53 protein-coding genes, 2 tRNA genes and 1 other RNA gene (1 of these 56 running past the window's edge) are annotated in these 57,254 nt (G+C 55.5%); 15 read left to right on the top strand and 41 right to left on the bottom strand.

Going from position 1 to position 57,254, the window contains the following annotated elements; translation table 11 throughout:
• Positions 1-26: 26 nt before the first annotated feature.
• A tRNA-Leu gene (locus tag ACN0VL_RS01280) sits at positions 27-112 on the top strand.
• Between the two features lie 140 nt (positions 113-252).
• Here the strand turns inward: ACN0VL_RS01280 and ACN0VL_RS01285 are convergent.
• From ACN0VL_RS01285 to ACN0VL_RS01295, 3 genes are all read right to left on the bottom strand, one after another.
• Positions 253-456 carry a hypothetical protein gene (locus ACN0VL_RS01285; protein WP_417614319.1) on the bottom strand — a complete coding sequence of 68 codons (204 nt, stop codon included), beginning with the start codon at positions 454-456 and terminating at the stop codon, positions 253-255.
• An 83-nt stretch (positions 457-539) separates the two neighbouring features.
• A complete protein-coding gene (gene rlmD, locus ACN0VL_RS01290) occupies positions 540-1,886 on the bottom strand; it encodes a 23S rRNA (uracil(1939)-C(5))-methyltransferase RlmD (RefSeq protein ID WP_417614320.1) in 1,347 nt (448 codons plus the stop codon).
• A 321-nt stretch (positions 1,887-2,207) separates the two neighbouring features.
• Positions 2,208-2,292 (bottom strand) — tRNA-Leu (locus tag ACN0VL_RS01295).
• Between the two features lie 250 nt (positions 2,293-2,542).
• On the opposite strand from ACN0VL_RS01295, the gene ACN0VL_RS01300 reads away from it, so the two are divergent.
• Complete coding sequence (locus ACN0VL_RS01300; protein ID WP_417614321.1) at positions 2,543-2,998, top strand: RDD family protein; 456 nt, start codon at positions 2,543-2,545, stop codon at positions 2,996-2,998.
• A 219-nt stretch (positions 2,999-3,217) separates the two neighbouring features.
• Here ACN0VL_RS01300 and lptG read toward each other — a convergent pair whose 3' ends face one another.
• Positions 3,218-4,288, bottom strand: coding sequence for an LPS export ABC transporter permease LptG (lptG, locus tag ACN0VL_RS01305; protein WP_417614322.1), 1,071 nt, complete (start codon positions 4,286-4,288; stop codon positions 3,218-3,220).
• Positions 4,288-5,400 (bottom strand): LPS export ABC transporter permease LptF, encoded by a 1,113-nt coding sequence (lptF, locus tag ACN0VL_RS01310; RefSeq protein WP_417614323.1) that lies wholly within the window; start codon positions 5,398-5,400, stop codon positions 4,288-4,290. The genes lptG and lptF overlap by 1 nt, the downstream gene beginning before the upstream one ends.
• Before the next feature lie 161 nt (positions 5,401-5,561).
• Between lptF and pepA the strand changes: the two genes are divergently transcribed.
• The 4 genes from pepA (at position 5,562) to ACN0VL_RS01330 (ending at position 11,067) form a co-directional block, all read left to right on the top strand.
• A complete protein-coding gene (gene pepA, locus ACN0VL_RS01315; protein ID WP_417614324.1) occupies positions 5,562-7,073 on the top strand; it encodes a leucyl aminopeptidase in 1,512 nt (503 codons plus the stop codon).
• A gap of 2 nt (positions 7,074-7,075) precedes the next feature.
• Positions 7,076-7,522, top strand: coding sequence for a DNA polymerase III subunit chi (locus ACN0VL_RS01320; RefSeq protein ID WP_417614325.1), 447 nt, complete (start codon positions 7,076-7,078; stop codon positions 7,520-7,522).
• A 4-nt stretch (positions 7,523-7,526) separates the two neighbouring features.
• Positions 7,527-10,379, top strand: coding sequence for a valine--tRNA ligase (locus tag ACN0VL_RS01325; protein ID WP_417614326.1), 2,853 nt, complete (start codon positions 7,527-7,529; stop codon positions 10,377-10,379).
• A gap of 112 nt (positions 10,380-10,491) precedes the next feature.
• Complete coding sequence (locus tag ACN0VL_RS01330) at positions 10,492-11,067, top strand: CAP domain-containing protein (protein ID WP_417614327.1); 576 nt, start codon at positions 10,492-10,494, stop codon at positions 11,065-11,067.
• Between the two features lie 241 nt (positions 11,068-11,308).
• Here ACN0VL_RS01330 and ACN0VL_RS01335 read toward each other — a convergent pair whose 3' ends face one another.
• Together ACN0VL_RS01335 and ACN0VL_RS01340 are read right to left on the bottom strand one after the other, a co-directional pair.
• Entirely contained in the window at positions 11,309-11,533 is a 225-nt protein-coding gene (locus ACN0VL_RS01335; RefSeq protein WP_417614328.1) for a glycine zipper 2TM domain-containing protein, read from the bottom strand.
• A gap of 116 nt (positions 11,534-11,649) precedes the next feature.
• The gene (locus tag ACN0VL_RS01340) at positions 11,650-12,057 is read right to left on the bottom strand and encodes a hypothetical protein (RefSeq protein ID WP_417614329.1); all 408 of its coding nucleotides are present in this window, start codon (positions 12,055-12,057) and stop codon (positions 11,650-11,652) included.
• Positions 12,058-12,210: 153 nt separating this feature from the next.
• Between ACN0VL_RS01340 and ACN0VL_RS01345 the strand changes: the two genes are divergently transcribed.
• On the top strand, positions 12,211-12,762 hold the full coding sequence (locus ACN0VL_RS01345; protein ID WP_417614330.1) for a GNAT family N-acetyltransferase: 552 nt from the start codon (positions 12,211-12,213) through the stop codon (positions 12,760-12,762).
• Here the strand turns inward: ACN0VL_RS01345 and rraB are convergent.
• The 21 genes from rraB to ACN0VL_RS01450 all read right to left on the bottom strand — a co-directional run bounded on the left by rraB (position 12,747) and on the right by ACN0VL_RS01450 (position 35,886).
• Positions 12,747-13,091, bottom strand: a complete 345-nt coding sequence (gene rraB / locus ACN0VL_RS01350) for a ribonuclease E inhibitor RraB (RefSeq protein WP_417614331.1) — start codon at positions 13,089-13,091, stop codon at positions 12,747-12,749. The two genes, ACN0VL_RS01345 and rraB, sit on opposite strands and share 16 nt — an antisense overlap.
• 38 nt (positions 13,092-13,129) lie before the next feature.
• The gene (locus ACN0VL_RS01355) at positions 13,130-13,849 is read right to left on the bottom strand and encodes a 1-acylglycerol-3-phosphate O-acyltransferase (protein WP_417614332.1); all 720 of its coding nucleotides are present in this window, start codon (positions 13,847-13,849) and stop codon (positions 13,130-13,132) included.
• Positions 13,850-14,029: 180 nt separating this feature from the next.
• Entirely contained in the window at positions 14,030-16,765 is a 2,736-nt protein-coding gene (gene secA, locus ACN0VL_RS01360) for a preprotein translocase subunit SecA (RefSeq protein WP_417614333.1), read from the bottom strand.
• A 50-nt stretch (positions 16,766-16,815) separates the two neighbouring features.
• Positions 16,816-17,667, bottom strand: coding sequence for a M23 family metallopeptidase (locus ACN0VL_RS01365; RefSeq protein WP_417614334.1), 852 nt, complete (start codon positions 17,665-17,667; stop codon positions 16,816-16,818).
• Positions 17,668-17,736: 69 nt separating this feature from the next.
• The gene (gene lpxC / locus ACN0VL_RS01370) at positions 17,737-18,660 is read right to left on the bottom strand and encodes a UDP-3-O-acyl-N-acetylglucosamine deacetylase (RefSeq protein ID WP_417614335.1); all 924 of its coding nucleotides are present in this window, start codon (positions 18,658-18,660) and stop codon (positions 17,737-17,739) included.
• 118 nt (positions 18,661-18,778) lie between these two features.
• Positions 18,779-19,921 carry a cell division protein FtsZ gene (gene ftsZ, locus ACN0VL_RS01375; RefSeq protein WP_417614534.1) on the bottom strand — a complete coding sequence of 381 codons (1,143 nt, stop codon included), beginning with the start codon at positions 19,919-19,921 and terminating at the stop codon, positions 18,779-18,781.
• Positions 19,922-19,970: 49 nt separating this feature from the next.
• Entirely contained in the window at positions 19,971-21,227 is a 1,257-nt protein-coding gene (ftsA, locus tag ACN0VL_RS01380; RefSeq protein WP_417614336.1) for a cell division protein FtsA, read from the bottom strand.
• A complete protein-coding gene (locus tag ACN0VL_RS01385; protein WP_417614337.1) occupies positions 21,187-21,954 on the bottom strand; it encodes a cell division protein FtsQ/DivIB in 768 nt (255 codons plus the stop codon). Before ACN0VL_RS01385 ends, ftsA begins: the two co-directional genes overlap by 41 nt.
• 1 nt (position 21,955) lies before the next feature.
• Positions 21,956-22,873 (bottom strand): D-alanine--D-alanine ligase, encoded by a 918-nt coding sequence (locus ACN0VL_RS01390; protein WP_417614338.1) that lies wholly within the window; start codon positions 22,871-22,873, stop codon positions 21,956-21,958.
• On the bottom strand, positions 22,870-24,330 hold the full coding sequence (murC, locus tag ACN0VL_RS01395; protein ID WP_417614339.1) for a UDP-N-acetylmuramate--L-alanine ligase: 1,461 nt from the start codon (positions 24,328-24,330) through the stop codon (positions 22,870-22,872). Before murC ends, ACN0VL_RS01390 begins: the two co-directional genes overlap by 4 nt.
• 14 nt (positions 24,331-24,344) lie before the next feature.
• Positions 24,345-25,439 (bottom strand): undecaprenyldiphospho-muramoylpentapeptide beta-N-acetylglucosaminyltransferase, encoded by a 1,095-nt coding sequence (gene murG, locus ACN0VL_RS01400; protein ID WP_417614535.1) that lies wholly within the window; start codon positions 25,437-25,439, stop codon positions 24,345-24,347.
• Positions 25,439-26,614: a cell division protein FtsW gene (gene ftsW / locus ACN0VL_RS01405; protein ID WP_417614340.1), complete on the bottom strand. Its 1,176-nt coding sequence runs from the start codon at positions 26,612-26,614 to the stop codon at positions 25,439-25,441. Before ftsW ends, murG begins: the two co-directional genes overlap by 1 nt.
• Positions 26,611-27,936 (bottom strand): UDP-N-acetylmuramoyl-L-alanine--D-glutamate ligase, encoded by a 1,326-nt coding sequence (gene murD / locus ACN0VL_RS01410; RefSeq protein ID WP_417614341.1) that lies wholly within the window; start codon positions 27,934-27,936, stop codon positions 26,611-26,613. Before murD ends, ftsW begins: the two co-directional genes overlap by 4 nt.
• Positions 27,937-27,939: 3 nt before the next feature.
• Positions 27,940-29,022, bottom strand: coding sequence for a phospho-N-acetylmuramoyl-pentapeptide-transferase (mraY, locus tag ACN0VL_RS01415; protein ID WP_417614342.1), 1,083 nt, complete (start codon positions 29,020-29,022; stop codon positions 27,940-27,942).
• Positions 29,016-30,356 (bottom strand): UDP-N-acetylmuramoyl-tripeptide--D-alanyl-D-alanine ligase, encoded by a 1,341-nt coding sequence (locus ACN0VL_RS01420; protein ID WP_417614343.1) that lies wholly within the window; start codon positions 30,354-30,356, stop codon positions 29,016-29,018. Before ACN0VL_RS01420 ends, mraY begins: the two co-directional genes overlap by 7 nt.
• Entirely contained in the window at positions 30,353-31,825 is a 1,473-nt protein-coding gene (gene murE / locus ACN0VL_RS01425) for a UDP-N-acetylmuramoyl-L-alanyl-D-glutamate--2,6-diaminopimelate ligase (protein ID WP_417614344.1), read from the bottom strand. The genes ACN0VL_RS01420 and murE overlap by 4 nt, the downstream gene beginning before the upstream one ends.
• Positions 31,809-33,554, bottom strand: a complete 1,746-nt coding sequence (locus ACN0VL_RS01430; RefSeq protein WP_417614345.1) for a penicillin-binding transpeptidase domain-containing protein — start codon at positions 33,552-33,554, stop codon at positions 31,809-31,811. Before ACN0VL_RS01430 ends, murE begins: the two co-directional genes overlap by 17 nt.
• Positions 33,551-33,865 (bottom strand): cell division protein FtsL, encoded by a 315-nt coding sequence (gene ftsL / locus ACN0VL_RS01435; protein ID WP_417614346.1) that lies wholly within the window; start codon positions 33,863-33,865, stop codon positions 33,551-33,553. Before ftsL ends, ACN0VL_RS01430 begins: the two co-directional genes overlap by 4 nt.
• Complete coding sequence (rsmH, locus tag ACN0VL_RS01440) at positions 33,862-34,806, bottom strand: 16S rRNA (cytosine(1402)-N(4))-methyltransferase RsmH (protein ID WP_417614347.1); 945 nt, start codon at positions 34,804-34,806, stop codon at positions 33,862-33,864. Before rsmH ends, ftsL begins: the two co-directional genes overlap by 4 nt.
• A 1-nt stretch (position 34,807) precedes the next feature.
• Entirely contained in the window at positions 34,808-35,266 is a 459-nt protein-coding gene (gene mraZ / locus ACN0VL_RS01445) for a division/cell wall cluster transcriptional repressor MraZ (protein WP_417614348.1), read from the bottom strand.
• A gap of 413 nt (positions 35,267-35,679) precedes the next feature.
• A complete protein-coding gene (locus ACN0VL_RS01450; protein WP_417614349.1) occupies positions 35,680-35,886 on the bottom strand; it encodes a hypothetical protein in 207 nt (68 codons plus the stop codon).
• Positions 35,887-36,254: 368 nt separating this feature from the next.
• Here ACN0VL_RS01450 and ACN0VL_RS01455 point away from each other — a divergent pair, with 368 nt between their 5' ends.
• Positions 36,255-36,830: a recombinase family protein gene (locus tag ACN0VL_RS01455; protein ID WP_417614350.1), complete on the top strand. Its 576-nt coding sequence runs from the start codon at positions 36,255-36,257 to the stop codon at positions 36,828-36,830.
• Positions 36,831-36,964: 134 nt separating this feature from the next.
• Here the strand turns inward: ACN0VL_RS01455 and ACN0VL_RS01460 are convergent, their stop codons facing one another.
• Entirely contained in the window at positions 36,965-37,243 is a 279-nt protein-coding gene (locus ACN0VL_RS01460) for a hypothetical protein (RefSeq protein ID WP_417614351.1), read from the bottom strand.
• A gap of 627 nt (positions 37,244-37,870) precedes the next feature.
• Here ACN0VL_RS01460 and ACN0VL_RS01465 point away from each other — a divergent pair.
• On the top strand, positions 37,871-38,368 hold the full coding sequence (locus ACN0VL_RS01465) for a hypothetical protein (protein ID WP_417614352.1): 498 nt from the start codon (positions 37,871-37,873) through the stop codon (positions 38,366-38,368).
• A gap of 884 nt (positions 38,369-39,252) precedes the next feature.
• Here the strand turns inward: ACN0VL_RS01465 and ACN0VL_RS01470 are convergent.
• The 3 genes from ACN0VL_RS01470 to rsmI form a co-directional block, all read right to left on the bottom strand.
• On the bottom strand, positions 39,253-40,578 hold the full coding sequence (locus ACN0VL_RS01470; RefSeq protein WP_417614353.1) for a tyrosine-type recombinase/integrase: 1,326 nt from the start codon (positions 40,576-40,578) through the stop codon (positions 39,253-39,255).
• Between the two features lie 265 nt (positions 40,579-40,843).
• An RNA gene (gene rnpB, locus ACN0VL_RS01475) (RNase P RNA component class A) lies at positions 40,844-41,229 on the bottom strand.
• A gap of 287 nt (positions 41,230-41,516) precedes the next feature.
• A complete protein-coding gene (gene rsmI, locus ACN0VL_RS01480; RefSeq protein ID WP_417614354.1) occupies positions 41,517-42,359 on the bottom strand; it encodes a 16S rRNA (cytidine(1402)-2'-O)-methyltransferase in 843 nt (280 codons plus the stop codon).
• 147 nt (positions 42,360-42,506) lie between these two features.
• Between rsmI and ACN0VL_RS01485 the strand changes: the two genes are divergently transcribed.
• The 4 genes from ACN0VL_RS01485 to dolP are packed head-to-tail and all read left to right on the top strand — an operon-like array spanning position 42,507 to position 45,800.
• Positions 42,507-44,291: a penicillin-binding protein activator gene (locus ACN0VL_RS01485; protein WP_417614355.1), complete on the top strand. Its 1,785-nt coding sequence runs from the start codon at positions 42,507-42,509 to the stop codon at positions 44,289-44,291.
• Positions 44,215-44,619 (top strand): YraN family protein, encoded by a 405-nt coding sequence (locus tag ACN0VL_RS01490; RefSeq protein WP_417614356.1) that lies wholly within the window; start codon positions 44,215-44,217, stop codon positions 44,617-44,619. The genes ACN0VL_RS01485 and ACN0VL_RS01490 overlap by 77 nt, the downstream gene beginning before the upstream one ends.
• 9 nt (positions 44,620-44,628) lie before the next feature.
• On the top strand, positions 44,629-45,222 hold the full coding sequence (locus ACN0VL_RS01495) for a D-sedoheptulose-7-phosphate isomerase (RefSeq protein WP_417614357.1): 594 nt from the start codon (positions 44,629-44,631) through the stop codon (positions 45,220-45,222).
• Positions 45,222-45,800, top strand: a complete 579-nt coding sequence (gene dolP / locus ACN0VL_RS01500; protein WP_417614358.1) for a division/outer membrane stress-associated lipid-binding lipoprotein — start codon at positions 45,222-45,224, stop codon at positions 45,798-45,800. The genes ACN0VL_RS01495 and dolP overlap by 1 nt, the downstream gene beginning before the upstream one ends.
• Before the next feature lie 58 nt (positions 45,801-45,858).
• On the opposite strand, the gene ACN0VL_RS01505 is transcribed toward dolP, so the two are convergent.
• The 8 genes from ACN0VL_RS01505 to zapE all read right to left on the bottom strand — a co-directional run bounded on the left by ACN0VL_RS01505 (position 45,859) and on the right by zapE (position 52,042).
• Positions 45,859-46,305 (bottom strand): ClpXP protease specificity-enhancing factor, encoded by a 447-nt coding sequence (locus ACN0VL_RS01505; RefSeq protein ID WP_417614359.1) that lies wholly within the window; start codon positions 46,303-46,305, stop codon positions 45,859-45,861.
• Positions 46,306-46,307: 2 nt separating this feature from the next.
• On the bottom strand, positions 46,308-46,937 hold the full coding sequence (gene sspA, locus ACN0VL_RS01510; protein WP_417614360.1) for a stringent starvation protein SspA: 630 nt from the start codon (positions 46,935-46,937) through the stop codon (positions 46,308-46,310).
• Positions 46,938-47,023: 86 nt separating this feature from the next.
• Entirely contained in the window at positions 47,024-47,758 is a 735-nt protein-coding gene (locus tag ACN0VL_RS01515) for a cytochrome c1 (protein WP_417614361.1), read from the bottom strand.
• The gene (locus ACN0VL_RS01520; protein WP_417614362.1) at positions 47,755-48,972 is read right to left on the bottom strand and encodes a cytochrome b; all 1,218 of its coding nucleotides are present in this window, start codon (positions 48,970-48,972) and stop codon (positions 47,755-47,757) included. The genes ACN0VL_RS01515 and ACN0VL_RS01520 overlap by 4 nt, the downstream gene beginning before the upstream one ends.
• A gap of 2 nt (positions 48,973-48,974) precedes the next feature.
• Positions 48,975-49,565: a ubiquinol-cytochrome c reductase iron-sulfur subunit gene (petA, locus tag ACN0VL_RS01525; RefSeq protein WP_417614363.1), complete on the bottom strand. Its 591-nt coding sequence runs from the start codon at positions 49,563-49,565 to the stop codon at positions 48,975-48,977.
• Positions 49,566-49,852: 287 nt separating this feature from the next.
• The gene (rpsI, locus tag ACN0VL_RS01530; protein WP_417614364.1) at positions 49,853-50,245 is read right to left on the bottom strand and encodes a 30S ribosomal protein S9; all 393 of its coding nucleotides are present in this window, start codon (positions 50,243-50,245) and stop codon (positions 49,853-49,855) included.
• A 15-nt stretch (positions 50,246-50,260) separates the two neighbouring features.
• A complete protein-coding gene (gene rplM, locus ACN0VL_RS01535; RefSeq protein WP_417614365.1) occupies positions 50,261-50,689 on the bottom strand; it encodes a 50S ribosomal protein L13 in 429 nt (142 codons plus the stop codon).
• 252 nt (positions 50,690-50,941) lie between these two features.
• Positions 50,942-52,042 (bottom strand): cell division protein ZapE, encoded by a 1,101-nt coding sequence (zapE, locus tag ACN0VL_RS01540; RefSeq protein ID WP_417614366.1) that lies wholly within the window; start codon positions 52,040-52,042, stop codon positions 50,942-50,944.
• Positions 52,043-52,277: 235 nt separating this feature from the next.
• Between zapE and ACN0VL_RS01545 the strand changes: the two genes are divergently transcribed.
• Together ACN0VL_RS01545 and degS are read left to right on the top strand one after the other, a co-directional pair.
• Entirely contained in the window at positions 52,278-53,636 is a 1,359-nt protein-coding gene (locus ACN0VL_RS01545; protein ID WP_417614367.1) for a Do family serine endopeptidase, read from the top strand.
• Between the two features lie 238 nt (positions 53,637-53,874).
• Complete coding sequence (gene degS, locus ACN0VL_RS01550; RefSeq protein ID WP_417614368.1) at positions 53,875-54,972, top strand: outer membrane-stress sensor serine endopeptidase DegS; 1,098 nt, start codon at positions 53,875-53,877, stop codon at positions 54,970-54,972.
• Between the two features lie 644 nt (positions 54,973-55,616).
• Here the strand turns inward: degS and rne are convergent.
• Positions 55,617-57,254 carry the 3' portion of a ribonuclease E gene (rne, locus tag ACN0VL_RS01555; protein ID WP_417614369.1) on the bottom strand. It continues 1,584 nt past the right edge of the window, so 1,638 of the gene's 3,222 nt are visible here — the last part of the coding sequence; the start codon falls outside the window, past its right edge; its stop codon occupies positions 55,617-55,619.

Consider the following 57,254-nt stretch of genomic DNA (forward strand, 5'->3'; position numbering starts at 1 on the left):
TCTAAAATAGCCGAACAATCAGGTATGCGAGGGTGGCGGAATTGGTAGACGCGCTAGCTTCAGGTGTTAGTGTCCTATGGATGTGGGGGTTCAAGTCCCCCCCTTCGCACCACCATTGTTCTCTTCTGCAGTTTTCTGGTTAAGCAACCAAATCCCGATAATATCTTCACACCCCTTTTCAACTTGTTCCGATACCCAGCCGTGGCCGCTTTTATAAAGGCCGATGATGCTGCGTACCCGCAATTTACCCTGCTAGATGGCCTTATCAGTCATCATCATGCCCACTATCACTCCCAACCCGGCCAGGCCAGCTGCGGGTAACCAGTACCAATGACGGCTGACCGAAGGCATCGCCAGCACCATGGTAAAAAGGGCGAACCCCGCACTTAACCACAAGGTCAGTGATGAGCTTGGCACCCACCACAGCATCAATAACCAGCCTAATACCAATAACATCACCATAGTGGCTCCTCCCTTTCGCGCCACTGGTGATAATAGTTATCATTAACATGCAGATCAATGGTTTCCTGCCTTGTTTTTCACTCTGGCGATTGGCAGGTCAGTAAGGCTACGGCCTCTACGTGCATGGTATGCGGAAACATGTCGACCGGGGTGGCCTGCTCGAGCACGAAGCCCTGTTGCGTTAACCAGGCCAGATCCCGCGCCATGCTCTTGGGGTTGCAGGATACATATACCAGCCGACTCGGCTTCATCTCGGCCAGGGTTGCCAGCAAGGCGGCGTCACATCCCTTGCGCGGCGGATCCACCACCACCAGATCGGCAGTAATGCCTTGTTCATAGAGCGCGGGAACCAGCTGCTCTGCACTGCCCTGATAAAACTCGACGTTGGTCATGCCGTTCAACCTGGCGTTGGCTTCGGCATCCACCACGGCTTCCGGCACTATTTCAATGCCATACACCTTACGGGCATGACGTGCCATAAACAGGCTGATGGTGCCAATGCCGCAGTAAAGATCGAAGGCCACTTCATGAGGCTGGGGCTGGGCCAGACGCATGGCCTCTTGATATAACACCTCGGTTTGCAGCGGATTAATCTGGTAAAACGATAACGGAGAAATGGCAAACTGCAGCCCGGCCAGGCTGTCGACAATCAGCTCTTTGCCCCACAGCAAGCGACTTTCGGCGCCCAGCACCCGATTACCCGGCGCAGTATTGATATTCAGCATCAGGCTGGCCAGCCCCTTGACCGATTCCAGCTCTGTCACCAATTGTGCCAGCGCTTGCTGCGACGGCTCCTCTGCCACCACCAACACCACCATCAACTCGCCACTGTTTACGCCATTGCGCACCATGATGTGGCGAACACAGCCCTTGTGGCTCGACTCGTTATAAGCTGACACCCCACAGCGGCGCATCCAGGCTCTGACGCCTTGCACCACTTCGGTGGTTTCAGCGGCTTGCACCGGGCATTCGTCTACCTCCACCAGCTGATGGCTGTGTTTGGCATAAAAGCCAATGCTGGGGCCGGCCTGCACCGCATACTGTGCCTTGTTGCGATAATGGAAAGGTTGGCTCATGCCGAGCGTATCGGCCACCGGACAAGTCAGCTCTTTAGCCTGCAAGGCATCCAGCAGTATCTGTCGCTTTAATCTGAGCTGGGCTTCATTGTTCATCACCCTGAGCTGGCAGCCCCCACAGCGGGTATAAGCGCAGAAGTCTTCCCGTCGTGCGGCGGCGGCTTGCAGCACCCTCACCAGAGTACCCTGACAAAAATTTGGCTTGACCAGGCTCAGGCTGACTTCTACCTGTTCGCCGGGCAAGGCCCCTTCGATAAACAAAGGCCGCCCTTCTACAGTCGCGATGCCGTCTCCTTTATCGGTCAGGCTATGAACAGTCGCGGTAACCAGCTGGCCGGGTTTTAACATGGGAATACACTCTATACGTTAGGCTGAAAAACAAGGGCAACCAGACCGCTACCGAGCAAACAACAAGTGCGCACAGACGATAACGCCATCATGGTCGGGGCGTGAAGATGAATCAGGCTATTCTACTTGATCGGCCCTGCTACGGGAATCACACATAAAAAACCGCCAGCCTGAAAAGAGATTGCATAGCAATGCTTGTCAGAGCTATTTACGGCTCACTGATATTGTTCAGATGGTAGATTTTTTAACAAGAGAGATTGAATCAGATATATATTGGGAGGTATTACCGGGAGGGAATTGCGTTTTTCGTTATTCATAAAGTGGTAGCGGTGGGCGGACTTGAACCGCCACGCCCGAAGGCAACGGATTTTGAATCCGTCGTGTATACCAATTTCACCACACCGCCACTGCTTGCTTCACCTTGGTGAGCGAGGTGAATTATACGTATTCAAACGCGAGCCGCAAGCAGATTATTAATAATTCCCGCCAAGTGCACACTATTTGCGCACCTGTGTCTTGTTCGCTTTATCACAGTACAAAAATGAACACTTGCCGTCGCTTTTGTTAGAATCCCCCTACTTCATCTTTTCAATAAATGGCGGTGACTCGTGGTGTCTTCTTATTCGGATTATGTGGGTTTGCCTCGGGCAGGTGTGATGCGGCGTCTGGCAGCCTGGCTGTATGATCTGCTGGTGGTGGTCTCGCTGCTGATGGTGACCGGCTTTATTTACTTTGGTTTGACGTCGCTGGCGCTCTCCATGGAGTGGATCAGCCTGGGGCCTTATGAAGACACGGCGGCGCTCTTGAGTGCCAGTCACTGGTATCAGCTGTGCCTGCTGGCCGTTGCCCTGTTTTTTTATTGCTGGTTTTGGCGTACCAGCGGCCAGACGATAGGTATGCGTGCCTGGCGGCTGCGGGTACAGAACACGGACGGCAGGCGACTGCGTCTGGCACAGTGTATTATTCGTGCCGCCAGCGCCTTGCTGGGGCTGGGGAACTTCTGGATTTTATTCAACCCCCACAGCAAACTGGCATTGCAGGATAAGATTGCCGACTGTGAAGTGATAGTGATGAGCAAAGAGCTGAACAAGCAGCTATTGGATAAAAAATAAACAGTACCAAGTGCCTGACATCAAACCTGTTTATTAATCACAATTATTTGTTGTAGGTATTATTTGCGTAGTCAGGCAGTGGGCACAGCTCCTCCGACTCGCCGTGAATACCTCCCTGTAGGCTCCGCCGCGCCATCCCTGGCACGGAGGGTCGGTGGAGCTGACACCCACAGCCCCCAATTTAGCAAGACGCCGAGAATTGTATGCCCGGCACCGGGCTCAGGCTCTTCTGTTCAGCAAAAACAGCGCTATGCCGATAAACAGCAGGCTGGGGCCAAGCGCCCCCAGCATGGGGGGCACGTCATAAACCAGGCTGATGGGACCAAACACCTCGTTGGCCACATAAAAGCTGAAGCCAAACAGAATGCCCATCAACAACCGGGCCCCCATGGTAACGCTACGCAGGGCACCAAAGACAAAGGAAGAGGCCAGCAGCATCATGGCGATCACCATGATCGGCTGCAAGGCTTTACGCCAGAACTCCAGGGCATACAGACCACTGTCCTGACCATTGTCTTCCAGATAGCCTTTGTATTCCCATAAACCACGCATCGAGAGCTCACTGGGCTCTATCGCTACCACCCCCAGCTTTTCCGGCGTCAGGCTGGTTTGCCACTCGCGGCTATCAAACTTTTTGGCTTCAATAGAAACCCCGTGGTTAAACAGGGTGTCGGTGATATTGGTCAGCCGCCATTGCTGACCTTCATAACTGGCACTGGCGGCCTGGGTAATGCGCTTGAGCCGGGTGTCATCATCAAAATAGTAGAGCGTTATATCACGCAGGGTGCCGTCACGGCGGGCCTGCCCGATATTGATATAGGCATCGTTGTCCTTGGCCCAGACGCCATAAACAGATAACACCACCTGGCCATCGGACTTCGCCTGGGTACGCAAGTCATCCGATGCCAGCTTGGCTACCGGGGCCACATACTCACCCATTAACATAATCAGCAGCATCAGCGGGAGCGTGGTTTTCAGGGCGCTGATCACGATATTGAAACGAGAACGACCGGCCGCCTGCATCACCACCAGTTCGCTGTTACTGGCCAGTTGCCCCAGCCCTATCAGCCCACCCAGCAAGGCGGCGATAGGAAAAAACAGCACGATTTCCTGGGGCATCGACAGCACGACAAAATAAAACGCGGACAACAGCGTGTAACTGCCCTCACCTACGCTACGCAGCTGCTCGACATAGCGAATAATGGCCGACAGGCCCACCAGGGTCAGCTCACACAACAAGATAGACATCAACACGGTACGGCCGATGTAGCGATCAAAAATAGTTAACATCAGGCTGCCTTGTTTCGTTTCAGTTTTTCTCGGGTGCGGTTCCACCAGGCGGTTTCCAGCACATTCAGTGGCAACGCCACCAGCAATAAAAAGCCGATAGGTACAATATAAAGTCCCGGATAGACAGGCAGGCTACCCGCTTCTACCGCCGAGCGAGAGGCGCTTTGTAATAAAAAGTAGGCCAGATAGAGCAGTATGGCAGGCAACAACTTGGCATAACGGCCTTGCCGGGGATTAACCACCGCCAGCGGCACCACCGCCAGCACCAGCACCAGCATCGACAGGGGGAGCACCAGCCGCCACTGCAGTTCGACCTTGTCGAGCAACTCATTGGACTGACTTAACACGCTGCTCTCGAGCGCCGACTCTTTGCGTTCTACCTCTCCGATTTTGCTGGCGCGGATATAGGCGCTGTATTCGTCAAATTCGGCCACATCAAACTGTCGGCTTCCCGGCACACCACTGTAGCGGTGGCCCTGGTCGAGCGTTAGCCACTGGCCACCGTCACGCTCCTGAAAGCGCCCGCTGTTCGCCACCACTATGCTGGGAGCCTGCTGGGCCTGGGCCCGCTGCACCACAAACAGGCGACTCAGGTTGCTGTTGTCGCTATCTCTGGTATTCAGGTTTTCGATGTAGGCCACCACTCGCCCGCCGTCCAGGCTCATGAATCGGGCTTCACGCAGCAGGGCAAAACCGGGATCGGCCTTTACCTGCTCTCTTATCTGGTACACTTGCGCCTTCGACCAGGGGTTCAGCCACAACGAGTTAAACAGCGCAGCCCCGGTCCAGAACAACGCCAGAATAAGAGTGACGGTCATGATTTTGCCAGGGCCTATGCCCACGGCACGCATCACCGTCATCTCACTGTCGGCATACAGGCGGCCATGAGCAAACAAAATGCCCAGATACAGGCTGATGGGTAACATCAGCGTGGTCATGTCGGGCATGTTCAGCAGCAAGAGTTTACCGACCAGCCCGGCGGGTATGGTGCCATTGGCAGCCCCGCCCAGTACCTCGATAAAGTTCTGGCTGACGAAGATCAGCAGCAACACAAATAACACAGCAAGCTGCGTCTTCAGGGTTTCCCAAAACAAATAGCGGAATGCAATCACCGTTAATCCCAGTGTTAACTTGTCTTTTCAATGGAAACGCTTAAGAATAAGCGTAAAATTACGATTTTCGCATATTAAGCACGCGAAGATCTGCATGTTTTAGCGACGGTCTTCATTATCGTTGATCTAACGCTCATTGTCTTCAAGCTGTAGGAGAATCCATGGAGTTCAGTGTTAAAAGTGGTAGCCCCGAGAAACAGCGTAGCGCCTGTATCGTGGTGGGCGTATTTGAACCCCGCCGTCTGTCTCCAGTGGCCGAACAGCTGGATAAAATCAGCGACGGCTACCTGAGTGCGTTGCTGCGTCGCGGCGATCTGGAAGGCAAGGCCGGCCAGATGCTACTGTTGCATCAAGTACCCGGCGTACTCAGCGAGCGCGTGCTGCTGGTCGGCTGTGGTAAAGAACGTGAGCTGGACGAACGCCAGTATAAACAAATTATCCGCAATACCATTAGTACTCTTAACGATACCGGCTCGATGGAAGCAGTGTGCTTTTTAACCGAGCTGCACGTCAAGGGCCGTGATACTTACTGGAAGGTACGCCAGGCGGTAGAAACCACCAAGGCCAGCCTGTATACCTTTGACCAGTTCAAGACCAACAAAGCCGAGCCGCGCCGCCCGCTGCGCAAGATGGTATTCAACGTGCCCACGCGACGAGAACTGCCCATTGGCGAGCGTGCCATTGCCCACGGTCTGGCCGTCGCCAGAGGCGTTAGAGTCTGTCGCAATGTTGCAAACATGCCGCCCAACATCTGCAACCCGGCTTACCTCGCCTCTCAGGCCCGCCAGCTGGCCGATGCCTGGGACAACATCAATACCCGGGTGATTGGCGAAGAAGAAATGGCCGAGCTGGGCATGAATGCCTACCTGGCCGTGGCGCGCGGCTCGCACAACGAAGCCATGATGTCGGTCATCGAATACAAGGGTAACCCGGACCCCGACGCCCGCCCCATTGCTCTGATCGGCAAGGGCCTGACCTTTGATGCCGGCGGCATTTCGTTAAAGCCTGGCGAAGGCATGGACGAAATGAAGTACGACATGGGTGGTGCCGCCGCCGTGCTGGGTACCATGCAGGCGCTGGCCGAATTGCAGCTGCCGATCAACGTGGTCGCCATTCTCGCCGGTTGCGAAAACATGCCGGATGGCAATGCCTATCGTCCTGGTGATATTCTGACCAGCATGTCGGGCCAGACCATTGAAGTACTGAACACCGATGCCGAAGGCCGTCTGGTGCTGTGCGATGCCCTCACCTTTGTTGAGCGTTTCGAGCCGGAAGTAGTGGTCGACGTGGCTACCCTGACCGGGGCCTGTATTGTGGCGCTGGGCCACCAGACCTCTGCCTTGATGGCCAATCACAATCCACTGGCCCACGAGTTGCTGAATGCATCCGAGCAGGCTGGCGACCGGGCCTGGCGCCTGCCGATGAACGAGGAATACCAGGAACAGCTGGAAAGTCCGTTTGCCGACATGGCCAACATTGGTGGTCGTGCCGCCGGTGCCATTACCGCCGCCTGCTTCCTGGGTCGCTTCACCAAAAAGTACAACTGGGCACATCTGGATGTGGCCGGTACGGCTTGGGTAAGCGGCAAGAACAAAGGCGCAACCGGCCGTCCGGTTCCCCTGTTGACCCAGTTTTTACTGAACCGGGCCGGCGTTAACAATATCGAAGAGTAATAATGAGCCAAGGCTGTTTTTATTTGCTGCCAGAGGCGGCCGGCCCCGAGGCATTGGAGCAGTGGGTGTGTCATATCACCACCGACTACTATCGCCAGGGGCTGGGCGTCTTTATCCATGCCCGCGACCAGGCGCAAGCCGAAGCGCTGGATGAGCGGCTATGGCAACAGCCTGCCGACGGTTTTGTGGCGCACAACCTGCAGGGCGAAGGCCCGCGCCAGGGTGCCCAGGTAGTGATTGGCTGGCAAGCGCCCCAAAGCGGCCGTGCCGTGTTAATCAACCTGGCGCCCGACGCCCCGGATTTTGCCCGGCGCTTTACCCAGCTCATTGATTTTGTGCCCTCGGACGACGAGGGCAAACAACAGGCTCGCGAGCGCTTCAAAGCCTATCGTCAGGCCGGTTTCACACTGACAACCGCCCCTGTACCTTCCCAAACTCAAGACGAATAACATCATGGAAAAAACCTTTAATCCCAATGCTATCGAGCAGGCCATGTACCAGCAATGGGAAAGCAAGGGCTACTTCAAGCCCCATGGCGACACCAGCAAGCCCGCCTACAGCATCATGATACCGCCACCCAACGTGACCGGTAGCCTGCACATGGGCCATGCGTTTCAGGACACCATAATGGATACCCTGATCCGCTATCAGCGCATGCAGGGCAAAAACACCTTGTGGCAGGTGGGTACCGACCACGCGGGTATTGCCACGCAAATGGTGGTTGAGCGCAAAATCGCCGCAGAAGAAAACAAAACCCGCCACGATTACGGTCGTGAAGCCTTTATCGACAAGATTTGGGACTGGAAAAACGAGTCCGGCGGTACCATTACCCAGCAGCTGCGCCGCCTGGGTGCCTCGGTGGACTGGGAGCGCGAGCGCTTCACCATGGACGAAGGTCTGTCCAATGCGGTGAAAGAAGTGTTTGTTCAGCTGTATGAAGACGACCTGATTTATCGTGGCAAGCGCCTGGTTAACTGGGATCCCAAGCTCAATACCGCCATCTCGGATCTGGAAGTGGAAAACCGCGAGCTGAAAGGCCATATGTGGCATTTCCGCTATCCGCTGGCCGATGGCGCCACCACCGCCGACGGTAAAAACTACCTGGTCGTGGCCACCACCCGCCCCGAAACCATGCTCGGCGATACCGCAGTCGCGGTTAACCCGGAAGATCCGCGCTACCAGAACCTGATTGGCAAGTTTATCGAGCTGCCTCTGGTGGGCCGCCGTATTCCCATCGTCGGTGACGAACACGCGGACATGGAAAAAGGCACCGGTTGTGTGAAAATCACCCCGGCCCACGACTTCAACGATGCGGAAGTGGGCAAGCGCCATCAGCTGCCCTTGATCAACGTGCTGACCCTGAACGCGCATATTCGCGATCTCGCCGAGGTGTTTACCACCAAGGGTGAAGTCAGCGATGTGTATTCCGCCGAGCTGCCAGCTCAGTTTCATGGCCTGGAGCGCTACGAGGCGCGTAAAGCCATTGTGGCGGCACTGGATGAGCTGGGCCTGCTGGATAGCGTGAAAGATCACGACCTGACCGTGCCCTATGGCGACCGCGGTGGCGTCGTCATCGAGCCCATGCTGACCGACCAGTGGTATGTGCGTGCCGCGCCGTTAGCCAAGGTGGCGACCCAGGCGGTAGAAGACGGTGACATCGAGTTTGTGCCCAAGCAGTACGAAAACATGTACTTCTCCTGGATGCGCGACGTGCAGGACTGGTGTATCTCGCGCCAGCTGTGGTGGGGGCACCGCATTCCGGCCTGGTACGACGCCGACGGCAAAGTCTATGTCGGCCGCGACGAAGCCGAAGTGCGCGCTACTTACAAGCTGGCCGCCGATGTGGCGCTTCGCCAGGATGAAGACGTACTGGATACCTGGTTCAGCTCGGCCCTGTGGACCTTCTCTACCCTGGGCTGGCCGGAAAAAACGCCGGATCTGTCCACCTTCCACCCCACCAATGTGCTGGTGACCGGCTTCGATATTATTTTCTTCTGGGTGGCGCGCATGATCATGATGACCATGCACTTCATGAAAGATGAAAACGGCAAGCCACAGGTACCCTTTAAAACCGTTTACGTGACCGGTCTTATCCGCGACGAAAATGGCGATAAAATGTCAAAATCCAAGGGTAACGTGCTGGACCCGCTGGATATGATCGACGGCATCGACCTGGAATCACTGGTGACCAAGCGCACCGGTAACATGATGCAACCCAAGCTGGCCGCCAAAATCGAGAAGGATACCCGCAAGACCTTCGCCGATGGCATTGAAGCCCACGGTACCGACGCGCTGCGCTTTACCCTGGCGGCCATGGCCTCTACCGGTCGTGATATCAACTGGGACATGCGCCGACTGGACGGTTACCGCAACTTCTGCAACAAGCTGTGGAATGCGTCGCGCTATGTGCTGATGAGTACCGAAGAGCAGGATTGTGGCCTGAACGGCGGCGAGCTGAACTACTCCCTGGCGGATCGCTGGATCCAGGCGCAGCTGCAGGTCACCATCAAGGACGTTCGCGAAGCGATGGACAGCTATCGCTTCGACCGTGCCGCCAACGCCTTGTACGAGTTTATCTGGAACCAGTTCTGTGACTGGTATCTGGAGCTGACCAAGCCGGTGCTCTGGCACGGTTCAGAAGCCGAGCAGCGTGCGACTCGCAAGACGCTGATTGAAGTGCTGGAAACCTTGCTGCGTCTGGCGCACCCCATCATGCCTTACATTACCGAGGAAATCTGGCAGCGCGTGGCTCCCCTGGCCAACCGTGGGGGCGACAGCATCATGCTGGCCGCTTACCCAGAAGTGGATCCGGCATTGGAAGATGCCGATGCCATGGCCGATCTGGAATGGGTAAAGCGCTTTATTGTCTCGATTCGTAACCTGCGTACCGAGATGAATATCGCGCCGAGCAAGGCACTGTCCGTGTTATTGCGCCCTGCCGGCGATGATGGTCGTCGTGCTCATGACAACGAGGCCTTCCTCAAGGCAATGGCCAAGCTCGAGGCCATTACGCACCTGACCGCCGATGAAGAAGCGCCGACCTCGACCAAGCAGTTGATTGGTGACACCGAGCTGCTGCTACCCATGGCGGGCTTGATTGATAAAGACGCCGAGCTTGCCCGCTTGCAAAAAGAGCTGGACAAGGTCAAAGGCGAAATCAAGCGCATCGAAGGCAAGCTGAACAACGCCGGCTTTGTGGCCAAGGCACCCGCCGAGGTAGTCGCCAAAGAGCAGGAAAAGCTCGACGAGTATCAGGCCGTATTATCCAAGCTGGTACAACAACAAGAGCAAATTGCCAGCCTGTAAGACGACTCACCGAGTCAGATCAAGAAGCCAGCCTGAAAGGGCTGGCTTTTTCTTTGGGCGAATGGTGAGAAATCTATGCCATCCTTAATAAAAAATGGGACGAGGATACGAGATGAACAGACTACTGCTCTTGACTGGATTGGGGCTGTTGCTGGGTTGTCAGAGCACGGGGACGACGGGCCTCACCTCCTCTCGCCTGGCCCTTGATGAAACAGCCCGGTTGCCGCCGTCCAAATCACCTGTGAATGCGGGGTCCGCTAGCGGCTCACTCACTGACAGTCAGAGACAGCAGCTGGCATACCATAACCGAGTCAGGGCAGACGTCGGGGCGCCGCCGCTCACCTGGTCTGTCGCCGCCGAATCTCAGGCACAACACTGGGCCGGTGAGCTGGCGCGCCGCTGCGACATAGAACACAGTCGAGGATCCGGCTTCGGTGAAAACCTGTTTATGGGGACTCTGGGGTTTTATGACGAGCTGGACGGCATCAAGGCCTGGGAGGAAGAAAAACGGGATTATGCAGGCCAACCACTGAGCCGCAGCCTGGCACCCAGAGTGGGTCACTATACCCAGATGGTCTGGCCTACCACCCGGGTACTGGGTTGTGCCACCTCTGTCTGTAACAACAACATGATTCTGGTATGCAACTACTACCCGCCGGGCAACTATCTCGGGGAGCCTGCCTATTAATACCAAACTGATTAAATAGAAGATCTATTTTTGCTCTATAAATGTCGGACAAAGGGTCTCCTCCACCGACACGCTACAAGCACATCCCTGTGACGCTCAGCACATGACGTCCCTGTCATGTGATGGCCGGCGGAGAAGATCCCTTCATCCTCCTTAATGCTACCGAGTTGCCTGTTCGCGCAGCCTATAAACAACTCGGTGCTTGAGTTGAGCAAGCCTTCCGTTTTGGCTCATGGCGCCGTTATTTCTTATCTTTGTCGATCTGGTTACCGATAATGCCGCCGACCACGGCCCCGCCTATGGTCCCTGTGGTACTGCCACCTGTGAGTACAGAACCGGCTACGCCGCCGGCACCGGCGCCGATAGCGGTATTACGATCCCGGTCCGACATATTACTGCATGCCGACAACCCCAGCATCAGTACGGTTGCCGCGGCAAGTGTGGTGATTCTCTTGATATGTGTCATTGTGATTACCTCGATTCAAAGAGTCGGCCTCACAGCCATACACTATCAGTGTAATCTGTTTGGTAACCACTCGCGCCCCGTTAAGGCTCGCTTGTGTATAATCCTGTCGCCCGGTGTCAGGCGATGCTGCCTAACCAGAGTACGCGCACCACGACCACATTCGCTACCCCCACCAGCAAGAGAAAACTGACGTAGGTCATGACCAGATAACGAAAGTAGTTGCGTTTGCTATGGCGTATCAAGCCTTGTTCTTCTTGATGATGACGGTGGGCCGCGGCTATATTGGCAAACAGGGTCAGCTCAAAGTGCATCAGCACCAGGGTGATCAGGGTCAATACCGTCCCCAGCAGTGGCGCTATCAGGATCCAGCTTTTCAGCACCTGAGTGATCTCCGGCTTGAGGTAAGGCACAGCCCCCAGCACCACCACGCCTATGGTGATCTGAAACAGTTTTTTCCAGATATGATCGTGGCGATATTTATATTCATCCCACAGTAATGCATGAGGATCGTGCGGATGGCACATTGCAGCGCTCCCTGGCTCCTTTCTGGTTACTATAGCACTAAGGGTAACAGCCACTCTGGTTCTGTTATCGGCTAAAATCTCCGTCAGAGGCCAGCCTTGATTCGTCTTGTCAGCCCAGGAATAGTCATTCCCCACAAGAAAACAGGTTTATACATGAATACCAGATTACATCACTCCAGCTCACGTCATACTGATACCCAAGGCGCGGTTTTGGAGCCGATCGACCATCGCCATAATGCGCCTCTGGCAGCGCTTATTCGCGCGGTATCGGCAGAGTACGGCCTCACGGCAGATAAGGGGTTTAGTGTGGCTGACCCCAACCTGGATACACTCAGTTTGCAGTATGATGCGGATAATGCCGGTTACTGGGTGCTGGAAGATACCCGGGGAAATTTACTGGGCGGGGCGGGCTTTGGCCCTGTGGCTGGCTATTCTGATGTCTGTGAGCTGCAGAAGATGTATCTGACCGCTTCGGCCCGCGGTAAGGGCTGGGGTTATCAGCTGGCGTTAAAAGTCATTACTGTCGCCCAATTGCAAGGCTACCGGCGTTGTTATCTGGAAACCACCCGTTTTTTGCCCGAGGCGCTCGCGCTCTATCAGCGACTCGGCTTCAAACCCTGCGCGCGACTGGGCAACACCGGGCATAACGACTGTGAAATTACCCTGATGCTGCCCCTCGTTGAGGAGGCTTACTCTTCGAAGTAAGTCCCCCAGCCGTCGTACTCAATGCCATATTTTTGCGCGACTTTCAGCAATTCCTCAATGTGCTGCATAATGGCAGCTTCATTCAAGGGGCCTTCTTTAATGGCATCAAAGCACAATATGGTTTGACCATCTTCCAGCGTCAGCTCTTCGGCGTCGCTGACCTCAAACCCGGCCTTGAAGCAGTCTACCGCGGCTTTTTCCAGGCGATTGAAATCCAGCCCGGAAAAGTGGTGCTCTATGGTGTAAGCCACATCCGGGTTGCTGCCATCTTCGAGTAAAGAACTGATGATTTCACGGGTTTCTTCTTGCCAGTGTTGCTGAACTGTCATGGGAGGCTCCTGAGCCGGATTACGGAATAAGGTTTAAATCAAGGGCGCCGGACTTCTTCGTCCAGCTCGACAATGCGCTGGGCAATAAGCTGGCGGCTGTGCTTGAGCAGATCTCTGATTTGCTGGGGTGCATAACCGTCGACCGGGATGGGGGGCATGATTTCGACAATCAGCTCGCCATTATCCCAACGATTGAGATCAACCTGACCAAAGTAGCTGGAGCAGGCGATAGGCACTATGGGAACCTTGGCCTGCAACGCAATGTGAAAGGCACCGGTTTTAAACGGCAGCAAGCCTTTGCCCTTGCTGCGGGTGCCTTCCGGAAACATCCAGATCGACATATCGCGATGCCGTATTTTATCGACCACCTTGCCGATAGTGCTGGCGGCCTTGCTTTTATTCTCCCGATTGATCAGCAAGTTGCCACTCAACCAGAAGAGCTGACCGAACAAAGGGATCCAGAACAGACTGTTTTTACCGATAGCCACGGTGCGTGGCATGACGGCGCCGGGCAAGGCAATGATATCCCAGTTACTTTGATGGTTGGCAATATAGACCGCCGAGTGCAGCCCCTCGACGTGCTCATGACCGCGAAGCCGGACCTTGAGTCCAATTAACGGGCAGGCCTTGTGGAACAGACGCCCCAACAAATAGACATTATTGGGATGACGGGGACGCACCAGACACACCACAGTACCCAGAATAAACACCAGCACCATGGCCAGCGCCAACAAGAACAGCCGCAACAGCTTTAACATGAACAAACCTCGTCTTTTGAGAGTCGGCAGTATACTGAGCCGCTCCAACTGGAACAAGACCCGAACGCCAATCGACGGCGCCCAGGGCTGAGCTTGTAGGCTGTGGCACGCTCAATATGGCTGCATTTCAACCATAAAAAAACCGCCCTTATCGGGCGGTTTCGGTACCGTAAACGGGATTTAGCTCAGTTTACCGTGGCACTGCTTGTATTTCTTGCCCGAGCCACAGGGACAAGGGTCATTGCGGCCGACCTTTTGTCCTTCGCGTACGAAGGGCGTGCCGTCTCCGGCTGAGGGCGGTGCCGAGGCGGGTTCCCCGCTGTCCAGCAGGCTATCGGCCGCGGCATGGCTGTAGTTTTGCGGCAGGTTTTCTGCGGCTTCACGGCGTTTTTCTTCTGCCGCGGCGACCTCTTCCTGGCTTTGCACCTTCACCCGGCTCAAAATACTGACCACTTCCCGCTTCAGGCTATCCAGCAGCTGGGTAAACAGCTCGTAAGACTCGCGCTTGTATTCCTGCTTGGGGTTCTTTTGCGCATAGCCCCGCAAGTGGATCCCCTGGCGCAGGTGATCCATGGCGGCCAGGTGTTCTTTCCATAGCGTATCCAGGGTTTGCAGCATCACAGAGGTTTCAAACTGACGCAACACCTCGGGGCCGACCACGGCTTCCTTGTCGGCATAGGCCTGAGCGGCGGCGGCCAGTATCTGTTCACGCAGCTGCTCGTCGTGCAGCTTGTCGTTTTCTTTCAACCAGGCCGATACCGGCACTTCGAGGCCAAAGTCGGACTGCAAGCGTTGCTCAAGCCCGGGCACGTCCCACATTTCTTCCAGGGATTGTGGCGGTATATATTCATCCACTATGCCGTTGATCACATCTTCACGGATCACGGTAATGGTATCGCTGATGTCACTGGCGTCCAGCAATTCGTTGCGCTGCTCGTAGATCACCTTGCGCTGATCGTTGGCCACGTCATCAAATTCCAGCAGGTTTTTACGAATATCGAAGTTGCGGGTTTCGACCTTGCGCTGGGCATTTTCGATGGCCCGGCTCACCCAGGGATGCTCTATGGCCTCCCCTTCTTCCATTCCCAGCTTTTTCATCATGCCGGTCACGCGGTCCGAGGCGAAGATACGCATCAGAGCATCTTCCATCGACAGATAAAAGCGGCTGGAGCCGGCATCGCCCTGACGACCGGAGCGGCCACGCAGCTGGTTATCGATCCGGCGTGACTCGTGCCGTTCGGTCCCTATGATATGCAAACCGCCGGCAGCCACCACAGCGTCGTGGCGTACTTGCCATGCGGCTTTTATCTCAGCTATCTGCTCGGCACTCGGCGCGTCCAGCTTGTCGATTTCTGCCAGCCAGTTACCGCCCAACACGATATCGGTGCCTCGACCCGCCATGTTGGTGGCTATGGTGACGGTGCCCGACTGACCGGCTTCGGCAATAATGTCGGCTTCACTGGCGTGAAACTTGGCGTTCAATACCCGGTGTTGTATGCCTTCTTTATCGAGAATACCGGACAACAGCTCGGAGTTTTCGATAGAAACCGTGCCCACCAGTACCGGCTGTCCGCGCTCGACGCAGTCTTTGATGTCCGCCACTATGGCTTGATACTTTTCTGCCGCGGTCAAATACACCAGATCCCCCATGTCCTTGCGAACCATGGGTTTATTGGTGGGGATCACCACGGTATCCAGGCCATAGATATGCTGGAACTCGAAGGCTTCGGTATCGGCGGTGCCCGTCATGCCGGCCAGCTTGTCGTACAAGCGGAAGAAGTTCTGGAAGGTAATGGAGGCCAGGGTCTGGTTTTCGTTCTGGATTTTCACCCCTTCTCTGGCTTCGACCGCCTGATGCAGCCCCTCGGACCAGCGACGACCCGGCATGGTACGGCCGGTGTGCTCATCAACAATGATCACTTCGCCGTCTTGCACTATGTAGTCGACATTACGCTCGAACAGGGTGTGCGCGCGCAGGCCCGCATTCACGTGAGACAACAGGGTAATGTTGCTGGCAGAAAACAGCGAGTCGTCTTCTGCGATCAGCCCCATGCGCTTGAGCTCTTCTTCCACGAAGATCTGCCCGTTTTCGGTAAGCAGCGCCTGCTTGTTTTTCTCGTCCACCGTATAGTGACCGTCGCCAATATAGTCTTCGGTGTCTTCCTTGTCTTGCTTGACCAGCTTGGGGATCAGGGTATTGATCTGGATATACAGCTCGGAGCTGTCTTCGGCCGGACCGGAGATGATCAAGGGCGTTCGCGCCTCATCGATCAAGACCGAATCCACTTCATCTATCAGGGCATAATACAAGGGGCGCTGCACCCGCTGCTGGGGCGAAAAGGCCATGTTATCGCGCAAGTAGTCGAAACCGAATTCGTTGTTGGTGCCGTAGGTAATATCGGCGGCGTAGGCGGCGTGCTTTTCTTCCGCACTCATGCCCGGTATGTTGCAATCTACCGTCAGCCCCAGAAACTCGTACAGGGGGCGGTTGGCTTCCGCATCCCGGCGGGCCAGATAGTCGTTGACCGTGACTACGTGTACCCCTCGTCCAGTCAAGGCATTCAGATATACCGGCAGGGTGCCGGTCAGGGTCTTGCCTTCACCGGTTTTCATCTCGGCAATCTGGTTGTTATGCAGCACCATGCCGCCAATCAGCTGCACATCGAAGTGACGCATATCGAACACGCGGCGTGAGGCCTCGCGTACCGTGGCAAAGGCCTCGGGCAGTAACTGCTCCAGGGTTTCGCCCTGCTCCAGGCGCTGACGAAACTCAACGGTTTTTGCCTGCAGCTCGGCATCGGAAAGGGCCTCGAACTTTGGCTCCATGGCATTGATTTCATTTACAACTTTGCGCAGCCGCTTCAGGGTTCTGTCATTACGGCTGCCAACTATCATGGTAAAGAGTTTAGTAATCATGTTTGGCCAATTAAGATGATGAAAAATAAAACCCCGTATGGGGCCGAACGTTAGTTTGGCAAAAAGCGCGCGGGATCCAGCTGCCGGTTGCCTTTTAATACTTCGTAATGCAAATGAACGCCGGTTGCACGTCCGGTTCGCCCCATTCGGGCAATTTCCTGCCCCTTGTCGACTCGCTCACCCACTTGAACCAGCTGTGAATCCAAATGAGCATATCGCGTAACCCAGCCCTGTCCATGGCTGATTTCCACCATGTTGCCAAAGGCGGGATGCCGTTCAGACAGGCTGACCACGCCGGCCGCCGTGGCGGCTATCGGTTGCCCCTGTTTCCCGGAAAAATCCAGGCCGCGATGCCAGCGGGCCTGTCCACTGAAGGGGTCGCGACGCTGGCCAAAGCCCGAACTGACACGACTGTAACCAGGCACGGGGTGGCCTTGGATCTGAGTAATCTCATTGATATGGAGATTCAACAGCAAAGATTCAAGTGCCGCCAGGGTGATGCCGTACTCCTGGGTCTGTTGTGAAACCTGGGTCAATGCCTGGTGCAAATCGGAAAAACCGGTAAAGGGACGTTGTAGCAAGTTAACGTCTAAACGCTGCAGTGGCAACTCATCAACCAGATCATAGTCCTTTACCAGCCGCTGTCCCATTAGGCTCACCTGACTCAGCTCGGCCTGTAACTGTCCCAGGCGCTGGCCAATCCGGCTCAGTTCGCGCTGCTGGTTGCGCTTTTTCTGTTCCAGCTGCTGGCCCAGCAGCCACTGCTGGTGCTGTGCGCCTTGCCACTGACTGTACAGATAAAGCATCAGCGGCAGCTGTAACAAGCACAGGCCGAGCAGCAACCGCTGGCTAAGTAATGGCAGTCCGGCACGAGGGGCGGTGGCAGAGGCGGTATGGGTCATGAGATCAGGCTACAGAAGATAAAAGAAAACACGCCAGCGGAGAGAGTGCTGGCGTGTCTTGATCGGGTATTAGGCGGGGTTGAATGCGGTATCGTAGTAACGAATCGGCGACTCGGCACCTTGCTCGTCAAAGGTGACGATTTCCCACGCTTCGGTGTCGGCCAGCATGGCACGCAACAAGGTGTTGTTGAGCGCATGCCCCGTTTTATAGGCGCAAAACTCACCCAGAATGCTGTGGTTGCACATATAGAGATCGCCGATGGCATCCAGCATCTTGTGTTTGACGAACTCGTTGGGGTAACGCAGTCCATCGTCGTTCAGCACCTTGTAGTCATCCAGCACCACGGCGTTTTCCAGGCTGCCGCCCAGGGCCAGATTCTGCGAGTGCAGATACTCGATGTCGCGCATAAAACCAAACGTACGCGCCCGGCTCAGCTCCTTGACAAAGGCGGCACCGGAAAAGTCCAGCACCAGATGCTGACTCTGACCCTCAAACACCGGGTGCTTGAAGTCGATGGTCAGATCCATCTTGAAGCCGCCGCGGTAGGGGCGAAACTCGGCCCACTTGTCGCCGTCTTCAACCCGTACCGTTTTCTTGATACGAATAAAGCGCTTCAGTGCGTTCAGCTCGTGAATGCCGCCAGACTGCAACAGATAGATAAAGGGGTGAGAGCTACCGTCCATGACCGGAACTTCGGGTGCATCCACCTCAATAATCAGGTTGTCGATACCCAGGCCCGCCAGGGCGGCAGACAGGTGCTCTATGGTAGAGACGCGCACACCGTCTTCGTTGACCAAAGCGGTACACAGCATGGTGTCTTTTACCAGGGCGGCATCGGCTCGAATATCGACCTGCGGGTCCAGATCGGTACGACGAAACACGATACCTGTGTTGGCCGGCGCGGGTACAAAGGTCATTTGTACTTTATGGCCGGAGTGCAGGCCTATTCCGGTGGCCTGCACGGTATTCTTTAACGTTCGTTGTCTAATCATGAGGTTATCCGCCAGTAACTTATCCGCCCATTTCAAACCATGGGCAAGATGCGAACCGAATTCAAATGGTCCGATATGTTAGCATAATAATGCGCCACCGCAAATTGCGGTCTCTGACTTAGTCTGCCTGTTTACGCAGGAATGCCGGAATATCCAGGTAGTCCATATCGGACTTGGCCTGAGTCGCATCGGCGTTCACCACCATCTGGCCCGGCTGCTCTTCTCGCTGGGTATCGACGTGGCGCATGCCGTTATCGTCACGGCTGCTGGTGCCCGACTTGACCAGTGTGATGTCCGGCTTGCGCTCGGCACCAATGCCGGTGGCGACCACTGTCACCCGCAGCTCATCGCTGACTTCAGGATCCAGTACCGTACCCACCACCACGGTGGCGTTTTCTGACGCGAACGCCTTGACCGCATTACCCACGGTTTCAAATTCTTCTATGGTCATGTCCAGACCGGCGGTAATGTTGACCAGAATGCCTCGGGCTCCGGCCAGATCCACGTCTTCCAGCAGCGGGCTGGAAATGGCTTTTTCCGCCGCTTCCTCGGCTCTGTCTTCACCGGTGGCGTGACCTGTCCCCATCATGGCAGTGCCCATTTCACGCATCACGGTACGCACGTCCGCAAAGTCGACGTTGATCAGACCAGGACGGGTGATCAGCTCGGCAATCCCCTGCACCGCGCCCAGCAGCACGTCGTTGGCGGCTCGGAAAGCATCCAGCAAGGAAATACCGCGGCCCAGCACCTTCAACAGCTTGTCGTTGGGGATGGTGATCAGGGAGTCAACGTGCTTGGCCAGCTCGTTGATGCCCTGCTGGGCATAGTTCATGCGCTTCTTGCCTTCGAAGGCAAAGGGCTTGGTAACCACGGCCACGGTCAAAATACCCAGCTCCTTGGCTATTTCGGCCACCACGGGTGCAGCACCGGTACCCGTGCCTCCCCCCATGCCGGCGGCGATGAACACCATGTCGGCACCTTCCAGCAAATCGCGAATGGCATCGCGGTCTTCCAGTGCGGCGTCGCGGCCGACTTCCGGGTTGGCGCCCGCGCCCAGCCCCTTGGTGATGTCGCCACCAACCTGCAGCGTCCGGGACGCGCTCGAATTACGCAGTGCCTGGGCATCGGTGTTAATGGCCAAAAACTCGACGTCTTCCAGTTTTTCGCGCACCATGTGCTCAACGGCGTTACCACCGCCGCCACCCACACCGACCACTTTAATAACGGCTTCCTGCTCGTGATCGTTCATTAATTCAAACATGTTACTCATAAGAGTCTCTCCACTTTGCTCTTGATTATGGGTGCCAAGATTAAAATTCACCACGCAACCAGTTGCCGATTCGTTTCAGGAATCCGGTCACACTGGTCTTGTTGTTATAGTCCTGCTGAGGCATGGCCTGGTGCTCCTTGCCGTAGTGCAACAAGCCGACGGCGGTGGAATATACAGGTGTCTCAACGTAATCGGATAACCCTTTCACGCCAGCTGGCTGGCCGATACGAACCTGGCACTGAAAGATCTGTTCGGCACATTCCACCAGCCCTTCAATTTGCGCCGCGCCACCGGTTAACACCAGGCCCGCCGCCAGCTGATGCTTGACCCCGGCCTTTTTCAGCTCGCCCTGGATCTTGCTCAGCTCTTGATTGATCATGCCCAGCAGCTCGCTGTAACGCGGCTCTATCACCTCGGCCAGAGTCTGTCGCTGCAGGCTGCGGGCCGGGCGCCCACCGACGCTCGGCACTTCTATGGTGTCTTCTTTACTCACCAGGCGGCTAAACGCAGCCCCGTGGCGCACCTTGATCGCTTCCGCATCCAGCGGTGGCGTGCCAAAGGCGTAGGCAATATCGCTGGTCACGGTACTGCCGGCATAGGGGATCACCTTGGTATGGCGCAAGGCCCCCCCGGTGAATACCGCCATGTCCATGGTGCCACCGCCGATATCCACCACGCAGACACCCAGCTCTTTCTCGTCGTCGGTAAGGACCGCATAGCTGGATGCCAGGGCGCTGAATATCAGCTGATCGACCCGCAATCCCAGACGTTCGACGCATTTTTCGATATTGCGTGCCATGTCGTTATGACAGGTAATCAAGTGTACCTTGGCATGCATGCGCACTCCCGACAGACCGATGGGGTTTTTAATCCCTTCCTGAAAGTCGATGGAATACTCCTGGGGCAGCACGTGCAGCACCCTGTGTTCATCCGACAACCGCACCGACTTGGCGGTATGAATAACGTTATCTACGTCTTCCTGGGTGACCTCTTCGTCGGAGATCGGCACCATGCCGGTTTCATTACGGCATTCGATATGCTTGCCCGACAGGCCAAGGTAAACGGAGGTAATCTGGCAATCTGCCATCATTTCCGCTTCATCTACCGCTCGTTTCAGTGATTTGACCACCGACTCAAGATCGTTTACGCCGCCCTTGTCCATTCCCTTAGAGGAATGACTGCCCAGGCCGATGACATTTAAATCGCCATCCGGTAACACTTCCCCTACCAGGGCAGTGACCTTAGCCGTGCCGATATCAAGCCCGACGATCAGATTTCTTTCCGCGCTTTTGGTCATTATCCGTCTCTTCGTCCTGCTTCCATCCCACTGCCAGCCCGGTATCGTAGCGCAAATCGAGGTAAGCTACCCGTTCCCGCTGTTCGATGCCCGGATAGACATCAATAAATCGCTGCAACCGTGCCTCTATGTCTTCTCGGCCCAGTAACAGCTTGATTCCACTTGTTAATGTTAATTCCCAGGAGCGTCGAGGCGTCAAGTGGACTCGCTCGATTTCATACCCCCGGGGTTGTAGTAATGTTTGCACATGCCGGTATTCCTCCAGCACCCGTGCCGATTCTTCGTCGGGCCCGGACAAGGACACCAGCTGCAATCCCTGCGGGCTGGCTCGAAAGACCTCGCCCTGGGTGTTCAGCATGGCGTTCTGGTTCCAGCGTGCGGCCGCCTGTTGCTCTACCAGGTAAACGCGCACCGTATCGGGCCATTGCTTGCGCACCGATGCCTGATAGACCCAGGGCAGCGACTGCAGCTGCTGCTGCACCTGATCCACTTCCAGGGCAAAGAAGTTCCCCACTTCCGGCAGCGCCAGCACCGCTTGCCTGACGTCGTCCCGACTGAGGTACTTGTGCTCCCCCTGGATCGTCAGGTGGTTCACCGGCACCTGGTTTGCCGCCGTCATCCATACCACCAGTAGCCACAACCCCCACAGCAGTGCCGACAGCACCGCCATAAAAAAAGTCAGGCCACCAATAAAGGCCAGCCGGGTGCGGGTTGCGGCAGATGTCATATCAGTATGCCTGCTCCAGTACCCCGACCACCAGCTGGTCGAACGACAAGCCGGCCGCCTTGGCCGCCTTGGGCACCAGGCTGGTTTCGGTCATGCCCGGCACCGTGTTCACCTCCAGCAGCCACCATTGTCCCTGTTTGTCTCTCATCAGATCGACCCGGCCCCAACCGCTGGCCGCAACCGCTTTGAAGGCCGCCACGCTCAATGCGCCCAGCGCCTGTTCATCGGCGTCACTCAGGCCGCAAGGGCACAAGTACTCGGTGTCACCGGACTGGTATTTGGCCGAGTAATCATAAAAGTCGTGAGTGGTACGCAGCCGAATGGCCGGCAGTGCCTGCTCACCCAGTATGCTGACCGTGTATTCATCGCCATCGATAAAGCGTTCGATCAGCACTTCCACGTCAAATTTGAACGCTTCTTCCACCGCCGCTATCAGGGTGGTGGCATCGGTGGCCTTGGTCATGCCGATGCTGGAGCCTTCGTTGGCAGGCTTGACGAACACGGGGCCGTCAAACTGGGCCAGCAGCGCGCTGGCATCGGCGGCCTGGAACTGGTTTTTATGTACCACGCAAAAATCGGCGGTAGGCAACCCCAGGGTCTTCCACACTTGTTTGGTCCGGATCTTGTCCATTGCCAGGGCCGCGCCCAACACCCGGGAACCGGTATAGGGCAGCCCCAGGTGCTCGAGTGCACCTTGCAGGGTGCCGTCTTCTCCGCCCCGGCCATGCACCACGATAAAGGCACGTTCGAACCCGTCTTCTTTCAGCTGGGCCAGGGGATAGTCCCGGGTATCTATGCCATGGGCATCCACGCCGGCGCGCTGCAAGCCCGCCAGCACGGCGGCCCCAGAACGTAGCGACACTTCTCGCTCGGCCGAATGCCCCCCCAACAATACCGCGACTTTACCGAATTGTGTCATGCCGACTCTCCCCGCTGCATCGCAGCTATCGATAGTTGTAATTCACCCAGCTTGCGGGCCAGCCCGCCGACATTACCGGCGCCCTGCGTCAGTACCAGATCCCCGTCTTGCAGCAATCCGGCCAACACCTGGGGGACTTCGCCCGGTGTGGCCACATAAATAGGTTCCATTTTTCCCCGGCTGCGAATGGAGCGGCACAGCGCCCGGCTATCGGCACCGGGAATGGGGGCTTCGCCGGCACTGTACACCTCGAGCAGGATCAACACATCGGTTTTCGACAGCACATCGACAAAATCCTCGTAGAGGTCACGGGTACGGCTATAGCGATGGGGCTGATAGATGGTGATCAGGCGTCGTTCGGGCCAGCCGACCCGTACCGCATTTTGCGTGGCGCGCACTTCACTGGGGTGATGGCCATAATCATCCACCAGTTTGGCCAGTCCACGGCCGGTCTCAAACTCGCCATACTGCTGAAAACGCCGGCCGACCCCTTCAAACTTCATCAAGGCGGCCAGAATGGCCTCATCGGCCACGCCATCTTCACAGGCCACGGCAATGGCGGCGGCGGCATTCAGTGCATTGTGTCGTCCGGGCAGATTGAGCTGTACATTCAGGCAGCTGCCATCGGGTCGACAGACATTGAAGCGGCAGTGATCCCGCTGCTGGCTGAAGTCTTCGATACGATAATCCGCATCGTCCACAAAGCCATAGGTCACACACTGGCGACTCACCCGAGGCATCAGCTCGCGTACTACCTCATCATCGAGACACAATACCGCCAGCCCATAAAATGGCAGATTGTGCAAAAAGTCGATGAAGGTGCCTTCCAGCTTGCTGAAATCACCGCCATAGGTGTCCATGTGATCGGCTTCAATATTGGTAACAATCGAAACCATGGGCTGCAAATGCAGGAAAGAGGCATCGCTCTCATCCGCTTCGGCAATCAGATAACGACTGCTGCCCAGCCGGGCATTGCAGCCGGCGCTGTTGAGCAGACCACCGATCACGAAGGTAGGATCACGCCCCGCTTCACCGTAAATGCTGGCGACCAGGCTGGTGGTGGTGGTTTTACCATGGGTACCGGCCACGGCCACGCCGTGCCGAAAACGCATCAGTTCCGCCAGCATTTCGGCGCGGCGCACCACGGGAATACGCAACTCACGGGCGGCAACCAGTTCGGGGTTGTCGGCCTTGATGGCGGTGGACACCACCACCACGCTGACGTCGGCGACCTGCTCGGGGGCATGCCCCAGGTAAATGGTGGCCCCCATGGCCGCCAGTCGGTCGGTCACCGGACTGTAGGCAATGTCGGAACCCGAAATAACATAACCTTCGTTGGCCAATACTTCGGCAATACCGCCCATACCGGCGCCACCTATGCCGATAAAGTGAATGCGGCGAACCCGTCTCATCTCGGGTACCGTGTTTCTGAGTTTTGCCAGTTCAACCTTGGTCATGCCATTTCTCTCATTTATTTCGCCACCGCGCGCAGGCTCTCGGCCACTCGCTCTGCAGCATCAGTAATCGCTAAGGTTCGCGCCTGCTCAGCCATGGCCAATAGTTGCGATCGATTATTGCTAAGAAGTTGTAGTTGCTCGGCCAGTGTCTCGGCGCTGAGCGTTGACTGCGGCATCAAGAGCGCCGCGCCCCGATCGGACAAGGATCGGGCATTCCTGGTTTGATGGTCGTCTACCGCATGGGGCAGCGGCACAAACACCGCGCCCACCCCGGCGGCGGCCACCTCGGACACCGTCAAGGCCCCCGCCCGACACACCACCAGATCTGCCGCCCCATAGGCGGCGGCCATATCCTCGATAAAGTCACTCACCTCGGCCTGAATACCCAGCTGTTGATAGGCCGCCATCACGGTATCGGCATTGCCTTTGCCGGTTTGGTGACGCACCCGGATATTGCCCGCCAACGCCACCGCCTCGGGGAGCACTTCGTTTAATATTCTGGCGCCCAGGCTGCCCCCCACTACCAGTAGCCGCAGCGGCTGGGGATCCACGCCGATCCGCTCGGCCGGCGCCGGCAGTGCCAACAGCTCGGGCCGCACCGGGTTACCCACCACGGCCGTATTGCTCCCGGCAGCAAACGCACCGGGAAAGGCCATTAAGACCCGTTTGGCCAGGCGCGCCAGTAACTTGTTGGTCATGCCTGCCGCGGCATTCTGCTCGTGCAGCACCAGCGGAATCCCCGCCAGCCAGGCCGCCACGCCGCCGGGGCCCGCGGCAAAGCCCCCCATGCCCAGCACCACCTGAGGTTGCACCTGTTTAAGCACGCGGCGCGCCTGATAGATAGCTTTCAATATTTGCAATGGTGCCAGTAACTTGCGTTTCAGCCCGTTGCCACGCACCCCGGCGATAGCGATAGTATGCAGTGGATAGCCATGCTTTGGTACCAACTGAGCCTCCATTCGCTCGGCGGTACCCAGCCAGTGAATATTCCAGCCCTCGGCACGCAGCCGATCGGCCACTGCCAGCCCGGGAAACACATGGCCGCCGGTTCCCCCCGCCATCACCAGCAGGGTTTTCGTTGCCGTCTTGTGTTGCGTATCGGCCTGCATCATAGCGCCTCCCGCTGTCGGGCCTGCATGTGATCGCGGCGCCATTCAAAGTCGATGCGTAACAGGATGGAGACCGCCGTGCTGATCACCAGCAGGCTGGACCCCCCGTAACTGACCAGTGGCAGGGTCAGCCCCTTGGTGGGCAGCATGCCGGAGGTAGCTCCCACGTTGACCACGGTCTGAAAACTGAACCAGATACCTATGCCCATGGCCAGATAGCCTTCGTACTGGCGCCCCCCCAGCAACACCTTTTGCCCTATGTGTAATGCCTTGAACGCCAGCCAGGCCTGCAACAACAGCACCATGAAGACGCCGGTAAACCCCAGCTCTTCCCCGAGAATGGCGAACACAAAGTCGGTATGGGCTTCGGGCAAGTACTCCAGCTTCTGAATCGAGTTTCCCAGCCCTTCGCCAAACCAGCCGCCACGGCCAAAGGCCATCAAGGATTGCGTTAACTGATAGCCACTGCCGAAGGGGTCTTCCCAGGGGTTAAGAAAAGAGGTCACCCGGCGCATCCGGTAGGGAGAGGTCACAATCAGAAAGCCCACCAGGCTGACACCGAGAATGATCAGGCTGATAAACTGGCTGAGTCGAGCGCCGGCCAGAAACAGCATGCCGATGGTGGTCACGAACAGCACCACCACCGAGCCCAGATCCGGCTGGTTGAGCAGCAGCACCGACATCACTCCCATCACGGCCAAAGGCTTGAGAAAGCCTTTCCACTGGCCGCGCACTTCATCCTGGCGCCTGACCAGGTAGCCGGCCAGAAAGGTAAACAACGCCAGCTTGGCGACTTCGGCCGGCTGCACGTTCAACAGGCCCAGCGGCAGCCAGCGCTGGCTACCGTTGATTTCCCGGCCCACTATCAGCACCAGGATCAGCATCAGGATCGCGATAATCAGAAAGGCAGTATTGAACTGCTGCCAGCGCTCCATGGGCACCTGCAGCACAAAGGCGCTCAGCCCCAGACAGATAAGCAGAAAAATGCCGTGGCGCTTCACGAAATAGAAGGCATCGTTATCGATGTTGATGCCTTCGGCTATCGAGGCCGACGACACCATGACCAGGCCGATGGCCATCAGCGCCAGCGATAAAATAACCAGCTGCCGGTCGTAAACCAGCCCTTGTGAAGGTCGTAACAGCCAGCCGCTGCCCAGGCTCGGCCACCCCTTCATAGCGCCTCCACCAGAGTAATGAAGTGCTCACCCCGTAATTGATAATTGCCATACATATCGAAGCTGGCACAGGCCGGAGCCAACAGCACACAATCACCGGCCCGCGCCTTGAGCGCACACCAGGCCACGGCTTCCTCCAGGTTGTTTACCTCGTGGGTGTTATCCGCCAGAGCCAACAGCTGATGTCGGTCCTGGCCAAAACAGACCATGCCGGCAATGGCATCCTGCAACAGCGGGATCAGGGGGGAAAAGTCCTGTTCTTTGCCCTGACCACCGGCAATCAGCCACAGTCGGCCGGTCACGGTGGCACTCATGCCGGCAATGGCCGCCAGAGTGGCGCCGACATTGGTGGCCTTGGTATCGTTGACCCACAGCACTCCCTGCTTCTCGGCCACAAACTGGCAGCGGTGTGCCAGCCCCGTAAAACGGCGCAACACCGCAAGTTGGGCCGCCTGGGGGATCTTGGCCTGATCCGCCAGCGCCATGGCTGCCAGGGCATTCAGTTGATTGTGGGCACCCAGAATCCTCAGTGCGGATACCGGCATCACGGGTTCGCCAAAGCGACTCAACCACAGCTCGCCCTGGTGCTCGATGCGACCATAATCCGTTGCGTCGAAACCAAAACTTACCGCCGCATTGGCCGCTGGCGGCCGCGTCTGATCGTCTTCCCGGTTATACACGGCCAAACCGGCCCGGTGATAAATCTGCAGCTTGGTATCGCGATAATGCGCCAGGGAGTCATAGCGATCCAGATGGTCTTCGCTGATATTGAGCACGGTCGCCGCACAGGCGGCCAGGCTGGGGGTGGTTTCCAGCTGAAAACTGGACAGTTCCAGCACCATCAACTCAAATCCGGCTGAGGGCTCGCCCGGCTCCTGACCAGAAGGCAGCAAGTCCAGCGCCGGTGTGCCTATGTTACCGCCGACTCCCACCTTGATGCCGGCCTCGGTCGCCATCTCCCCCACCAGGGTGGTCACTGTACTCTTGCCGTTAGAGCCGGTAATGGCCACTATGGGTGCCCGGCATTCCCGTACAAACAGCTCTATGTCGCCAATGATCTCGATACCGGCGGCCAGTGCCTGCTGCAGCGCAGGTGTTGCCAGCGCCAGGCCCGGGCTGACGATAATCAATTCGGCGGCCAGCATGGGAGCCAGCTTCAGCTCGCCAAAGTGGCGCTCTATGTGCTCGGGCAACTGCTCTGCCCCCGGTGGGCAGGCGCGAGTATCCATGACCACGGGGTGGACGCCCCGAGCCAGGCAATAACGCAGACAAGACAGTCCGCTCTGCCCTAAGCCAATAATCAGGATGCGCTCGGGTAACATGCTTTATCTCACCTTCAGGGTGGCCAGGCCAATCAGCACCAGCATCAGGGTGATAATCCAGAAACGGACTATCACTCTCGGCTCGGGCCAGCCCTTGAGTTCATAATGATGATGAATGGGTGCCATGCGAAAAATTCGCTGCCCCCGCAACTTGTAGGAGCCCACCTGCAAAATCACCGACAGGGTTTCAATCACGAAGATACCGCCCATGATCACCAGCAAAAACTCCTGGCGAACCAGAACGGCAATCGCCCCCAGCGCGGCGCCCAAGGCCAACGAGCCCACATCTCCCATAAACACCTGAGCCGGATAGGTGTTGAACCACAAGAAGCCCAGGCCGGCACCGACGATGGCGGTACAGAGCACGGTCAGCTCGCCCGCATGGGCGACATAGGGAATATGCAAGTAGGCGGCGAAGTTGACGTTCCCCGTGGCCCAGGCCACCAGGGCAAAACCGGCAGACACCATCACCACCGGCATAATGGCCAGGCCATCCAGCCCGTCGGTGAGGTTCACCGCATTGCTGGAGCCCACGATCACGAAGTAGCTGAGGATGATAAACAACAGGCCCAGCTGCGGCATCACATCTTTGAAGAAGGGCACCACCAGCTGGGTTTGCGCCGGATCCTGAGCGACCCAGTAAGAAAGCAGTGCCGCCGCCAGTGCCGCCGCCGACTGCCAGAAATATTTCCAGCGAGCCACCAGACCATCGGTATTCTTGCGCACCACTTTACGGTAATCATCGATGAAGCCGATGGCACCAAAGGCTCCCAGCACGAACAGCACTATCCACACATAGGGGTTGTCCAGCCGGGCCCATAACAGCACAGTCACAAAAATGGAGATCAGGATCATCAGGCCGCCCATGGTCGGCGTACCTGATTTGCTCAGGTGTGATTCGGGGCCGTCGTTACGCACCACCTGGCCAATTTGCAGCAGCTGCAAGCGGCGGATCAGCCTGGGCCCAAGCCACAGGCACACAAACAGGCCGGTCAGAATCGAGATGACCGCACGAAAGGTGAGGTAGGAAAATACGTTAAAAAAGCTGAAATAGGGGGTCAGCCACTCCGCCAGCCACACTAGCATTGTGCTTCCTCCTGAATCGCTCGAACCAGGTCTTCCATCCGAGCACTGCGTGCACCCTTAATCAAAACCACGACCTTATTATGTTGGGCCAGTGCCTCAAACAGCACCGGCTGTAATTGTTGTTTTTCCGCAAAGTGCCGGCCATGGGCCGCCGTTGCGGTATGTTTGCTGTCCTGACCGACCGTCATCACGCAGTCGATGCCCAGCTTGCGGGCATGTTCACCCACCTGGATATGCATCTCCTTGCTGTACTCGCCCAGCTCCGCCATGTCGCCAAACACGAAGATCCGATAGCCGGGCAGGCTGGCCAGGGTGTCCAGTCCGGCCAATACCGAGGCCACACTGGCGTTATATGTATCATCCAGCACCGTCAGACCGGGTCGCGTCCATACCTGCAACCGACCTGCAGACGACTCAAACTGACTCAGGCCGGCGGCAATATCGTCCAGACTGGCGCCCAGCGCCTCGGTAGCGGCGGCCGCGGCCAGCGCATTGGACACATTGTGCCTGCCCGGTACCGGCAGCTGGATGGCCACCTCACCCTGTGGCGTGAGCAGGCGAAACTGGGCCCGGCCCGACTTGTCGAGCTGGACGTCCCGGGCCTGGTAATCCTTATTCTCACCGAAATACACCAGATCGTGCTGCTGTTTCCAGAGCGCACAAAACGGGCTGTTACCATTGGCAATCGCCACGCCACCGTCCACCAGGCCGTGATAGATTTCGCCTTTCGCCTGCGCCACCCCTTCCAGTGAACCAAACCCCTCGAGGTGGGAGGCTTCCACGTTGTTGATCAGCGCCACATGGGGTTGCGTCAGCGAACTGGTCCAGGCAATTTCACCCACATGATTGGCTCCCAGCTCGACGACGGCATATTCGGTGGCGGTGGTCAGTTCACACAGGGTCAGTGGCACGCCAATTTCATTATTCAGATTGCCTTTGGTGGCCAGCACAGTGCCTTTTTGTCGCAAAATGGCGGCCGCCATTTCCTTGACCGTGGTCTTGCCACAGCTGCCGGTAATGGCCAGCACCCTGGCCGAGCTTAATTCTCTTACCAGACCGCCCAGCACACCTAACGCCAATCGGGTATCGGCCACCTTGATTTGCGGCAGATCCAGCTCCAGCCAGCGCTCTACCAGCAAGGCCGTCGCGCCCTGCTGTTGCGCCGTGGCGGCAAAGTCATGGCCGTCGAAGCGCTCACCGCTCAACGCCACAAACAGACCGCCTTCTGCCAGCGTTTGACGACTGTCGGTAGTCACCGCCATTATGCCGCCATCGGCACCGCGCAGTTCGCCACCGGACGCCTGCGCCAGCTGACTAAGACTCAGGGGGATCATGCGTCTGCCCCCAGCAGTCTGGCGGCGGTTTCCCGGTCGCTGTAATGTAGTTTGTTGGTACCCACTATCTGATAGTCCTCATGGCCTTTACCGGCCACTAAAATAATATCTTCCGCCGCAGCCTGCGCAATGGCATACGCCAGCGCCTCGGCTCTTTGATGAATCACCAGCGCGTTGTCCGGCTCGCTCAAGCCCTGACGCATATCGTCGATAATGGCGGCCGCCGATTCGGTACGCGGATTATCATCGGTCAGGATCACCACATCGGCCCCCTGCTCGGCCGCCGCCGCCATCAGCGGGCGCTTGCCCTTGTCTCTGTCGCCGCCGCACCCTGCCAGGCACCACAAACGCCCCTTGCAGTGCTGGCGCAATGCCTGCAGCACCTGCTCGAGCGCGTCCGGGGTATGGGCGTAATCCACCACCACCAGGGGCCGGTTGGGCGCACTAAACGGCTCCATACGACCCGCCACCCCCGCCAGCAGTGGTGCCGTGGCCAGCAGTCGCTCGAAGGGTTCGCCCAACGCCAGCAAGGCCGCCATGGCCGCCAGCAGGTTGGACACATTGAAGCGGCCCATCAGGGGGGCGGATAATACACCATTCCCCCAGTCGGAGTTAATGGCCACTTTAAAGCCATCGTTATAAAAATGGACGGTTTCGGCGACCAGCTGGCGGCCGGGAAAATCCGCCACCCGTCCGTGCAGACCATAGGCAATGGCCTGGGGATAACGACTCAGCCAGCGCCGCCCCAGGGGATCATCCGCGTTAATCACTCTCGCCCCTTGGCACTGCTCGAATAACTGGCGTTTGGTTTCGCCGTATTCGGCCATGGTGCCGTGGTAGTCCAGATGGTCCCGGCTCAGGTTGGTGAACACCGCCACGTCAAAATCAAGCGCCGCGACTCTGTGCTGATGCAAACCGTGAGAAGACACCTCCATGGCGATGCGCCTGGCGCCGGCTGCCCGCTGTTGCGCGAGTTGTTGCTGCACCTCCAGCGCAGAGCCCGTGGTATTCACCGCTTGCTGCAGCTGGCCGTAAAGGCCATTGCCCAGGGTACCCATTACCCCGGCCTGAGTGCCCAGCAGACAGCTCCAGTTGGCAATTAGCTGACTGATGGTGCTTTTGCCGTTGGTACCGGTTACCCCCACCAGCTGCACATAGGCGGAGGCGTCACCATAGAATACGCCCGCCAGCCGGGAAAGCTGCTCGGCAAGCCGATAGACGCCCAGCAAACGATGATCCTTATGGTCCAGACCGGCCTGCTCGGGGCGGTCGACCTCATACATGACGGCGGCGGCACCGGCCTGCAGCGCGGCATCAATAAACTGACGGCCATCGGTATGGTGACCTTTAACGGCAATAAACAAGGCGCCGGGCGTCACGGCCCGGCTGTCCAGTATCAGAGTGCTAATGGCGATGGCGGGAGCCGACAGCCCCAGGGGCACCGCTAAATCTCTAAGTGTGAGGGACAACGTTTGCCTCCTGTCCAGCCAGCTGGAGTTGTTCTTGGGTAGCCCCGTCGGGGCGAATATTCAGTAGCTGCAAGGCGCCGCTCATGACTTCGGCAAAGACCGGCGCCGCAACCTGACCGCCATAATACTGCTCGCCCTGGGGCTCGTTCATCACCACCACCATGGCCAGTCGCGGATTGCTGATCGGCGCGACACCGGCAAAGATGCCCACATAATCATTACCGTAACCACCGGCAATGGCCTTGCGCGAAGTACCGGTTTTGCCGCCTACGCGATAACCGGGAATGGCCGCATTACCGGCGGTTCCCCCCGGCCCCACCACGGCTTCCAGCATATGCAGGACGGCATCCGCATGCTGCCGGGCAATCACTTGCTCGCCCCGAGGCGCTTGATTACGCTTGATAATGGTCAACGGGTAGCGCACACCGCCATTGGCAAGCACCGCGTACGCTTGCGCCAGTTGCAGTGGCGTGACCGTCAAACCATAACCGAAGGACAAGGTTGCTTTTTCGATGTCTGACCAGCGGCGACGTAGCGGCACCAGGCCCGCGCTTTCGCCCACCAGCCCCATGCCGGAGTCTATCCCCAGGCCAAAGCGATACAGGGTATCAATCAATTGTTCCGGGGTTTCTTGCAGCGCCATGCGTACCATGCCCATGTTGGAGGAACGCATGAGGATGGTTTGCACGCTGATGGGCCCCAGGTTGCGGGTGTCGGATACCCGCTTGCCACCCAGGCGCATCCAGCCCGGGCTGGTATCAACAATGGAGTCGGCCTGCACGACGCCGTTTTCCAGGGCACTGACTACAATTAACGGCTTCAGGGTGGAACCTGGCTCATAGGTATCGGTCACGGCACGGTTACGGGCCCGAAAGCTCTGATACTGGCTGCGGTTATTGGGGTTGAAGGACGGCGTGTTCACCATGGCCAGCACTTCACCGGTTTTGACATCCAGCATCACCAGCGAGGCGGAGGTGGCGCGATGGTATTCGCTGGCCCGTTTCAGTGAGCGATAGGCCAGCGCCTGAATGCGCTGATCTATGGTCAACTGGATGTTGTTTGCCTGACGCGCCTCGGAAACAATCCCCAAGTCTTCAATGACACGGCCGGTTCTGTCCTTGCGGACTCGTCGTTCCCCCGCCTGGGCGGTTAGCCACTCGTTGAAGCCTCGCTCTATGCCTTCAATGCCGTTACCGTCTATGTTGGTCAAGCCCACCATATGGGCGTTGATTTCACCGGTTGGATAAAAGCGACGTTCTTCCGGGCGAAGGTGAACCCCGGGCAGACGCAGCTTGCGAATATATTCGGCCACCGCCGGCGTCACCTGGCGCTGCAGATACACGAAGCGCCGTTTGGGGTTCTCTACTCGCTTGACCAGCTTGTCTCGTGGCACGCCCAGCACATCGGCCAGCGCCTGCCAGGCCTGCTCTTTTTCCAGGCTGAGTTCGGCATGCACTTGCTTGGGATCGGCCCAGACCGCCTGCACCGGAACCGATACCGCCAGCTCTTCGCCGTTGCGATCCATGATCATGCCCCGGGTGGTGCTGGTGACAGTGGTTCGCAACGAACGCATGTCGCCTTCCATACGCAGCCTGTCCGGTGAGACCACCTGGATCCAGGCAGTCCTTGCAAACAGCGCGCCAAAGGCCAGCAGGATCACGCCACACACGGTCAGAAAGCGCCAGCTGGTCAGCATGGGTTCTTTTTTATTCTGCCTGCGCCGTTTCATCGTGCCGTCACCAGTTTTTCCTTTGCAGGAGCGGGTCGCTGCATGCCAAGTTTGTCCCGTGCCAGGGTCTCTATCCGACTGTGCTCCATCAGAGTGTTCTGCTCCAGCAACAGGTGGCGCCACTCGATATCGAGCCGGTCCTGCTCGGCCATCAATTCGTTATATTCGCTGGTAAGCTGACGTGTTCCCTGGGTGACCACTATCACCAGCAGGGCCGAGCTTACGGTGATCAACGCCAGCAAGAGATGCCATTTATGCCGCAGCAAGTCCTGGCCAATCTCTTTGGCAAGGTTGATCCGCCCCGCTCTCAATTTGGGGTATCCAGTCGTTCGGCCACCCGCAGCACCGAGCTGCGAGCCCGGGGGTTGGCTTCCACTTCGCCCGGCGAAGGCTTTTGCGCCTTGCCGATGCTTTTCAACAGTCGACCACCGGACAACTGGGCTTCGGTCAACGGCAGGCCGGGCGGCACCTCGGGGCCTTTTTCCTGCTTGCGAATAAAGCGTTTAACGATGCGATCTTCCAGCGAATGAAAGCTGATCACCGACAAACGTCCACCGGGAGCCAGTACATCCAGGCTCCCGTTTAATGCCTGCTCAATTTCGTCCAGCTCGCCGTTGACATGAATACGAATGGCCTGAAAGCTGCGCGTGGCGGCATGTTTATGCTTATCTTTGCTGGGGCTCACCCGGGCTATCATCTGCGCCAGGGCGCGGGTACGGGTATAAGGCTCGGTGGCGCGATCGAACACGATGGCGCGGGCAATCTTGCGGGCAAACTTTTCTTCACCGTAATTCTTGAGTACCCAGGCAATTTCGGCCTCATCGGCCTCAGCCAACCAGTCGGCGGCACTCTGGCCACTGGTGGTGTCCATGCGCATGTCGAGGGGACCGTCTTTTTGGAAGCTGAAGCCTCGTTCGGCTTCATCCAGCTGCGGGGAGGACACACCCAGATCGAGCAGGACGCCATCAACCTTGCCGGTCAGCCCCTGTTCCTCCATCATCTCGGCCAGCCGGGAAAAGGGTCCGTGGAGGATCTGGAAACGGGGGTCGTCAATGTTGGCGGCTTCGGCAATGGCCTGAGGATCCCGGTCGATGGCCAGCAAGCGGCCATTGGGTCCCAACTGCGACAGAATATGACGAGAATGACCACCGCGGCCGAAGGTACCGTCAACATAAATGCCATCTGGCCGAATATTCAAGCCGTTTACTGCTTCATCGAGCAGTACTGTAATATGTGTCTGTTGTTGACTCATGTTATAACGCGAAATCCCGCAATCGTTCCGACAATTCCCAGTCTTCTCGCGGAAGAGCCTGCAAATCATCGCTAATTTGTTGTTGCCAGCGAGATTCATCCCATATTTCGAATCTATTGAGTTGCCCCACCAGCATGATTTTTTTAGTGAGTCCGGCATGTTGCCTGAGTGGACTCGGCACCAGGGCGCGCCCCTGAGCATCCAGCTCGCATTCGGTAGCGTGTCCCAGCAATACTCGTTGCAAACGCCGCTCCTGCGGCTGTGTACTCGATAATGCTCGCAGCTTTTTCTCTATCAGCTCCCATTCATTAAGCGGATAAAGCAATAAGCAGGGGTCAAAGATATCTATGGTGCAAACCAGCAGGCCCTCGCTTTCATCACGAAACCGGTCTCTAAATCGAGTCGGTATTGCCAGCCGGCCCTTGCTATCGAGGCTGATGGCGTGTGCACCACGCAGCATTATGAGTCCTTAACCGTGAGTTTGTTCCACAAAAAACCACATTTTCCCACTTCGCTAGAGTGTATGTAGCGAGCACTCGCATTTCAAGCAGGCGCAACAGAAAAGAGCGCTGCCTGCCGCAAGGGTTCTCAGTCGGGTATGAGTGCTAACAAGGTGAAACGAAGACGGTTTTACTGCCAGACTCTGTACTGGTATGAGTCCAACAAAAAACGCAGCCGAAGCTGCGTTTTTTTAAAAAAAGTGGGAGTTGGCTTGTAAGCCAGCAGCCGACGTTCAAAAGCAGAGAAATCCACTAGCTATATGGATTTAATGGCTGTAAGTGTACCATTCGGTGTATCACTACTACTAGTCAAAACCTCCAAGCTAAAGCAGAAACACATCATCTAGCTCTAAGCAGTTATAGTTAGAGTAAGTCACAAATACTCTGAATTAATAATGCTCTTGATCTTGCCTCTATCATCGGTACTCAAGTGAGAGCAATCAGCCTCAAGTTTATATATCAGAGCACGTTTATAGCTTTCTACTGCCCGCAGCCTAGTTTCAGCCTTGCTTGACTCCCACCACCATGCAATCAATCCACCACCAATCATAAAACCTAATGCAAATTCAGTTATACCCACTTCCTTTCTCCTTAGTCTGATGTAGCGCAGTAACAGCGACCCAACACTCGATAATTCTGACGCTCATTTTGCACTCAGTAAACATTTGTCTGCTACACCCTACTTAGCTTCTTCAGTACTGGGGTGCCTAGACGCAACAGATACCTATTTAAGCATCTCTTACAATTTCAAAATACCTCTTGTGCTAGCGCGGACAAAAGACCACATAAATCAAAAGGGTTACCGACTTTTGCTAGGCTCATCAATCGACCATTTTATAACCCCGTCGTTAGAGTGCTCATATTGGTGTCATATAAATAGGGCTTGACACTTGTTGAACCCTTACGCATTATTGACACCACTTTATGACACCACTAAGAGCAGCACCAATGAGCCGCACCTTTATATATTCCAGAGTGAGCACCAATGAACAAACTACAGATAACCAAGTGTTAGAAATTTCTAATCGTGGTTATGAGGTAATCCCCAGCAGAGTAGTAGAAGAGGTTATCTCTGGCTCTACGTGCGCTATGGCTCGTCCAGAGTTTAAGAACTTGGTAGATAACAAGCTTGAGTCGGGCGATACGTTGGTGGTTCTAAAATTGGATAGATTGGGTAGAGATAATATCGACATACAACAGACCATCAACATGCTGCTAGAATGTGGGATTAAAGTTGTGAGTCTAGACCTACCTGTCTCTGACCTAGCAACCAGTGAAGGGCGTCTTATGCTCCAGCTGTTCAGTGTCTTTGCAGAGTTCGAGAGGAATAGGATCGTAGAGCGTACTCAAGAGGGGTTAAGGAGAGCTAAAGCGGCTGGCGCCAAGTTGGGTAGACCTCAAGCAACAGGAACAACCAAGCGTGTTGTAGCGGCTAAAGAGCAAGGGTTAACGCAATCCCAATCTCAGGCAGCCCTAGGTTTATCTCTGTCTACTATCAAACGACATTGGAACGCTGAACTTTAACAAGCGCCAGCTCAAACCCAAACAGCTTAAAAGGTGTAACGTCTGACGTAAGCCTTGAATGTAACACCTAAAAAGCTAAGCAAAAAGGACGTCAACTGAACTCACTTAGTTGATCTCGATTTTTAATAATTAGTTCACGGTTTCGCCCGATTTACGCAAGCTAGATATATCATTTTTTTAAATTCAGCCACTGATTCCTGTTTCTTTTTCATTTCTTGATGATATGGCATTTTATCATATGCAAAGTCAACATATAACTCATGGATTTTTATGCCGTTAGACTGATGCATTGCTGCTTCTTTTGTCACGCCTGACTGCCTAGCCGTCATTATATACATTGCAATTTCTTCCTCCACAAAGCAATTTTCAGCGCTTACAGCTGCAGAGAAAAGTAAAGGAAATAATAATGCCACATATGTTTTTTTTCATATTTATTCTATCTCATAACAAGTTGATAAGAGTGTTGAGTACATCGACAATCTGGTATGGGTGGGTGCTATCTTGACCACAAAATAACCACTTTGGAAATATGCTCCCGCCCTGGGGGTGTATGCTACTCTAAAAGGGTATTCGTTTTACTCTTATTTATCCTCTAGAGATCAACCTTTGCAAAGCTCTCATAAGGTCTTTCTAAAGTACATATCACCTGAACCACTCCTGACCAGTTTTAACTTCTCCTGAATTTAACAGCCTGATAAAGCCTCCTACCTTAGTGCGTTACCTTCTTCGTTCTAGTGCTGTGTTTGTTCAGGAGGTATTTCATGCCTCAATTCAACCACCCCCTAATAGCCCCTGCAACCCCATATAATCAACGCTAGTGGAAACCTACGCATCACTACCAGCAGTGCGGTGAATGCCTTTAAAGGTGCGCGTACAGCCTGTGAGGGCGCGCTGCCTGTTCTAGGCATGATATTGTTAAAACTCACAGCTTAATGATCAACATCACCTTTACTGTCAGTTAAAAAGCATTGGAAACTAGGTCTTGAAAATTGACTTAAAAAGCTAGCCGTATACCCTGTTCGCCACTCAGGGATAATATAATGAAGAGAAAACAAGCTATGTTTCATATCAAGCCACTTTTAGCGACTGCTATTTTATTACCATCTCTAATGTTTGCCAATGCGTCCCATGCTGAAATAATGCCGAGTATTCAAAAGGTTAAAAGGGATACCTTGCATTGCAGTTCAGGAAGAATCGCTTTTGAAAGTAGCAAGAAGAATTACGAAAGGGTGCAATGTGAAATCAAAATGAAGGACGGCTCAAGCTCCAAACTTACGTATTCGAAGAATGCGGAGTTCACACTTTCTCTCTACCCAAATAGTAATGGACAGTTCACTGGCACAGCCTATCTTGTGGAAGGTCTTCGTAATGCCTTAAGACTTAGTGGTAAAGATGAAAGTCTAGCTGACAGATTCTCAAACTTACCATATGGAAATAGTCAAAAAGCCACAACCATTGAAGGTGTTGATTTCCATTTACCGACTCAAGAAGGTGTTCTAAGGTATGGTAACTACATCGTCACGCTCTATCTTCTGTAGTTGTAGTCACTCAATCGGTACTCGGTAGCCATAGCCATAATCTTTAAAGCAACCCGAGCTTTATCTAAGTGTTGCTTTATTAACCGTAATGCTATTGTGTTTTGATGAAATTCGTGTTACTATAAAACCTTATGAAATACCCTATAAAATAAAAGTAAGCTGAAAGCAAACCAGATAAAAAAATTAGTTACTATCTAATGCCTACTTAAGCCTTACTTCATCTTTATAAAGGATTTCATAAGTACATTTTATAATGTTGAATCCTCCCTTCCTAAGAGAGACATTCGTTTCACTCTTCTTTACCTCTCTTTTTCCTGTTGTAAAGCCTTTATAAAATTCTTCTTAAAACTTATCATCTGACACGTCTGTGTGAGTGATTAGCTTTAACACCTCCTAAATTACTTCTCAGTTCTTCAGAAAGCCCCTATAGCTTGATCACCTTCCTTCTTCAAAGTGATTGAGTTGTAGGTTTTTTTCGTATCCTTTATTCAATAATACCCATCCGTGATGCCTACTCACAGCCTCTGCACCCACCCTTTAAGCTACACTAATGAAAACCTATACATTGCCATGTCCGATTAAGCAGATGGCCTTTAACAGTGCGCATACAGCCTGTAAAGGCATGCTGCCTACCTCATTAACCTTGTAGTTAATATTTACTATACAAGGAGCGCTGTAAACCTTATGTTTTGTGAGTCCCTGCAGCGCCCTATAAAGAGCCCCACCCAAAACCAACAGATGAACCTAACTGACAGATTGAAAGCCACCACAGAGCCACACAGGAGCCATTAAGTTGCATTAAATCTGTAAGCTAAGGCTATAGTATTTGGGAACCTCGATTTATGTGGGCGGAGGGGGAGGTCTACCAAGTATTTAAAGTCTATTTATTTGCCAAACTCAACAGAGTTCACTATGTCAGCTAAGACCTTGATCCCGTAGCTGCTTGTATGGGTATAAATGTCGGTTACATCACGTGTCCCTTGATGACCTACGACCACTTGTATTAAAGACTTATCGTTACCCTTCTCTCGTGCCTTCGTTATGAAGGTATGGCGGAAGCTATGAAAAGACTTTCTAAAACCTTCAACGTCTGTAGGCGGTATCTCTAACTTGTCCCTAACCAAGTCTATGTGTCGAGTTATTGCATTGTAAGAGGTCAATTCGGGGAAAACTTTGCTTCCCTTAGAAGCTTGTACAAAGTCCAAGAAACCTAGTTCTATCAGCCTTTGGTGAACAGGAACTTTTCTGATACCTGCAGCTGTCTTAGCCTTCCCAATGAAGAAATAATCAAGGCTGCTGTCCTCATCTTTATGGAAAGATTCCATAGTTAAACTAGCAAGCTCTGACCTCCTACAACCAGAGTAAATTCCAAGAAGGAGAATCCACTTCTTCCATCCGTCTAAACTGGTAGCTTCTTTCTCAATCTTGTTAATCTCTGCATTTGAGTAGGCAGCATAAGGGACACTGGTAACATCCCACTTAACATCCTCAGTGGGTGACTTTTCTAGAATATCGACCTCTTTCTTCAAGTAAGCACTGAAGAAGCTCTGCATCAGCTTAAGGTGCTCAGAAACCCACTTAGAGGAGACAGTATCTTCTTCAGGGGTAGCATCCAGGTCACTTAGTATGTCTTCTAGCTTCATATCCTTGTAAGGCTTCTTGTTCCGTTGGGGGAACTGAGCAAGAATCACCAAGCAATCTTTAACATCACGCTTAGAAATACTCTGAACTGGCCTATCACCCATGACAAGCAGGATGTTGTTGAACGCCCTTAAATTGTTCTGCTGTATTGTTTCGCTCCACGGTCTTTTTTGCTTATCAGAAGTCTTAAATTTAAAGAACATATCCCAAGCTTCAGACAGCAAGAGTTGCTTTTCTGGGGTGTCAACGTAGTAATTCAGTAACCTCCTAACCTCTTCATTTTGAGATAAAAATTGAGGTGATACTCCACCGCGAGCACGTTCAGCTCTAAGATCAAGTAAACCTAGCAACAAGGAAAGATACTCCCTACTTGGTTCTCCTGTAGGCTTTGCTGTGATTTGGGTCTTAGAAAGATCGAAGTCTAATCCCTCTTGTAAACTAAAACGTATGTCACCAGCCACATCCATCACACCACCAAGATAATCTTGACGCTCGTAACTGTCTAACTTGTCCATACCTGAGAAGTCACACAACTCAGTATATAGAGCTGTTAAGAGGGCTTTATCCATGGTTAAGCTTTCCTTGAGCTGGTGAATTACAGTTAGTTTTGTGGCTACTCGTGATTGAGCAAGCTTTAGGCTATCAGTCCTGAGTGAGACTCTGATTTCTGATTTAGGGAAGATGAATCTATGACGTTTGAGGGTTTTAAAGCGGAAGTAGTAATACCCATTCCTATACAAAAGATAGGGAAATGGTTGGCGAGAGTGTTGCACTGGGTGACTCATTCGGTGTACCACCGTGTAAGAAACTAGTGCAAACCCCCGCCAGTTGTTCATTCAGAGTTGGCTTGTAAGCCGGGTTCTGTATCGAGCAAGCTCGATTAGTAATCATTCCTCTAGGCCAGCAATCGCTCACTGGCTCCAGCAACCTACCCGCCTCCAGCGCGGGCCGCGCCTGTAGGAGGCCTATTTGGTCTTGCTCCGGGTGGAGTTTACCCTGCCACGAACTGTTACCAGTCGCGCGGTGCGCTCTTACCGCACCCTTTCACCCTTACCTGTGCTCTTGCGAGCCATCGGCGGTTTACTCTCTGCTGCACTGGTCGTGAGCTCACGCTCCCCAGGCGTTACCTGGCACCCTGCCCTGTGGAGCCCGGACTTTCCTCCCCTCCGCCCGTATGCCCGAAAGCACAACGACGAAGCAGCGATTACCCAGCCAACTCCGCGGCGGATTGTACACCAGCCACGCTGCTATACCAATATTGAATGCTTAATTTTTAATATTGGATACAAAAAGCCCCTCTGACTCTTTACAGAAAAGATCAAAGCAAAAATATCCCGGCGCGATATTGCACAGCGGTCGCAGTGCCTACATCGGTGCGACATAAGGAAAGCTGCGCCGCCGATATTCGCATGGTGCACGAATGTAGCCGCGCGCTTTAGCCGCGAAATCCAGCAGCGCTGGATCTGATGCACAAATCCTACCTTGAGCCTCTTAGATCCAATCGCCCTTAAAGCCCGTTCTCGAGCCCGTACTTGTAGAGCGCATTCTTTTTTCCACCGTGAATGTCGGCGGTCAGGGCAGCGGCCTTTTTCAACGGCAGCTCACTGCACAGCAGGGTCAGGGTGCGCAACACCTTGGCCGAGAGTTCGTCTTCGCTGCTGGGACGGTAACCGGCCACCATGAGCACGATTTCGCCGCGACTGCGGTTGGTATCTTCTTGCAGCCAGGACAGCATTTCCCCGGCGGGCAAACTGTGAATGCTTTCAAAGGTCTTGGTCAACTCGCGCGCCACCACCAACTGGCGATCTTCCCCCAGTACCTGAACCAGTGCGGCCACACTATCCAGCAAACGCCGGGGGGATTCATAAAACACCAGGGTGCGCGGCTCATCTTTCAACTGGGTGATTTTATCCAGTCGTGCTTTTTCTTTTGCCGGCAAAAAACCTTCGAACGCGAAGCGATCCGTGGGCAAACCCGCCGCCGACAAGGCAGTAATGGCGGCACAGGGGCCGGGAATGGCAATAACCTGAATGCCGGCGTCACGACAGCTATTGACCAGGTGATAGCCAGGATCGCTGATCAGGGGCGTGCCGGCATCCGAGACCAGGGCTACACTTTGCCCATCCAGCAGCCGCTTGACCAGCTGTTCGGATTTATACTGCTCGTTATGATCATGCAACGCCCAGGTCGAGGTATTAATTTGGTAATGAGATAGCAGTTTCGCCGTGTGGCGGGTATCTTCACAGGCGATTAAATCAACCTGCTGTAATATATCCAGTGCGCGCTGACTGATATCATTCAGGTTGCCGATAGGGGTTGGCACAATATAAAGTGCAGCCGCTTGGCTCATAGGGACTCCTGTGTAAGCAATTGTTTCACCGTCATGGCCCTATTACACTTAGGACCAGAATGACACAGCTTGGGATTAAAGGGATTGGCAACACAACATCAACGCAATAGTGTAACACGGCTATTATGCACCCTGGTGCTTTCATCCATGCTACTGGCCTGTGGTATCGGTCCCCTGCAAAAGGGGCCGTCAGAGCCGGCGCCGGACATGTTCGGTATCACCGACCGCGGTGCCGAGCAATATCAGGCCCAGGCCGAGCGGGCCGCCGAGCCGGATGCCTTTTCCTGGCGGGTGCTGGCCATTCGCGCCTGGCTGCAGCAGGGCAATGTCGGCACCGCCGAATCCCAACTGGCCCGCCTGCGACAGCAAGCCACCCAGGCACAACTGCCGTTAATCTCCCTGCTGGATGCCGCCGCCTCCCTGGCAGACGGTAATGCCGGGCTGGCCGGTCAGCGACTGGACGCCATGGACAGCAAAGCCCTGCCACCCAACGCGGCCAGCTATTATCTGTTGTTGCAGGCCAATCGGTTCGAACAGCAGCAACAGCCAATCGACGCCGCCAAGGTGCTGATCGAGCGCCAGCCGCTGCTGGGTGCCCAGGAGCAGGATGCCAGCCTGGAGCGTATCTACCAGTTGCTGACCCAACCGACGGCGCTGGCCTTGCGCCTGGCTCAGGACACCCGCAACAGCGAGCCGGTCAACGGCTGGTTGCGACTGATGGCAATTCTGAACAACAGGGATACCGGGCCGGAGCAGCGCCGCTGGCAGCTGCAATCCTGGCGTACTGCCTACCCGGATCACCCCGCACACCGCTATCTGCCCGACAGTACAGGTCCGGAAATGATGCTGGAATCCTATCGGCCGAGCCATATTGCCGTGCTGCTGCCGCTGTCCGGCAAGCTGGCTGAACAGGCCGATGCCATTCGCAACGGCATACTGAGCGCCCACCAGGGCCAGTCGTCACGGATCAGCTTCTTCGACACCAACGGCCGGGACATGGCCAACCTCTATCAGCAGATCCAGCAGGCCGGGGCAGACTTCATTCTGGGCCCGCTGCTGAAAGAAGATATCGATGCCCTGAGTAGCCTGGATCCGGCCATGCCACAACTGGCCCTGAATATGCCCGCCCAGCCATCCAGCTTGCCCCATCGCTACTACTTCTCGCTGTCCCCGGAAGCCGAGGCCGCTGAAGCCGCCCTGTACATGTGGGAACAGGGGCATCGTCAGCCACTGGTATTTGCCCCGAACAACGAGCTGGGCCGCCGCGTTGCCAGCGAGTTCAATACCCGCTGGCAGCAACAAAGTGGCCAAGAGGCGCGTATCGCCTATTTCAGCAGCAAACAGGCCATAGAAACGGATGTCCGCAACGCACTCAGGAGTCAACCTACTATGGTGGCCGCCGGAGTCATTCAGCCGGTGGGCACTGCAGCCCCCACAGCCGGCGCCATCGACTCGGTCTTCATGGCATCCAACGCCACCGAAACCCGCCTGATCCTGCCGTACTTCGACTTCGTCAGAGATAGCCGCAGCAAGCGGCTGCCAACCTATGTCACCTCGCGCAGCTATATTCCCGGTGGCGAAGCCCCAATGAGCGAGCTTAATGAGTTGCAGCTGGCAGATATGCCCTGGCTGTTCGGCAGTGCCCCTCAGCTCATGGAGGAAGTCGAACGCCTGTGGCCCGCCAGCAACGCCAGCTGGTTACGGCTGTTTGCCCTCGGCTATGATGCATTGACCTTGATACCCCAGCTGACGGATTTACGCGTGGGTTCCGCCTCTGCCCCCGGACTGACCGGTGAGCTCAGTGTCACCGAGCAAGGCGTGGTGCAGCGACGACTGCAATGGATGGAGTACAGCGATGGCGACTGGCAGCAACAATTCGAACAACCGCACAGCCTCGACGCAGTGCAGCAAGACCTCGAGCAGCCGCAATAAGGGCGAGCAGTTTGAACGGCGGGCCGAGCAGTTCTTGCTCGGCCAGGGACTCAAGTTGCGGATGCGTAACTATCTGTGCAAGCTGGGTGAAATTGACCTGGTGATGAGTGCCGGCAAGACCCTGGTCTTTGTCGAAGTACGTTATCGCAAAAACAATCATTTCGGGGGAGCCGCCGCCTCGGTCACCCCTGCCAAGCAGCAAAAGTTGCGCCGGGCTGCCCATTGTTATTTACAAGCGAAAGGGCTGAATGAATCACAACAGCCCTGTCGATTCGATTTGGTTGCCTGTGAAGGAAACGATGTTCACTGGATACCCAATGCCTTTTGAGGAAAGTTAATGCAGGAAGAAATAAAAGCCAGTTTTACGGAAAGTATTCAAACCAAGATTGCCGCCGCCGAGGCGCTTCCCGACGACATTCTGGCCGCCGCGCAAATGATGGTCATGTGCCTGCTCAACGGCAACAAGTTGCTGGTGTGTGGCAATGGGGGCTCCAATGCGCTGGGCCAGTTGTTTGTCAGCGAATTGATCAACCGCTACGAAACCGAGCGCCCCGCGCTGCCAGCCATTTGCCTGACGCTGGATACCAGCAGCATCAGCGCCATTGCCACCGATCAGCACTTTGATGAAGCCTATTCACGCCAGATCCGCGCCCTGGGCCAGGAAGGGGATGTGCTGGTCGTGATTTCCACCAGTGGCCATAGCCGCAACCTCATCAAGGCGGCAGAAGCGGCCCTGAGCCGGGACATGACCATAGTGGCACTAAGCGGAGGGGACGGCGGCGAGCTTGCCGGGCTGCTGGGGCCCAACGACGTGGAAATTCGGGTACCGGCATTGCGTGCACCGCGCATTCACGAGGTAAACCTGCTGACGTTGCACTGCTTGTGCGACCTGATCGATCGTACCTTGTTCCCGCAAGAGGAAGATGAATAATGAAACCACGCTATCTCGCCGTTCTGGCATCGGTATTGCTGCTGCAGGGCTGCCCCGGGGTGATGCTGGCCGGCGCCGGTACCGGCATTGGCTCCGCAACCGACCGCAGAACCGTCGGCACCCAGGTCAGTGACCAGGCCATAGACATGCGCGCCACCCATCGCCTGGGCGCCACCAAGCCGCTGTGGGCCGATAGCCGCCTGGTCGTGATCACCACCAACGGCAAAAGCCTGTTGATTGGTCAGGCGCCTACCGAAGCCTATCGCCAGCAGGCTGAAGACATCGTCCAGGGCGTCCCCGGTGTCAAAGAGATTTTCAATGAAATTCGCCTGGGCCAGCCGCTGGATATCACCGCGCGCAGCCAGGACTCCTGGCTGACCTCCAAGGTGAAGAGCACCCTGCTGGCCGAAAAGAATATCGACGGCACCAAGGTCAAGGTCGTCACCGAAAACGCCGAGGTGTTTTTAATCGGCCTGGTGACCCAGAAGGAAGCGGATATTTCGGTACAGCTCGCCCGCAACATCAATGGCGTCAAGCGGGTCATTACGGTCTTCGAGTTCGTACAGGCGGCCCCCTGAACACTGTACGCTGCAGTAATAACAGCAATAAAAAACGCAGCCAATTGGCTGCGTTTTTTTATTTTATGACCCGCAAGTTGGGTCTGCCCTTTTTAGGTGCTGGAGGATCATCTTCCGGCTCCGTCTCGACTGCAGGGGTATCCGCAGCTGCCGATTCATCCAGAGTGGCCAGCCACTCTTCGTAACCCGGCTCGGGGGGGAAGAAGGTACCGGCACCATTTTCACGGGCCTGCACCGACACCACCGCCGCCATGGGTATATAAACCTGAAATGGTGAACCACCAAAGCGCGCGCTGAAACTGACCGCCTCGTTATCCATTTGCAGGCCGACGACCGCTTGGGGTGCAATGTTCAGCACTATCTGGCCATCTTTTACATACTGCTGCGGTACTGTGGTATGGGGCAGTTCGGCATTCACCAGCAAGTGCGGTGTCAGCTCGTTGTCCAGCAACCACTCATAGAAGGCCCGCAACAAATAAGGACGGCTGGGTGTCAGATTATCCATAATTAAATCTTGCCACCGATATCGCGCTCGGCTTCGGTCATGGAAGCTTGATAGGACTCACGCTCAAACAAGCGGATCATGTAGCCCTTAAGCTCTTTGGCGCCCCGGCCAGTCAGCTCTATGCCCAGAGACGGCAAACGCCACAGCAAGGGAGCCATGTAGCAGTCGACCAGGCTGAACTCTTCACTCATGAAGTAAGGATATTCGGCAAATACCGGTGCCACCGCCAACAGGGCTTCCCGCAACTCTTTGCGCGCTTCATCCGCCTTTTCGTTACGCTGAATACGCTTGACCAGAGAATACCAGTCCTGCTCGATACGATGCATCATCAACCGGCTCTTACCACGCGCCACCGGATAAACCGGCATCAGTGGTGGATGAGGAAAGCGCTCATCCAGATATTCCATGATGATATCTGACTCATAAAGCACCAGCTCTCGGTCGACCAGGGTCGGCAGAGTGCCATAAGCATTCAGCTCCAGCATATCTTCGGGTAGCGCATCCAGCTCTACCTGACTGATCTCGACACTGACTCCCTTTTCCGCCAGTACAATACGTACCTGGTGACTATAAATATCATCGGCGCCCGAAAACAGCGTCATGATAGAGCGTTTATTAGCCGCAACTGCCATTGAATCCTCCGCAAATTACAAACAGGAACGGCAATGGAAGCGCTTTGCCCCATTGCCGTCCCAAACCTAGCTTAGACGATGTCTAATCAGTGTACGTCACGCCAGTATTCTTTCTTCAGCATGTAAGCAAAGACAAAGAAGATAGCCAGAAAACCCAGTACCCAGTAACCCATGCGATGACGTTCCAGTTTCACCGGATCGGCGGAGTAAACCAGGAAGTTGACAATATCCAGCACGGCATTGTCATACTCTTCGGCGGTCAGCTCACCGTTACCCGCGGCTTCAATGCCCACAGGTGTGGTGACTTCTTTACCATCCACAGTGCGCGTTACCGTCTTAAGCGTAGCACTACCCTGCAACGGCTCCAGTACATGGGGCATGCCCACGGAAGGGAAGACCAGGTTGTTCACGCCAAAGGGACGGCTGTCATCCTTATAGAAAGAACGCAAATAGGTATACAGCCAGTCGGCTCCACGTACCCGAGCCACCAGGGTTAAATCCGGTGGTGGCGCACCAAACCAGTTGGCCGCATCTTTCTCGGGGATGGCGTTCTCCATCAGTTCACCGATGGCGACACCGGTAAAGTTGAGGTGCGCCTGCATGATGTCTTCTGGAATGCCCAGATCCTCGGCCACGCGGTTGTACCGCTGGTACTGAGTACTGTGACAAGCAGCACAATAGTTCATGAACAACTTGGCACCGTTTTGCAGTGATGCCTGGTCAGTCAAGTCGTAGTTTGCCTTGTCCAGCTTGACACTCGCTCCTGCAGCGAAGGCGAACGCCGGCAAAAAGGCGAGTACAGCAATGATTAACTTCTTCATTTAAATGTAACCCTCTCTGGCAGCGGCTTGGTTTTTTCGTTTTTGCTGTAGAAGAACAGCAGTACGAAGAAGGCGAAATAGCCGAACGAAGTAACCTGCGCGAGCAGCGTCAGCGCCGGGGTAGACGGCAGAGCACCGAGCACACCCAGAATCACGAAACAGATCACGAACTGAATGATGTTCAACAGGTGCAGCTTGCTGCGGTAGCGGAACGAGCGCACCTTGCAGCGATCCAGCCAGGGCAACACGAACAGTACGGCAATGGACAGCCCCATGAGGATAACCCCCATCAGCTTGTCGGGTACGGCACGCAAAATGGCATAGAAAGGCGTGAAATACCAAACCGGTGCAATATGCTCGGGCGTTTTCAAGCTGTTGGCCGCTTCGAAGTTGGGTGCTTCCAGGAAGTAACCACCGCCTTCTGGCATAAAGAAGATCACGAATGCAAACAGGAACAGGAAGCCTGCCACGCCCACTACGTCTTTAACGCTGTAGTAAGGGTGGAACGGAATAGCATCTTTCGGCCAGCCGTTTTCGTCTTTGTGTTTCTTGATATCGATGCCATCGGGGTTGTTGGAACCCACCTCGTGCAACGCCACTATGTGCAGGAACACCAGAATCACCAGTACCAGCGGCAGGGCAATCACGTGCAGCGCAAAGAAGCGGGTCAGGGTGGCACCGGAAATCACGTAGTCACCACGGATCCACAGGGTCAGGTCGTCGCCGATCACCGGAATGGCCCCGAACAACGAAATAATCACCTGTGCTCCCCAGAACGACATCTGTCCCCAGGGCAGCAGATAACCCATGAAGGCTTCGGCCATCAGCACCAGGAAGATCAGCATGCCAAACAGCCACAGCAATTCACGAGGCTTCTGGTAAGAGCCGTAAATCAGGCCGCGGAACATGTGCAGATACACCACCACGAAGAAGGCGGAAGCACCGGTGGAGTGCATATAACGCAGCAGCCAGCCGTATTCCACATCACGCATGATGTATTCGACAGAGGCGAAAGCGCCTTCGCCGGACGGGTTGTAGTTCATGGTCAGCCAGATCCCGGTCAGGATCTGGTTCACCAGCACCAGCATGGCCAGTGAGCCAAAGAAGTACCAGAAGTTAAAGTTTTTTGGCGCCGGATACTGACCTACATGCTTGTTGTAGGTCGCCGTCATCGGAATCCGTTCGTCAATCCAGGATACGAGTTTACCCAGCATGCTTAGGCTCCTTCCTTGTCTTCACCCACCAGAATGGAGGTATCATTGACATAATAATAAGGGGGGATCACCAGGTTCAGTGGAGCAGGTACGCCCTGGAAGACGCGACCGGCCATGTCGAACTTGGAGCCGTGACAGGGACAGAAAAAACCAGAGGTGATTCCCTGAACCTGTTCGCCAAAGGAGTTAGGCAAGTAGGTAGGTGAACACCCTAAATGAGTACAGAGTCCCACCGCCACAAACAACTCGGGCTTGATCGAGCGATAGCTGTTCTGAGCATAATCCGGTTGTTGCGGTTCTGCGGAATTCGGGTCCCGCAGCTGGTTATCGTGTTTGGCCAAAGCATCCAGAGTAGCCTGATTACGGCGGACTATCCAAACAGGTTTGCCTCGCCACTCTACCCGGAGTAACTGGCCCGGTTCTATTTTGCTGACATCCACTTCCACTGGAGCTCCGGCCGCCTTTGCTTTGGCGCTGGGGTTCCACGAAGAAATAAAAGGTACAGCGACAAAAGCAGCTCCGACCCCACCCACGGCTGTGGTTGACCAGGTCAGAAACCTGCGGCGACCGGTATCAACTGGCGCATTGCTCATCCAAAAACTCTCCCATTTGGTCTCCGCGCGTTTATAGTTCGTTCCATGCTTCGAGACGGCTTGTGACAACTACGGCGGATTTTATGGTTTTAATTGCCACAAAAAACCCTGAAATTCTAAAGAAAAGCGAGGTCTTTTACAAGTTCGGGTGAAGAACCAATAAATTATTCTTTAGTGGTATAACTTGTTGTTTTAAAACAAGGCTTTACTCAGAAGAATAATTCATTTCTTCACATATAAAAAAAGCCCGGGTAAACCCGGGCTTTTGATGTACAACGCCTTCCCAATTAACGCTTGGAGAACTGAGGACGCTTACGTGCTTTATGCAGACCGACTTTCTTACGTTCCACTTTACGAGCGTCACGAGTCACGAAGCCTGCCTTGCGCAGTGAACCGCGCAGGGTCTCGTCGTATTGCATCAGGGCACGAGTAATGCCGTGACGAATAGCGCCAGCCTGACCAGAAATGCCACCACCGGCAACGGTGATGTACAGATCGAATTTATCAGTCATCTCAACCAGTTCTAAAGGCTGACGAACCACCATGCGGGCGGTTTCGCGACCAAAGTACTGATCCAGTGAACGTTTGTTGATAACGATGTTGCCGCTGCCCTGCTTCACGAATACGCGTGCAGTAGAGCTTTTGCGACGACCGGTACCGTAGTATTGAGTTTCTGCCATTTGCCTAATCCCGCCTTAGATGTCCAGTACTTGAGGTTGTTGCGCAGCGTGGTTGTGCTGGCCGCCGACAAAGACTTTCATCTTGCGGAACATAGCACGACCCAGTGGGCCACGAGGCAGCATGCCGCGAACGGCAGACTCAATGACCATCTCTGGCTTGCGTACAATCAGCTTTTCGAAGGTGATTGACTTCAGGCCACCCGGAAAACCGGAGTGAGAATAGTAGATTTTGCCTTCGGCTTTATTGCCGGTTACCTGAATTTTCTCGGCATTGATAACAACGATGTAATCGCCACAGTCAACATGCGGAGTATATTCCGGCTTGTGCTTACCACGCAGACGACTAGCGATCTCGGTGGCCAAACGACCCAGAGTTTTGCCCTCTGCATCAACAACATACCAGTCACGCTTTACGGTTTCTGGCTTAGCTACAAAAGTTTTCATGGATAAACCCAAATTACTTAAAATGAATCATACACTTGCGCACATGCGCAAAACACGAGCAAACTGTGTACCCCTTCGAGCACGAGTCTGTTTACAGTGATGCCGTCTTATAGACAGCGGTGTAACGTGGGCCGAGCGATTATAGGTAAAGCTGCCTTAAAAATCACCTACTAATTTTAATGCCCATCAAAAATAGTCGGTTCGCCCACCCCTTCCCGGCATCATGCCCAGATACCGGGGCGCGTATTGTGACTAAGGAAGGTGCTCTCTGGCAAGGTATTCGTTAGATTGCATTTCAGTCAGTCGTGATAAACAGCGTTTAAACTCGAATTCCAGCTGTCCCTGGCCGTACAGTTGGCCCATGGAAACCGCGGCCGAGATGATTAAATTCACGTGCCGCTCATAAAATTCATCCACCATGGCAATAAAGCGACGGGCAGCGTCATCGTTGTGCACGCCCATGGGCTGCACATTGGCCAGCAGCACTGTGTGATAACGCTGGGCCAGCTCTATGTAGTCGTGCTGTGACCGCGCCGTGCAACAGAGCTGCTGAAAGTCGATATACAGCACCCCGTCCCCTGCCGCCAGTGTGCTCAAGGCTCTGTGGTTGATTTCAATGTCCTGCTCCCAGCGCTTCGCGCCCGGACTCAATCGCGAGAAGTAGTTGTCCAGATTAAGGCGAGCCTGGGTATCCAGCGGAGAATGATAAATTTCGGCCTGGGTCAGGGTGCGCAATCGATGATCGATCCCTGAGTCCACGTTTACCACCTCACAGTGCTGCTTGATAAGCTCGATGGCCGGTAAAAAACGCGCCCGCTGCAAGCCATTACGATACAGATCGTCGGGCGGTATGTTCGAGGTGGCCACCAGAATCACCCCCTGCTCGAACAGGTATTCGAACAGGGTCCCCAATATCATGGCATCCGTGATATCCGAGACAAAAAATTCGTCGAAGCAGATGATTCTTGTCTGACCGGCCAGACGTTCGGCCACCCGCTTCAGCGGGTCGGCCTGCCCCTTGAAGCTTTGCAACTCCTCATGAACTCGCAACATAAAGCGATGAAAATGAATTCTCAGCTTATTATCAAAGGGCAGGCATCGATAAAAGGTATCCATTAAGTAGGTCTTGCCACGGCCGACACCGCCCCAGAAATAGAGGCCCCGAATGGGCTGCTCGACCTGTGGGGTATGACCGGTGAGCTTTTGCCAGAAGCTGAGCCTGGGCGCAGCCGGTGGCTCGGCGAGCAGCTCGTCGAACAAGCGTTGCAAATGAGCAACCGCCCTGGCTTGAGCACTATCATGCACAAAGTCATCGCGGTTCAAATCAACCTGATATTGTTTACTTGGAGTCATGTTGGCTAAGTAACTGTATCACTGACAAGAAAGATATCGGCCAGTGTAAGGCCTGAGTCTGGAGCGGGGCAAGTCTGGTCAGGAACAAGGGCTTGATCTCGCGGGCAATATCACTAATTTATTAACTACGGACGTTCAGCCATAAATAATACAGGCTCTATCGGAACTCTTATTGACCAATCAGGGTCAGAATACACACTTTGCTTGAATCATTTATCGACTTAGGAGCATCTGCATGAAATCACGACTTCCCCTAGTGTCTGCGCTGGCATTGAGCCTGAGCATGGCGTTAGTTCCCCAGGCGCAGGCGGCTCTTCCCTTTGGTGCCGGCAGCGATATTCGCAGTCTGGCTCCGGTACTGGAAAAGGTGACCCCAGCCGTGGTCAATATTTCCGTGTCGGGCAGCAAAGTCAGTCGTCAGGCACTGCCCGAGCCATTTCGTTTTTTCTTTGGCCCCAATATTCCCGGTGAACAGGTTCAGGAAAGGCCCTTTCAGGCGCTGGGATCCGGTGTCATCATCGATGCCAAAAAAGGCTATGTAATCACCAACAACCACGTTATTGCCGATGCTGACAAAATCATCATCACGCTGATCGATGGCCAGGAATACGAAGCAGAGCTCATTGGTCGCGACAAGCAAAGCGACATCGCATTGCTGAAAGTGGATGCCAAGGACCTGGTCGAAGTCGAGTATGCAGACTCGGATCAGCTGCGGGTGGGTGACTTCGCCATCGCCATCGGCAACCCCTTTGGCCTGGGGCAAACCGTTACCTCGGGTATCATCAGCGCCCTGGGCCGCTCCGGCCTGAATGTGGAAAACCTGGAAAACTTCATTCAAACCGATGCCGCCATCAACTCGGGGAACTCCGGCGGCGCCCTGCTCGACTTGGACGGCAAACTGGTGGGGATCAATACCGCCATACTGGGTCCGGGCGGCGGCAATATCGGGATTGGCTTTGCCATTCCCTCCAACATGGTGAAGAACCTGGCCGAGCAAATTCTGGAGTTTGGTGAAGTACGCCGTGGCGTGCTGGGGGTGATGGGCGGAGAACTGACCTCGGAGCTGGCCCGTACCTTTGGTTATCGCAGTCAGCACGGTGCCTTCGTGAGTCAGGTACTGGAGGGCTCATCTGCCGACAAGGCGGGTCTGAAGGCCGGTGATATCATCATCAGCCTGGACGACAAGCCGGTGCGATCCTTTGGTGAGCTGCGCGCCAAGGTCGCCACCATGGGTGCCGATAAAACCGTGACACTGGGGCTGTTCCGTGATGGCAAGAAGCAGCAGGTTGACGTGACGCTGGCTCGGGCCGACGACGAAAATGTCGAAGCCGACACCCTGAATGAAGCGCTGGAAGGTGCCACCCTCGCCAAAACGGAAAGCGAAGATGGTATCAAGGGCGTCAAGATCACCGATGTGACACCACGCTCGCCCGCCGCCCGCTCCGGACTGGAAAAAGGCGACATCATCATAGGCGTCAACCGCAAGCGGGTAAGAAGTCTGAACGATCTGCGCAAGATCATTCAGGGCAAGCCAGACGTGATCGCGTTGAACATTCAGCGGGGTAATTCGTCTATCTATCTGGTGCTTAGATAAAACAGCGTACCGCTAAGGGTAAATAGTCTGGTGTGAGGTGTGAGGTGTGAGGTGTGGAGTGTGAGGTGTGAGGTGTGAGGTGTGAGGTGTGAGGTGTGAGGTGTGCAGATGTTACGCTTTACGCCTCACACTTCCCCCTCACGCCTCACAATTAGCGGCTTTGTTTCCCCTTTCAATCCCGCTCGCAGCCATTATCTTTATGTTATGCTGTTGCCCATCGTCACCAGTCAAGCTCCATATGCGCCTAGCCTCATCACTTAAATTTTTTCTTCAGGCCGCAGCCTTCGGGATCCTAATGGCCTTGTTTCTGCTATTGCTGTTTCCACAGCTCAAAACCCAGCCTTTCGAACACTGGTGGCGCAGCCAGCAGGTAGGGGTCTCCAGCTTTTCCTACGCGGCCAGTCGAGCCGGGCCTGCGGTCGTCAACATTTACACCCGCAGTTTTCAGCCGGGCGCATCATCTCCCCAGTTGAGCGCCACCAGCCTCGGCTCTGGCGTGATCATGTCGGATCAGGGTTATGTGCTGACCAATTATCATGTTATTGCCGATGCCGATCAGGTCATAGTGGCCTTGCAGGATGGCCGGATCCTGACCGGTGAAGTCACGGGGTTTGATGTACCCACCGATCTGGCGGTGTTGAAAATCAATGCCGCCAAGCTGCCCGTTATCCCCCAGGACGATGCACTCGCTCCTCAGGTGGGTGACATAGTGCTCGCCATCGGCAACCCCTATAATGTGGGCCAGACCATTACCCAGGGCATTATCAGCGCCACCGGCCGTGCCGGCCTGTCCAGCATGGGGCCAGACAGTAATGGCCGCCAGGACTTGTTACAGACCGATGCCGCCATTCATGCCGGCAATTCCGGCGGGGCATTGATCAACGTCTACGGCGAGATCGTCGGCATCAATACCGCTTCCTTTCAAAGTCTGGCGCACCAGGAAAGCTACGGCATCAACTTCGCCATACCCTATGCGCTGGCCCATCGCATCATGCTGGAGCTGATTAATAACGGCCGGGTGATCCGGGGTTACCTGGGGGTGAGTGGCGCCGATATTCCGCCGCTGATGGCACAGCTGCTGAAACTGGGCGAGCGCACCGGCTTGTATGTTGAAGGGGTCAACGAGCCAGGGCCCGCCGCCAGGGCGGGGATTAAAACGGAAGATGTGTTATTGGAGATAGACGGCAAGCCGATACGCAACACCCGCCATGCCATGGATACCATTGCCGAAACGCGCCCGGGCACCACGATTCAGGTCCTGCTGTTACGCGACGGCAAGCTGTTAACCCTGCCGGTCAAAATTGAAGAAGACAGGCGTTTTCAACGCATACGTTGAGGCAAGCCGTTAACCCTGCCGGTCAAAATTGAAGAAGACAGGCGTTTTCAACGCATACGTTGAGGCAAGCCGTAAGCTTTCAGCTTGAAGCCATAACACCAATTACAGTAAAGATTTGATCACCTTTGAACCTGAATACCAGAGGCACCACAGTCACCTCCCACGACACGCCATAAACCCATCCTTGGGGGCTCGGGAAATGCCGTCCATGGCATTTCACGGTCGTGGGAGGCGATCTCTGCTGCCTCTTCTCAAGCAGCGAGTGGCCCGTAGGTGACGCCAACTGGCAGCTCTGCAGCATCAGGAGGACAAAGGGATCTGCTCCGCCGACCATCACATGACAGGGATGTCATGTGCTGAGCGTCACAGGGGGCGAGCTTGCCTCGCCGTGACGAACCGTTTCAACCTGACCGAACATCCAATGAATGTTCGCAGCAGGTTAAAACGGTGAGTGTCATTTCTCCAAAGCGGGTCGTCGGAGTAGTCCCTTTGTCCGATGCCTACACAACAATGAAATAGATCATTTATTTAATGTGCTTGGTATAAGGGGGGCATGAGCTAACGATTTTGTTTTCGTTTTCACGCTAAAACATACCCAATAAAAAGGCTCCCGAGGGAGCCTTTTTTAGTGCCGTGATGGCAGATTAGTGATTGGCAGGTTTGGCCATGGGAGCCGACGCCGTGTTTTTAGCCGCCGTGCTGCCGGCATGACGACCGCTGATCACGGGTACGTCGCGCAGCAGAGGTGGATACTCGGGCTTGATGTAGGGCGCCTGGGCAACCACCTGCGGCTTCACCATGGGGGCCGAAGCCTGTTTGGCGCGCTGATACAAACCAGAGGCACTCGCTTTGGGCGTAGCCGCAGCGGCTTTAGGCTCGGGCTGTTGCTTGGCAACCGGCTCGGCCTTGGGCGCAGCTACTGGCTCAGGCTGTTGTTCGGCAACCGGCTCGGCAACGGGCTCGGCCTTGGGTGCAGCTGCTGGCTCAGGCTGTTGCTCGGCAACCGGCTCGGCCTTGGGTGCAGCTACTGGCTCAGGCTGTTGCTCGGCAACGGGCTCGGCCTTGGGTGCAGCTGCTGGCTCAGGCTGTTGCTCGGCAACGGGCTCGGCCTTGGGTGCAGCTACTGGCTCAGGCTGTTGCTCGGCAACCGGCTCGGCTTTAGGTGCCACTGCTGGCTCAGGCTGTTGTTCGGCAACCGGCTCGGCCTTGGGTGCAGCTACTGGCTCAGGCTGTTGCTCGGCAACGGGCTCAGCTTTAGGTGCCACTGCTGGCTCAGGCTGTTGCTCGGCAACGGGTTCGGCCTTGGGTGCAGCTACTGGCTTGGGCTGTTGCTCGGCAACGGGTTCGGCCTTGGGGGTAACTTCAGCGGCGGGCTGCTGCTTGGCAACAGTCTCGGCTTTAGCTGCAGCCTGAGCCTGGGCGGCTTGCTCTTCTTCCGTAGCCACCCATTTTTCTTCACCCTGAGAGGCAATCAGGGCCGCTATGCTGTCCTGACGGCGGCGACGGCGGCTGTCTTCATTGATGCGCTTGCGCTTGGGCATGGCGCTGCGCTGGTGATGAGACGCCTTGTCGGCCTCGGCCGGTTTGGCATCGGCGGCAGGAGCGGGTTGTGGGCGCTGCTCGGCGGCGGCCTCGGCCGGTTTGGCCTCGTTACCAATACGAACCTGCTTGCGCAGCTGGCGACGTTGGCGGCGTTCGGCGATGCTTTGCTCTTTTTGCTCGCTGTTTTTAGCGACCGGTGCTGGTGCTGGCTGCGGGGTGGCCGCAACGGCTGCCGGCTCGGCTGCAACAGATTGCTGCTGGGCTTGTGGCTGCTCACGACGCGGCTTGCGACGCTCGCGGCGGGGCCGCTCGGCTCTGGTTTCGTTGCTGCTGGCTGCGGCTTGAGACTGAGCCTCCTGGGGGGCTGTGGTCGCTTTGTTGCTGCGGTCTTCGTCACGAGGCTTGCGATTGCTGCGGCGATCGTTGCGCTCGCGGCGTTCACCGCTACGCTCCTGCTCGCGATCGGACTGGCGGGCGCTATTGCGGCCATTGCGATTGCCATTACGGTTGTTACCGCGCTCATTGCTGCTGTTACGCTCAGAGCTGCGTGACGAACGAGCTGTCTGCTCGGGGGCCGGAGCGGGAGCCGTGGCTTGCTGTGGCTCGGGCGTCCCCTTGAACCAGCTGGCTATTGCACAAAAGACGCGGCTTAACAGCCCGGGCGACTTGCCTTGGGGAGCGGCGGCCATGGCAGGCTTGGCCTTGGCTTCGCTGGCAACGGGAGCCGGTGCAGGTGCGGT

Origin of the sequence: Oceanisphaera sp. (assembly GCF_048268965.1) — a bacterium.
Classification (GTDB): domain Bacteria; phylum Pseudomonadota; class Gammaproteobacteria; order Enterobacterales; family Aeromonadaceae; genus Oceanimonas.

Bases quoted from the DNA above. Each gene is read 5' to 3' on its own strand.
- ftsW (WP_417614340.1), bottom strand. From the start codon at position 26,614: ATGAAGGGGTGGCCGAGCCTGGGCAGCGGCTGGCTGTTACGACCTTCA.
- ACN0VL_RS01455 (WP_417614350.1), top strand. From the start codon at position 36,255: ATGAGCCGCACCTTTATATATTCCAGAGTGAGCACCAATGAACAAACT.
- rpsI (WP_417614364.1), bottom strand. From the start codon at position 50,245: ATGGCAGAAACTCAATACTACGGTACCGGTCGTCGCAAAAGCTCTACT.
- rlmD (WP_417614320.1), bottom strand. From the start codon at position 1,886: ATGTTAAAACCCGGCCAGCTGGTTACCGCGACTGTTCATAGCCTGACC.
- dolP (WP_417614358.1), top strand. From the start codon at position 45,222: ATGAAACCACGCTATCTCGCCGTTCTGGCATCGGTATTGCTGCTGCAG.
- secA (WP_417614333.1), bottom strand. From the start codon at position 16,765: ATGATTACTAAACTCTTTACCATGATAGTTGGCAGCCGTAATGACAGA.
- ACN0VL_RS01490 (WP_417614356.1), top strand. From the start codon at position 44,215: ATGGCGACTGGCAGCAACAATTCGAACAACCGCACAGCCTCGACGCAG.
- ftsA (WP_417614336.1), bottom strand. From the start codon at position 21,227: ATGACCAAAAGCGCGGAAAGAAATCTGATCGTCGGGCTTGATATCGGC.
- ACN0VL_RS01330 (WP_417614327.1), top strand. From the start codon at position 10,492: ATGAACAGACTACTGCTCTTGACTGGATTGGGGCTGTTGCTGGGTTGT.
- lpxC (WP_417614335.1), bottom strand. From the start codon at position 18,660: ATGATTAGACAACGAACGTTAAAGAATACCGTGCAGGCCACCGGAATA.
- ACN0VL_RS01470 (WP_417614353.1), bottom strand. From the start codon at position 40,578: ATGGATAAAGCCCTCTTAACAGCTCTATATACTGAGTTGTGTGACTTC.
- ACN0VL_RS01320 (WP_417614325.1), top strand. From the start codon at position 7,076: ATGAGCCAAGGCTGTTTTTATTTGCTGCCAGAGGCGGCCGGCCCCGAG.
- murC (WP_417614339.1), bottom strand. From the start codon at position 24,330: ATGACCAAGGTTGAACTGGCAAAACTCAGAAACACGGTACCCGAGATG.
- ACN0VL_RS01340 (WP_417614329.1), bottom strand. From the start codon at position 12,057: ATGTGCCATCCGCACGATCCTCATGCATTACTGTGGGATGAATATAAA.
- petA (WP_417614363.1), bottom strand. From the start codon at position 49,565: ATGAGCAATGCGCCAGTTGATACCGGTCGCCGCAGGTTTCTGACCTGG.
- ACN0VL_RS01520 (WP_417614362.1), bottom strand. From the start codon at position 48,972: ATGCTGGGTAAACTCGTATCCTGGATTGACGAACGGATTCCGATGACG.
- murD (WP_417614341.1), bottom strand. From the start codon at position 27,936: ATGTTACCCGAGCGCATCCTGATTATTGGCTTAGGGCAGAGCGGACTG.
- degS (WP_417614368.1), top strand. From the start codon at position 53,875: ATGCGCCTAGCCTCATCACTTAAATTTTTTCTTCAGGCCGCAGCCTTC.
- ACN0VL_RS01515 (WP_417614361.1), bottom strand. From the start codon at position 47,758: ATGAAGAAGTTAATCATTGCTGTACTCGCCTTTTTGCCGGCGTTCGCC.
- ACN0VL_RS01505 (WP_417614359.1), bottom strand. From the start codon at position 46,305: ATGGATAATCTGACACCCAGCCGTCCTTATTTGTTGCGGGCCTTCTAT.
- ACN0VL_RS01325 (WP_417614326.1), top strand. From the start codon at position 7,527: ATGGAAAAAACCTTTAATCCCAATGCTATCGAGCAGGCCATGTACCAG.
- ftsZ (WP_417614534.1), bottom strand. From the start codon at position 19,921: ATGTTTGAATTAATGAACGATCACGAGCAGGAAGCCGTTATTAAAGTG.
- pepA (WP_417614324.1), top strand. From the start codon at position 5,562: ATGGAGTTCAGTGTTAAAAGTGGTAGCCCCGAGAAACAGCGTAGCGCC.
- rsmI (WP_417614354.1), bottom strand. From the start codon at position 42,359: ATGAGCCAAGCGGCTGCACTTTATATTGTGCCAACCCCTATCGGCAAC.
- ACN0VL_RS01485 (WP_417614355.1), top strand. From the start codon at position 42,507: ATGCTACTGGCCTGTGGTATCGGTCCCCTGCAAAAGGGGCCGTCAGAG.
- mraZ (WP_417614348.1), bottom strand. From the start codon at position 35,266: ATGCTGCGTGGTGCACACGCCATCAGCCTCGATAGCAAGGGCCGGCTG.
- lptG (WP_417614322.1), bottom strand. From the start codon at position 4,288: ATGTTAACTATTTTTGATCGCTACATCGGCCGTACCGTGTTGATGTCT.
- ACN0VL_RS01335 (WP_417614328.1), bottom strand. From the start codon at position 11,533: ATGACACATATCAAGAGAATCACCACACTTGCCGCGGCAACCGTACTG.
- ACN0VL_RS01465 (WP_417614352.1), top strand. From the start codon at position 37,871: ATGAAGAGAAAACAAGCTATGTTTCATATCAAGCCACTTTTAGCGACT.
- ACN0VL_RS01545 (WP_417614367.1), top strand. From the start codon at position 52,278: ATGAAATCACGACTTCCCCTAGTGTCTGCGCTGGCATTGAGCCTGAGC.
- ACN0VL_RS01385 (WP_417614337.1), bottom strand. From the start codon at position 21,954: ATGACATCTGCCGCAACCCGCACCCGGCTGGCCTTTATTGGTGGCCTG.
- ACN0VL_RS01345 (WP_417614330.1), top strand. From the start codon at position 12,211: ATGAATACCAGATTACATCACTCCAGCTCACGTCATACTGATACCCAA.
- rsmH (WP_417614347.1), bottom strand. From the start codon at position 34,806: ATGAGTCAACAACAGACACATATTACAGTACTGCTCGATGAAGCAGTA.
- ACN0VL_RS01430 (WP_417614345.1), bottom strand. From the start codon at position 33,554: ATGAAACGGCGCAGGCAGAATAAAAAAGAACCCATGCTGACCAGCTGG.
- zapE (WP_417614366.1), bottom strand. From the start codon at position 52,042: ATGACTCCAAGTAAACAATATCAGGTTGATTTGAACCGCGATGACTTT.
- rplM (WP_417614365.1), bottom strand. From the start codon at position 50,689: ATGAAAACTTTTGTAGCTAAGCCAGAAACCGTAAAGCGTGACTGGTAT.
- rraB (WP_417614331.1), bottom strand. From the start codon at position 13,091: ATGACAGTTCAGCAACACTGGCAAGAAGAAACCCGTGAAATCATCAGT.
- ACN0VL_RS01390 (WP_417614338.1), bottom strand. From the start codon at position 22,873: ATGACACAATTCGGTAAAGTCGCGGTATTGTTGGGGGGGCATTCGGCC.
- ACN0VL_RS01355 (WP_417614332.1), bottom strand. From the start codon at position 13,849: ATGTTAAAGCTGTTGCGGCTGTTCTTGTTGGCGCTGGCCATGGTGCTG.
- ACN0VL_RS01420 (WP_417614343.1), bottom strand. From the start codon at position 30,356: ATGATCCCCCTGAGTCTTAGTCAGCTGGCGCAGGCGTCCGGTGGCGAA.
- ACN0VL_RS01365 (WP_417614334.1), bottom strand. From the start codon at position 17,667: ATGACCCATACCGCCTCTGCCACCGCCCCTCGTGCCGGACTGCCATTA.
- mraY (WP_417614342.1), bottom strand. From the start codon at position 29,022: ATGCTAGTGTGGCTGGCGGAGTGGCTGACCCCCTATTTCAGCTTTTTT.
- ACN0VL_RS01300 (WP_417614321.1), top strand. From the start codon at position 2,543: ATGCGGCGTCTGGCAGCCTGGCTGTATGATCTGCTGGTGGTGGTCTCG.
- ACN0VL_RS01285 (WP_417614319.1), bottom strand. From the start codon at position 456: ATGTTATTGGTATTAGGCTGGTTATTGATGCTGTGGTGGGTGCCAAGC.
- ACN0VL_RS01495 (WP_417614357.1), top strand. From the start codon at position 44,629: ATGCAGGAAGAAATAAAAGCCAGTTTTACGGAAAGTATTCAAACCAAG.
- murG (WP_417614535.1), bottom strand. From the start codon at position 25,439: ATGCAGGCCGATACGCAACACAAGACGGCAACGAAAACCCTGCTGGTG.
- sspA (WP_417614360.1), bottom strand. From the start codon at position 46,937: ATGGCAGTTGCGGCTAATAAACGCTCTATCATGACGCTGTTTTCGGGC.